The organism is Cylindrospermopsis sp. CR12 (assembly GCF_001432185.1).
Lineage (GTDB): Bacteria > Cyanobacteriota > Cyanobacteriia > Cyanobacteriales > Nostocaceae > Raphidiopsis > Raphidiopsis raciborskii.
The window spans coordinates 1-48,269 of sequence record NZ_LMVE01000134.1 but is presented as its reverse complement, the minus strand read 5'-3'; the positions used below and the strand labels follow the sequence as shown (position 1 = coordinate 48,269).

Below are 48,269 nucleotides of genomic sequence, written 5' to 3'. Positions count from 1 at the left end.
AATTTTGCATAACTACTTAAAACTGCTTTGGGTAATAATTTTTCTTTAAACCAAATAATTTTGGCAGGAACATTATCCAAATTCACCCCAGATTTTTCCAGGTTCAACTTTTCAGAAATTGCCAGAATGAGGTTGTGACAATTTGCTCTTTTCACCTGGGCAAATTTCTTTTTTAAATATTCTGGTCGCCAATAACCAACAATTTCTAACAAAAAACTCCTTCCATCTGGATGCACAAGACGAAAGTCTGGTATGATTACACTTCCAGGGATGGGAATTAAATCTACTTCTGTTTCTAAAAACCAACCACTTTTCATCGCATCCCATTTATCAGCGAAGGACTGGTCTAACATACTGTCGTATGGTTTACCTTGGGGATAATGAGAGATTAGACCACATTCAGAATTTAGGGTAAATCTACTGGTTTTCCATTCCTGTGTATATAGGTCTTTTATTTGCAAGGTGGTTGATAAACTCCATTTAGTTACATGGAGCAAAGCTGGAATCATTTTAGCAATGGATAATCCGTATCGCGTACTGGAGGTAAATAAACTTGTTGGACCATCAATGGTGATAGTAAAACCATGGTTCGCATTACCCTCAATATAGGCCATTAACTGAAATAATTTTAGATATCGAAATAATAATTTATATTCTCTTGGTACATTACGGTGAGCATTTAAGATTAATTGGGTAGCTTTATAAAAAATACCTTGCACCTGGGATAAGTTATAACGGTGTAATAGGTCTTCTGGTTTAGGAGCATCAAATGCGGTGAGGATTCTATTTTCCAAGAGATCAGCATAAAGACCTTCAGCAATCTGAATTGGTAAAATTTCCCTTTCCAGTTCTTGACTAAGTTTGGCAGCAATTTGGCTAAAAATTATCTGGGTGTTTTGAGGACTAGCAACTGATTGAGCTGCTAGGGTGAATACCCTTTCCCTTAACATTTGTGGTTCTAGGGGACTGATAATTTCAAAAGTGCAAAAACTACTTTTGAGGATGTAACCTAAACCGCGTTTCATTCTATAGTCTGTGGTTTCACCCTCAAAATCTATAAGTTGTCTTTCCAAATATCCTTGGGTTTTTCCTAGAGTATCTTGAAAAAAGTTAATTAAATCATTTGCTAGGGCTAAATGTTTATCATCCAGTTTCAGTCTCTTGGGAATAATTTCTTCCCCGGTTTGACGATAAATTAGTAGTTCAGTCGGTAACATCTTTTTGATGCTTTGATTTCGTTAATTTCTTGATCAAGTAGTTAATTTCTACCGGTTGGGCAACTTTTAATTCCGGTTCTTGATTATCTCCATACACAATACTTAATTCACCTTTTTTGCTTTTTTCCTCTGGTTTATTTCCAGAGGGTGTTTCCATCCCTCTTAATCCCTTTCTTCTGATTGATGTTCCTTCTTCACTCGTATCTTCTGCTATGACTTCATATAAAATTGCCCGTTTATTTTCTTGATTTCCTTTCCTTAAAATTCTTCCTAACCTCTGAGTATATTCCCTGATAGAACCAGTACCAGAAAGAATAATAGCTACCGCAGCAGCGGGAACATCTACCCCCTCGTTTAAAACATGGGAAGCTACCAAGGTATTATATATCCCTTGCTTGAATTTGGTGAGGATTTCGTGTCTTTCCTTAACTGGGGTTTGATGGGTAATTGCAGGAATTAACAACTCCCGAGAAATACGATAAACCGTGGCGTTATCAGCTGTAAAAATCAACACCATTTCTGGATAGTGATCAGCCAGTAGGTCAGCTAAAACTCTCATTTTCCCATCTGTTCCCAAAGCAATCTCTTTTGCTTGTCGATGCGCTAACATAGCTCTACGTCCATCCTGCGATCGCCCACTGACCTGAACAAAAGTTTGCCATCCTTGTAAACTACCTAAAGAAATTCGGGAATGCTTTAAAAAGTCATTGCGAGTTTGAATTAACCGATTATATTTTTCCCGTTCCGTTGGTGAAAGTTTAACTTTAATTTGGATGATTTCATGATCTGCTAGTACCTTACCCGCTAACTCTTCCACATACTGACGGTAAACCTCTTTTCCAATCAAAATCTCCAAATCCACATGTTTACCATCTGTACGCTCCGGTGTCGCAGAAAGTCCTAATCTATAGGGAGCGATCGCATATTCAGCAATTACCCGATTAAAATCAGTAGGTAGATGATGACACTCATCAAAAATAATTAAACCATATTTATCACCGAGACTTTCAGCGTAAATAGCTGCACTATCATAGGTAGCGACTAAAATTGCCGTTTTATCTCGTGAACCTCCCCCCAGCAAACCTAACTCCCCATCAGGGAAGGCTGCTTTTAAATGTGCATACCACTGATGCATCAGATCCAGGGTAGGAACAATAATGAGGGTACTGCGTGGAGTTGCTTCCATAGCCATTTGGGCCAGGTAGGTTTTCCCAGCTGCTGTTGGTAGCACCACCACACCCTGTCTACCAGCCAATTTCCAAGCCACCAGGGCCTCAGTTTGATGGGGGTAGGGAGTCATCTGCACGCTGGGAAGCAATTCTAAGGGATAAAACTTTTTAGCCTCATCTATAAAATCAGTATCATCAGCTTCTAGAGTTTCCACTAAACAGCGGTATTTAATAGCTGGGATGCGGAACTTTTCGATTCTGTCATCCCAGGTGGCAAAGTATATCCAGGACTTACTACGGGGAGGAGGGTGTAAAATCAATGTACCCCGGTCAAATGTTAAAATGGGAGTTGGACCCATCTCAATAGTTCTCCCGTTTAACTGACTGAGGTTGGAAAAACACCAACGGGACAAGACACATTAGTACCACCTAAACCGCAATAACCACCGGGATTTTTGGCCAAATACTGTTGATGATAATCTTCAGCATAATAGAACTCGGGTGCATCCAAAATCTCTGTGGTGATTTTGCCATATCCTGCATTTGTCAAAGCCTGTTGGTAAGCATTCATAGATGATTCTGCCAACTCTCTTTGTTCTAGGGAATATGAATAAATTCCAGAGCGGTATTGAGTACCCACATCATTACCTTGACGCATTCCTTGGGTGGGGTTATGACTTTCCCAAAAGACCTTTAATAATTGGGAATAGGTAATTATCTTTGGGTTGAAGACCACAAGTACCACCTCGTTGTGACCAGTCATTCCCGTGCACACCTCCCTATAGGTAGGGTTAGGGGTATAGCCAGCAGCATACCCTACAGCAGTGCTATAGACTCCCTGTTGTTGCCAAAATTTACGTTCAGCACCCCAAAAACAACCCAGGCCAAACATGGCAGTTTCCATTTCTGGAGGAAAGGGAGGTTGTAAGGGGTTATTATTGACGTAATGGGTTGCAGGTACGGGCATTTTTTGTTGGCGACCTGGCAAAGCTTGCTCAGGTGTTGGCATTGCTACTTTTTTATTAAATCCAAATAGTCCCATTGTTTGACTGTCTTTTTTTTAGATCTTTATTTACCATATTATATATTATAATTAAGGACTTGCTAAAATCATTTACTCAAAGGCTATAAATTAAAGGTAATAGAGGTCCGAGTTGCTCCTGTCCATTAACTGCTAGATCGCTGTGACATAGGTAAATTTTTTCTGAAACTCTTCCTAGTAAATCCACAATGATTCTCTCTAGTCTTTGGGTTTCAGCTGTGTCTTCATCTGCTGCTGTCCATGATTTTCCTCTTCTATCTTGTAAAAATATATGGGATCCGAATAAACTGGCTGCACCACCTTTAGACCATAGTGGTGAACCTATATCCATCCAAAAGTGCCATTTGTGATATCTATAACTGGCGCGATATTGAAATACTGTGGCTAGGGTAATGGCTTTTTTGCTTTGTCCTAGGGTGCGCACCGGATAGGGATTAGCTGTAATTGTCCCCTGACGCAATAGGCTAATGAATTCATTGATGCTGTTGGTTAGTCTCTTTTGGTCGTGGGGGGGATATTCAGTTTGCCTGACTCTTTGTTCTATTTCCCAGTAGTGTTGGGCAGTTTCTAATAGTTCTCTGAGTTCTGATAGGATGCCAAATGAGGGAGTTTGGTTTTTAAAAATGAATTTCTCCATGGCTGCATATAACAGAAAAACCGGTGTGCTGGATTGGGTTTGTTGATTTTGCTGCTGCTCTATCCATGTTAATATCTCTCTATAAGCTGTGCTGGCTACATAGCCAATTCTATCCCAACGATCAAAGACTCTAATATCCAATAGGCGTGGGTTCTCTAGATCGGGAACAAAACAATTATCCACTATTATTCCCGCACGCACTGGATCAATCCGATTCTTTTGTTCTTGATTCTCTCCGTCTTCTTCTATTCTATGTTTATCACTATAATTTCTACTCAGCACTACTAACATTTCCCCTACTTGGTCTCTATTTACCAATCTCCCTAGTCCTGGATAAACTAAAGTTAGTAATGTTAATAATCCTCTAACATTAGCGGAACTAATTAATGGTCTCTGTTCATTTAGGGAATCTACTTCGATATGGTGTTTGGTAAGAATTTCTATGATCTGATAACGGGCGATCGCATCTAATCCAGGTGCGATAATCGCCACCTCTTCTGGTTGGATGTTACCTGCTGTAATTTCTCTAATTATTAGCTGGGTTGTTTGTTGTAAAAGTTCTGCACGAGAAATTGTTTGAATACTCTCTACTGTCTTAGGCAATGTGAATATTATCATCTCTTCTCTGACTAGTTTAATCATTGGTTGAGCTAGTTCAGTGACTAAATTTTCTTCTCCATCACAGACTAAATTTTCTACTTGACAACGGCTTTCTAGTCTTTTTAAAAATTCTGGGTCAGCTCCCAGACCCAATCTGACACACCCATAGGGGTTATAGCCAAAAGCTCCCACTGCTCCTTCGTCTAACAAAAACTCCAATAGGTAATAATATATGGCTGGATAATTGTCCACATCATCAGCTATGACTAGTTGATAACGCTTTTTTAAATGTTCTTGATACTGAATATTTTTAAATAAATACTTGTAATAAAGTTCTGTAATTAAACCATAAGTTAACAATCCTCTTTGTAAACACCACTGACGCCAACCTACTAACAAAGATGTTAAAAGTTCCGCCTCTAAATCTAAAGTGTGAATGTCTTTTTCTAAACCTTGGTAAAAAATCTCTCCAATATCCTCACCAGCAATACCAGCATAGGTCCCCAATTGCCATAAATCTAATATCCGTCTCACTAAACGATATTGACTGGTTCCCCCATTCGTTAGGGCGTTCAATTCCGACTTCCACAGCTTTGTAGCTAGTTCCTGCTCTGTCTCTGGACGTAATATTAAGGGAAATTGAGCTTTGATTTCTAGCATCTCTACTATTAAGGGCCAAAATAACATCACTTCATCTTGTATAAATCCCGATGTGGTTTTTGTTTCTAGTATATATTTGCTTTTGTTCAAGGTAGCAATTTTATTACTTAAATATACGCGACCATCATGATTAGATGTTAAAACTAAAACTCGAGGTTCTCTCCATAAAGGATTTAGAGTTTGAATTCTGTTTTCGCACTGGTTGGAATTTGAATTTTTCGTATAAAATGTCCATATCTCTGGTTTGCTTTCCACCCAATCAGCAAAATACCGAGCTAAACGAGTAGTTTTACCACTACGACTTGCACCCACAACCCAGATAGAATCAAAAACCACTAACTTACTCCTAATCACTCCCTTTCCCCCGGTTTCTTAAATCTCATCAGTCACCAATGAATGATTCTGTGTTTGGTCGAAAAATATACTTGTCTTTACTTTCTACTTACCGCTGGTACTTACTAACACCAGAGCGTGCTTTAGAGGAAGCATATAAATCAGCATTAAAAATTCAGGATATTGAACGTCAACATTTTAATGGTAATAAAATTTCCAGAAATGCTGACCTTTATAGCAGTAGTGTAATGGACTACTTTCAGTCTGATTTAAACAAACTATTGAAAAATGTGCGAATGCGCTTAACGGAGTTTAAAGCCAGTCGGTGGTTTTCCAATGAAAGTAAACAAGCAGCAGCGGACAAAGCGGGTATAGAATATTCTAGTCTCACCATAGTTTTACAAAAACTGGATTTTATAGATCAGGTGGTTAACAAGTACAAAAGTGAGCAATTAGACAATTCTGTGATGAGTTTTGTTAACGAATCTTCTGATAAAGTAGGAGGTAAAGGTCCTAATCAAGAAGAAATAGTAGGTTCCAGTAAGAACCATGGGGAGAAACCAAAAAGAAAAGCAGACTCCACGAGTATTTTACCACGATCTATTTTCACCACCATTAGTCGTCTGCAAACAGAATTAGATCCCAATGCGGAAGTGGAAGTGGTGCGGAGCTTTCGTCAAACTCAGAAAATGACAATTATCTCCATCAGATTTATCTTACTATTAATTATCATACCTTTACTGACACATCAAATATCTAAAGTATTAGTCGTAGGTCCCATAGTTGATAGTTTAAGACACGAAGAATCACAACAGATTTTCATTAACGAAGAAATGGAAGAGGAAGCATTAACAGAATTAGAAAAGTTTGCAGAAAGGATTAAATTTGAAAGCATGATTACTAATACACCACCTTTATCATCAACGGTATTAGAAGCTAAGATGTCCGAAAAAGCTCAGGAAATAGCCAGAGAATTTCGCCAATCTGGGTCAAATGCGATTAAGAATGTATTTTGTGATATTCTATCAGTTTTTGCGTTTATCTGTTTGCTACTGACTAGTAAATCTTCTATTTTAGTTCTAAAAGACTTTTTTGATTATGTAGTGTATGGATTAAGTGACAGTGCCAAAGCATTTATCATTATATTATTTACTGATATATTTGTCGGTTTCCACTCCCCCCATGGGTGGGAGGTGATTTTGGAAGGATTATCACATCATTGGGGTTTACCCGCAAACCGTGATTTTATTTTTCTATTTATTGCCACATTTCCAGTAATTTTAGATACAATATTCAAATATTGGATTTTCCGTTATTTGAACCGCATTTCTCCGTCTGCTGTTGCGACTTACCACAATATGAACGAGTAAGTTGATTATTTCTTGATTATTTTTTGTTTCCATCCCTAGACCTAACCAAATCATGAGAAAAATATTTCAAACAACCGTCAGTTTACCATTCTTTTTAACGATATTTTTTTTAGAAATTCCGTCAACTAAAAATATCGATACCAATCAATATAAAGTTCCTGCTGGTTGTGAAGTCAGTAAGTGGGATTTACCCCGAGATGTCAAGGCTGAAAATAGCAGCAAGCTACCAACACTCGTAAAAAGATTTGCCATTGGTTGTTGTGAAAATGATCCCTCTTGTTTGGATGAAAGAATCTTTGGTGGTACGGGGGAAGAAGTAGCTGATAGAGAACAGCTTTTAAAAGCTACAGATGAAAGCTTAAAATTTTTAAAAACCCGTCGAGCAGCGATCGCCTATCAAAAACATAAGAACCCAGGGATTACCAGATACAGAGTCTATCATAGCTTAAAAAGATTTAGGGAATTATTATTATCCACCAATTCTGCTCAGGAATTACACCAAGCCATTGCCAAAGAGTTCATTTACTATCAATCAACTGGTAGAGATAATCAGGGAACAGTTTTGTTCACTGCTTATTATGAACCATTATATGTAGCGAGTCGCAAACCCACACCAGAATTTAAATATCCCGTTTATAGATTGCCACCTGATTTAGCATCATGGTCTAAACCTCACCCCACCAGACTAGAATTAGAAGGTGCAGATGGGTTACAAGCTTCCCAGGGCAAATTAAAGGGATTAGAATTATTTTGGTTAAGAGATAGATTTGAACCTTATATTATTCAAATTCAAGGTTCTGCTCGGTTAAAATTAACAGATGGCACAGAAACAAGTATAGGTTACGCAGGGAACACAGCCCATAATTATAAAAGCCTAGGTCGTACATTAATAGAAGCAGGAAAGCTACCCGAAAAGGGTGTAACCATGCCGAAAATTTTTGAGTATTTTCACAAATATCCACAAGATTTAAACATTTACCTCCCCAAAAATAATAGCTTTGTTTTCTTTAAAGAAACACACGGGGAACCTGCTTATGGTTATGTGGGTGTACCTTTAACTCCAGAACGTTCTATAGCTACGGATAAATCCTTAATGCCTCCGGGTGCTTTAGCATTAATTCGTGCGCCTTTTCCCTTTGTAGAAAATGGCAAGTTGGAAAATCGCATTGTTAGTCGGTTTGTTTTAGACCAAGATACAGGTGGTGCGATTAAGGGACCAGGTAGGGTAGATTACTATTTGGGCACTGGTGATGTTGCGGGAAGTCGTGCGGGTGTGACAGTAAGTGATGGGCAGTTATTTTATCCCTTGCTGAAATCTCTACCACCGGTAAAACCCTAACTACTGCATTAACATTAGTCTGTGAGGGTCTAAATATATATACCAAGGGAAATCTTGGTCTTTTATTGTCACCCATTTTTCTTTATAAACTTCCGCTTGTAGGTGATAGTCATGGATATTTTTTCCTGGTGAATATAACTTTAAAAATAAAGTTACCCGGTGGGGGGTTTCACTACTTCTCACCAACCAACAGGGGAAGATATTTTTTTTGGAGAGATCTTTTCCTAGAAGATTGTTTTTAAAAACTATTTGATGGGCCCGAATGCCAACATGAGATGGAACATCAGATAGTTGATTGGCACGAAACTCCTCAACTTCCAAAACACAACCCCAATCTACTGCTTCCACAGTTTGAGAACTGGTGATAATAGCACGAGAGAAATTTTTACAACCGGTAATTTTAGCAACATTAATAGTTGTTGGGTGTTGAAAAATCTCAGATTTAGACCCATATTGTGCTATTTTGCCTCCTTCCAAGACTAATAAATTAGGACAAATCCGATAAGCTTCTTCCATATTGTGGGTGACAAATAAAGTCACACCAGCATAATCAGCTAAAGTCTCTGTCATTTGTTGCTCTAAATGACTGCGTAAATAGGTATCAAGAGCGGAAAATGGCTCATCTAACAGTAGTGCTTCTGGACGACTGGCCAAAGCTCTAGCTAGAGCTACCCTTTGTTGTTGTCCTCCAGAAAGTTGGTGGGGATAGCGATTACCTAAACTCCGTAACTGCATATCCCCTAATTGTTTTTCTACCTGTAATTTAACCTGATGGGAGGATAATCCTGTAGGTAAACCAAAAGCGATATTTTGAGCCACATTCAAATGGGGAAACAGGGCATAATTCTGAAATAAAAACCCAATTTTTCGGTCACGACTAGGAAGATTAATACCTTGCTCTGAATCAAATAAAACTCTACCATTAAGGATAATTTTTCCCTGAGAGGGTGTTTCAATTCCTGCTAGACAACGCAAAATCATACTTTTCCCTGCACCAGAACCACCTAATAAACCTAAAGGTTGATTATGGGTGGCAAAATTCACCCGTAAATGAAAAGTGGGCAATTTTTTCTCAATATCTATCAATAATTGGGCAACACTCAAATTATGAACTGGATCAAAAGAAGTATTTTGTAATCCCCATAATTGTGAAGATTCTGAAACTTCCGCATCTTTAAATTTTTGAAAACCCTGGTCGAGAAAATTCTCACCACTAACCTGGGAAGTAATCTGAGAATTGACAAAATGTTTCGTTTCTTGCCAAAAATTAGTCAGCATTATCCCTGACAAAGAGATTGACAAAATAAATACAGCCCAAAACCAAGCTTCTTGTGTATCTCCAGCTTCCACAGCAAAATAGATTGCCATTGGTATATTCTGGGTTTGTCCAGGAATATTACCAGCTATCATTAAAGTAGCACCAAATTCCCCCAAAGCACGAGCAAAAGCTAATGTTGCACCGGCCAAAATTCCAGGAAAAGCCAAAGGTAAACTAACTCGCCAAAATATCTTCCACTCCCCAGCACCTAGGGTTCTTGCTACTCGCAATAAATTAGCATCAATTTGATTAAAAGCACCTAAAGCAGTTCTATACATTAAGGGGAAGGAAACCACTGTTGCAGCTATAGCAGCACCATACCAGGTAAAAACAACTGTGATGTTAAAAGACTGTAGTAGTCTACCACCAAAACCATGTTTACCAAAAAATAGTAACAACAAAAAACCCACAACTGTGGGTGGTAGAATTAGGGGAGAAATCAATATTCCCTCAATCAGAGATTTTCCCTTACCCTGATATCCTAACATCCAGTAAGCAGCAGCAATACCTAAAAAAAAGGTAATGAGGGTTGCTAAACCGGAGGTTCTTAGAGATATCCAAAGGGGTGATAAGTCCTGTGGCATAATTTTAACTTGTATTAATTCCCACAATGGCTACCAAAATTACTCAAAATAGCACCATGAGGAAATGCTAAGCATATTTTTAATATACTCCCCATGGTAAAGATGTGGCTATTTTTAGTATGGTTAAATTATTTCTGTATACTTGACTCCACTAAATCACGACTAAACTCCTCTGCTCTAGCACTGGGAACCAAGGTCCAACCCGCTTTCAATAGTTTCTGATAGGTTGCCCACCCCTTAGACCCACCAGGTATGGGATAATCAGGAACAGAAAATTGCGGAAAAGCTGTATAAGGTCGCCATGGTTGACCTGCAGCAATTTGCAGGTGTAAGATTTTCTCCCCATCACCGCTAAATTTAGATAACCAACACATTTGTCGAATCATCGCCAACTCCTTGGAATATTATACACAGTCGTGTGAGGGCAAAAATATAGATTTCAAGGAAAATTGTGGAAAAACATCAGCTCCTATTTAAAATTTGACCTAAAATTTGGGGTTTTCTAAGATGTCTCGCCTTTTGTTGAAGTTACCGACAGAGCTACAAACTGGAGTTAATTTGTAGGTGTCATGACCTGTCTTTCGTAGCCAACCTTACCTGATGGTAGGTAACTCTTTTTTATAGCAGAGTCATGCACGCTCACCCCACCTACCCAGATTGTTAATATCTGGGTAGGTTTGGGTAGATATTAATGAGCGGTACTAACAGGAGAGTTTTCAAAAGTTGCTGTCAAAATGCTTTCTCTCGGTACTAAGTTTTTTTCATGTTAACCACGGTTTTTTTCAGTGGATGTAACAATGACTACGATTTCACCCAAATTTGGTAAAAAAGGCAAAAAAAGCCCATTTGTTCCCAAGTTTTACTCATTGATGGTAATCATAGATGATAACTATTGGACTCAATTTTGGGATTGTGGTAGATTGTCAAGGTCATTTAATTTACTCTATAATATGCAACCTAACTTCCGAAAGAATTTACATACCAATATTTCTGTCACCGCAGCTGCGATCGCATTGTTGATTGCTAGTCCAGTTGCAAACTCAAATATTGCTAATGCCCAAACTAATACAACTAATACCCGCCCAGCTCCATCTGTGGAGAAACCAAGAGTAATTAATATATCTATTACTGAGGCACAGGTATTAGCTGCTCAAAAGGCTTGGGGAGATGCATTAGTTAGTATCAGCACTACCTATGAACAAAAGGGAATAGCTGCTGCTAGGGAATTAGCAGGAAAAATTATTGACCAAGCTTATGGCTATCAGTTTGGAGCAGTATTGTTTAAACCAACTTTAGCAAAACCACCACAAACATACCGCACCACACGCCAAGGTGCTCTTGCTTACTTTGTTGGTGGTGATCCTGCATTCCCCTCCGATAGTGGTTTTGCTCTCAAAGGGTGGCGTAAAGTAGAAATCCGTAATGCTGGAATTTTCATTAATGGTGACACGGCCATGAGTCTAGCAACTGTGGTGTTGACTGACAAGTCTGGTAAGGTTACAAGCGTGGATAAAACTTGGGGTTTCATAAAAGATAGTAGCGGTAAGTTACGTATTATATTGCATCACTCATCCTTACCTTACGGAGGTTAAGAAGTGAAAAGATGGGAAGATTGCAACTAGTCTTGTTGAAAAGCCAACAACTGCTGTTGATTAATTCTTCCTGCTTCATGTAAAGTATTAACAATTTCGGAAATAGTTAATACTGAATGACCACAATAACCGTTTTCTTTTAGTTTGTCTTTCACTCCCTTTTCGTGGTCAATGAAAACTACAATATCATTGACCCTTAATCCCACAGATTTAATTTTTTCAGCTCCTTCCATTACACTTTTACCACTAATAAGAATATCATCAACCACTGCGATGGTTTCTCCGGGAAGAAAATTTCCTTCAATCGCTTTGCGTGTACCATGTGCTTTCACCTCCTTGCGGGGAAAAATCATGGGATAACCTAATCTTAATGACAACCCGGTTGCAGTAGGTAGAGAACCATAGGGAATACCAGCTAATCGGTCAAAAGTCAAACCAGCTAGTATTTTCTCATAAGCACCAATCACCTGACTAAATACCTGGGGATTGGAAATAATTTTCCGCAAGTCAATATAATAGGGAAATATGGCTCCCGATGCTTGAATAAACTCCCCAAACATAATACAACCAATGTCAAAAAGTTGTAGAATTAAGTCCTGATGGGGGTGTTTATCCTTTATATTGACATCGGGAAACCACACATCACAACTAGAAGTAGAATTAATTAAATCGCTTCTAATTTGGTTCAATTCCGTCCTTAGAGAGCGAATTTCCTGGGATAGGTTAGTGCTGCTTAACATATCTTGAGGAACCGGAATTAACAATCCATCACCATGATTGTCTAAACCCGCTGCCAAAATTGGTTGAATACTATTCTCTTGTGACCAAATACTTCGTACCATGATTATTCTTTCTGGTGCGACAGCGCGAATAGATTTTAAAATTTCGGGATTGGTTGTTCCTACTTCCAAACATAACTGTTCAGGAGTTCCCCAAGTTTTGGACTCTTCGACTACTTGCAAATAAAAGGGAGAAGTAGTAGGGTATTGTTGTAAAATAGCTGCACTAGGATTAGAAGTACAGCATAAAATAAAGACAGCTTTATCGGGATATACTAAAAATGGTGCAATATGGTCTTGTCCAGCATAAGGATTTAATGTTACCGCGTCAACTTCCCAATCTACAAATATGGAATGGGCAAACATGCTGGTAGTATTGAGATCGCCATGTTTAGCATCTAAAATAATGGGAACTTCCCCGGGAATAGATGCCATTATTTTGATTAACAGTTCTATACCTCTGACTCCTAGAGCTTGATAAAAGCCCAGGGTAGGTTTGTAAGCACAAACAAAATCTGCAGTTTCCGCAATCACAAATTGTAACCAGTTCTCTAAACTGACGAGCAAATCAGAGCCTTGATAACGCTCTGGAATCATTTCTGGGTTAGGGTCAAGTCCTACAAAAAACAGACTCTGTTTGTCAGTAATATTTTGGTTTAATTTATCTAAAAAAATCATTTTTCACCCACCATTGTATTTTATTTGAACTGTTCTTACTTACAATCCTGCAAACCACTCATAACCTTGGTCTTCCCAATAACCTTTAAAATTTGTTAGTTTAGAAGTTAAGGTCACTCTTGTTACCCATTTACTTTGTTTATAACCCAATTTAATTGGTGTAGCTAATCGCAAGGGCGCGCCATTTTCTCTGGGTAATTTCTCGCCATTTTTTTCGTAGGCCAATAGGGTTTGTGGATGGGTGACAGAAGGTAAATCCCAACTTTCATAATAACCATCCGCTGATTCAAAATAGACGTACTTGGCACTTGCGTGAGGTTGAGCTAAAGCAATTAAATCACCCAGACGAACTCCTCCCCATTGTACAATGGCCGCCCATCCCTCTACACAAACATGACGAATAATCATGGATGTGTAAGGTAAACTTTGAATTTCCCTCATATTCAGGTTTAGGGGATGATTAACTTGACCGTCAATAATCAGACGATATTTTTCTAGGTCAATAATCGGTGTACCCCGAAAGCTGTTAATGATTAGGGATTTTGGTTCAATTTGATTGGAGCTAAATTCCGGTACTGGTTTTTGTGGTTGAAATATTAACTGCTCAAATTTTTGATTCCATGGTTCTGATATTTTGCCCACTAAGTCTTCTAATGCTGGTGTACCACAACCAGTTAGGAAAAAACCCATACCTGAAATTCCCCATGTTTTTAAAAACTGACGGCGAGATACTTCCGGATTGATGACCTTAATTAGCTCTCTTTCTATTTCCTGTTGATTATGGTTCATGATTATGGTTCAATGATTTTCAATTAATTAAAAATACCAGTCTACCAAAACATGGATTCAATTAATTTATCTCCTCCTGCTCTTTTACCTAGTTGCCAATGAATGACTACAAATATAATTATCAACGGTACGGAAGCAAAATGCACAATTCTTAATCCTTGCCAGTTGCCAAATATATCCACTAGCCATGGAAATTGGGCTGGTTTATACATCCCCATACCCGTGCATATTGCTAACAAAAGAATGGGGATAATAGCTGTGTAAACAATCCGATGCCAGCTATAGGTAAGACGTTTAATATTGTCGGTTTTCTGCAAGGCTTTAATGTCATTATTCCCCACAAATCTGTGTTGCCAACGTCTGGTCAATAAAATGTACATTCCATAGCTAAAAAGATTCACTGAAAATAGCCACATAGCTGCAAAATGCCAGTGTCTACCCCCTGCTAACCAAGCTCCTAAGGTAAAAATAGGGGGAATGTGTAATCCTCCACGACCACCAAAAACCGGATTGGCATTGTAAATTTGTAGTCCACTAGTAATCATCAGAAAAAGACTGACTATATTCAAACTGTGAAATATTTTGACCGCAAGATCTTGCTTGGGCAATTTCTGAGTTTTTCTGGTGGAGTTCCTATCTATATCCATATTCAAATTTTACTGCCTCATGTTTATATTAGTCATCTGTTAATTTAAATGCAGCGGTTAAAGCTAAAGCTAGGGCATCTGCTGCATCATCAGGTTGAGGAATTTCTTCTAAATCTAACTCCCGCATCACAGCCTCTTGTACTTCTATCTTTTCAGCTTTGCCATAACTGGTTAAAGCCTGTTTAATTTGGGGAGGGGCAAACTCCAAATAGGGAAGTCCCCGTTGTCCCAAAACCAACATGATCACACCTCTTGCTTGTGCTACTAAAATTGTGTTGGCCATTCGGTAAAAAAACAACCTTTCAATAGCAACTACATCTGGTTGTAGTTGGTCTAGGAGGGTGTGTAAATCATCAAATAAGGTACATAGTCGTTGGGTGATTTCCATATCAGAGGGGGTGCGAATCACACCGAAATCAACCATTTTTATGGTGGTATCCGACAATTTGGCTGACCTTTGCTCCAGGGAAATCGCACCAAACCCGACTATTGCTAATCCTGGATCTAATCCTAAAATTTGCCGTGTCATAAATAATAATTCCGGTTTCTGGATAGAAATTTGGTTGACCCAGGACTTGGTTGGGAGTTTCCGGTTAGCAATGGCCAAATCGTGAAGGATTAAACACCAGATAGTATATAATTTTAAACACTTCCTGTACCATACTCCATTTTTAGGTATGTCCATCGGTTTTCTGAAACAGGCTATTAATGCTATACACAACCAACCATATAGCAGCACTACCCATCGGGTCAACCAATGGTTTAAATGGTTATCTCCTGGAATATCGGTTAAACGGTGGTTTATGGTCACTGTCAGCGGTGTCCTCCTAGCCATTTTAGGTTTGGCCATTTGGATGAAGCTAACCCCCATCTTTTGGATCTTAGAGTTACTCAAGGGTTTATTGGCCCTTTTAACAGACATTTTACCCCATTATGTGAGTGGACCCTTAGTTTTGTTATTGGGTGGACTCCTAGTGCTGTGGGGACAATCTCGCACGGTGGGTTCTATTACTCAAGTTTTAAGACCACAGGGATCCCAAGAGGAACTCATAGATGTCATTTTAGCACATCATCGTTTGTATCGAGGTCCAAAAATTGTGGTTGTTGGTGGTGGTACTGGACTTTCTACCCTACTAAGGGGACTAAAAACCTATAGCGCCAATATTACTGCGATTGTCACTGTTGCTGATGATGGTGGATCTTCCGGTAGGTTACGTCAGGAATTCGGTGTTTTACCACCCGGTGATATTCGCAATTGTTTAGCTGCTCTTGCAGATGAGGAAAAGTTATTAACTGAATTATTTCAATATCGTTTTCGAGCTGGTGATGGACTAACAGGACACAGCTTTGGTAATTTGTTCTTAACTGCTATGAGTGACATCACCGGCGATTTAGAACGAGCAGTGGCAGCTAGCTCTAAAGTATTGGCGGTTAGAGGACAGGTTCTACCTGCTACCTTGAGTGATGTTCGCCTTTGGGCGGAAATGGCTGATGGTCGTCGTATAGAAGGGGAATCTAGTATTCCTAAGGCTGGAGGTAAAATTGTCAAGATTGGCTGTATTCCCGCTAATCCTCCTGCCATACCCGCAGCTATTAAGGCTATTCGCAATGCTGATTATATTATTATTGGACCTGGTAGTTTATATACCAGCCTCATCCCTAACTTGCTAGTACCTGAAATCACTCAGGCGATCGCATCTGCTAATGTACCTCGCATTTATATCTGTAATATTATGACCCAACCAGGAGAAACGGAAGGCTACAGTGTATCTGAACACATTCGGGCTATTGACCATGCTTGTGGCGATCGCAAACTTTTCGATGCTGTCCTGGTACATAGAAGAAGTCCCTCGGCTCAAGCTTTAATCCGCTATGCTCAGCAAAATTCCCACCCGGTATTTCTGGACACGGAAGCTATTTCCCAACTAGGAAGACGCATTGTCCCTGCTAATATACTATATGAGGACGAAACGGGTTTTGTTCGTCATGACCCCCAAAAACTGGCTAGGGTTCTATTAAAATGGTATGGTGCTGCGAGTAAAAAATAGGATCCACAAATTATTCTTATGACTAGAATCTACCTGCAAGATGCAAAAGCTACACGGGAATTTGGCATTAATTTGGCAAAAACCCTGAAGCCAGGTACGGTAATTTTATTACAGGGCGATTTAGGTGCAGGTAAAACTACTCTGGTGCAAGCTATAGGGGAAGGTTTAGGTATCAGTGACCCAATTGTCAGTCCTACCTTTACCCTAATTAATGAATACACTGATGGCATTCTACCTCTTTATCACCTGGATTTGTATCGCTTAGAACCTCAGGACGTAGCCAATCTCTATTTAGAAAACTACTGGGAAGGAATAGACACTACCCCGGGAATTGTGGCTATTGAATGGCCTGAACGCATGCCATACCTACCTCATAGCTATTTAAAGCTGATTCTGACTTATGAAAAAGATAACTCCCGTTATGTAGAAATTATTAGCTCTGACTAGCTTGACAAGTGAGCTAGAGCAAAACGCTTAATTCCAGCTAGGTCAGTATGAATAGAAATATGGGAATAATTGCCATTATTTATCAGCATTTCTCTAACTGCTTCGTCTTGTCCAGCCATCATTTCGATTAACCATACACCGCCCGGGAGCAAATAGTGGGGAGAAACTTCTACTAGATAACGAATTGCTTCCAAACCATCCACACCTCCATCTAAAGCTAAATGGGGTTCGTGCTTGACTACTTCCGGTTCTAGGGTTCCTATCATATCACTAGGAATATAAGGTGGATTGGACACCATACCACTAATTTTACCCTGGAGGTGATTTAGAGGTTCCCACCAGCACCCCTGGTGGAATTCCACCCGCTGTGTAAAACCCAAATTCCTTGCATTTGTCCTAGCAACTGCCAAAGCCTGTTCGCTTATGTCTGTAGCATAAATCTTAGCATTTGTCAATACCTCTGCCAAACCCAGGGCGATCGCTCCACTACCAGTACCTAAATCCACCCAGATTCCAGATTGCAGGTCTTGGTTAGCAGCTTCCATCACCAAGTCAATGAGTATCTCCGTTTCTGGTCTAGGGATTAAAACTGCGTCGGACACAGCAAGGGTAAATTTTCGCCAAGGGGTTCTACCTGCAAGATACTGAATTGGCACTCTTTGTTGTAACCGCTTTTGCCACAGACTATCTAATTCAGCTAGGGATAGCACCATGGTCATTTCCTGGTAGTGTTTAAAAGATTCCAACCGCAGTGTTAACTTATCTAATCCTGCTATCTCTTGTAATAGCCAATCCACCTCTCGTGGAGAAACCCCCTTACCTAAAGCAGTGGTTATAGCGGAATTTCGCCATTTCCATAGTTCAATTCCACTAGTTAGTTGATTAATCATGAGCGTGGTTTTGGGGGTATGGTTTTTGGCTGGGCGCTATTGGAACGCAGATTATTAAGGTGTTGTCTGGATTCGGGAGATGGAATCAAAACCAGCTGTTTTAACCAATCATCGTTCTTTTGAGTCAAGGTATTAATTAATCCGTCCACACCTACAACTTGAATATAAGCCTGGGGGAACTTTCCCTTCACCTTAGTCAGTAAATTTTGGGCATCTTGCTTGCTAAAAAACAAAGGAATTATGGTTTGAGGTTTTCCCCCACCTACTTGAATAGTAATGTGACTTTTATCCTTCCCAGATATGACCATAAAAATCGGCACACTTTTTAACTGCTCTACCCGTTGACCACTAGCTTTCATTAGCTGTGCTGCTCCCGTCATTTCTTGGGAGACCGGGTTAAAAGAAAACAAAAGCTGATTGGGTTGATTTTGTTGTTGTTGCTGTTTTTGATATATAAGTCCCAAAGGTACGGTAGTAACCTGCAACGTTTTGAGCATTTCCTGGGTTTTTGGGTTCTTGTCTTTCCCTAGGATTTGCCTAAACTTTTGCACAAAGTTTAAAGCTTCTTGACGGCTCATGTATACATCCGTCATTGCTCTCTCCTGTTTTCTATCTGGGGAAGATATCATGCGACTTAAAGGTGTACCCTGATCATTAGTTATCAAGTACACCGGAACTGCATCTAATTTACCCTTAATTTCTTGTGGTGGTAAGGCAAATACGGTGCCACTATGGCTTAAACTAAGCCCTAAAGTACTTGCGATCAAACTCAAGTTAATACCCGGACCAACTAATGACCTGATAAATGATTTCATAACTAATTTTGTCTAATTGCGCTTTATTACCAAAAACGGGTGGAGGAAAATCCTCACACCCCTTGACATTAATTTCCTGACATTAGTTTCATAGTCAAGATATTTATATCAAGTTACGCCAAAAACAATGACTAAGCCCAAAACAGCTCCAAATACAATCAGAGCATAAAACTGAGCGCGACCATTTTCTAGGTACTTGAGACCTTCACCACTGACTAGGGTGAAAAACCCAGTTAAATTAACTGCACCATCCACAACTCGAAAATCAACTTCCATAACTTGTCGAGCTACACGACGCAAACCAAGAACAAACACCCGATGATAGATATCGTCAAAATACCATTTATTCAACGACAACTCATACAGAGACTGGAACTTAGCAGCGATCGCACTGGGGTCAATTTTCCTAGCCCAATACATAAGAATTGCCAAAGTAATGCCCACCACGGAAATGGCCACAGAACTACCCGCCATGAGATAAAATTCATGGGGGTCAAATTTTGCCGCTTTTTCCATTACTTCTGTTAGAGTTTCGGTTGGGGAAAAAATAAACTGCTCAAAATAGTTAGCATAGGGAGTTCCCACCAGTCCAATCAAAATAGAAGGAATAGCCAATACTAGCAAGGGTAGAGTCATCGTCCAAGGAGACTCATGGGGTGAGTGTCCATGACTTTCCAACTCGCCTTTTTTCATTGCTCCTGGTCCAAAATTAGGTTGTAATTCCCCGCCTAACTTAGAAGTAGCTTGTTTGAGCATGGTTTTGATTGTTTGGTCATTACCCCGGAATTGACCCTCAAATGTTGAGAAATACATTCTAAACATGTAAAAGGCGGTGATTCCAGCAGTTACCCAACCAATCAACCATAGTAGAGGATTTGCAGCAAAAGCTGCGCCCAATATTTCATCTTTAGACCAGAACCCAGCAAAGGGTGGAATCCCAGCAATTGCCAAACAACCTATTAAAAAGGTAATCCCCGTAGCTGGCATATATTTCCTTAATCCACCCATTAAGCGCATGTCCTGAGCTAAAACTGGGTCGTGACCCACCACTCCTTCCATACCATGAATCACTGACCCAGAACCCAAAAACAGCATTGCTTTAAAATAAGCATGGGTCATTAAGTGAAATAAACCCGCACTGTAAGCACCCACTCCCATAGCCATCACCATATAACCCAATTGAGAAATGGTGGAGTAGGCCAGTCCCTTTTTAATGTCATTTTGGGTAATGGCAATAGTCGCTCCCAAAAATGCTGTAAATGCTCCTGTAAAGGCAATCACATTCATAGCAGCTGGAACGTGTTCAAACACCGGATACATTCGCGCAATTAAAAATACACCCGCTGCTACCATTGTAGCTGCATGGATAAGCGCGGAAATCGGTGTGGGACCTTCCATAGCATCTGGGAGCCACACATGCAGGGGAAATTGGGCTGATTTAGCTACTGGACCGAGGAACACCAAAATGGCAAGCAGAATCGCCAATGCATTGCTAATAGTACCCGATTCTACCAATTCTCCTAGGCGATCGCCCATGATGGTAAAATCAAAGCTACCTGTGGCCCAAAACAGTCCTAGAATCCCCAGCAACAACCCAAAGTCGCCTACTCGGTTAGTTACAAATGCCTTTTGACAGGCTTCTGCTGCTGGTTTGCGGTCATACCAAAAACCCACCAGTAGGTAGGAACACATCCCTACCAATTCCCAAAAGATGTAAACTTGTACCAAATTAGGACTCAGTACCAACCCTAACATTGAAGAGCCGAATAAACTGAGATAAGCATAAAACCGCACATAACCCGGGTCATGGGACATATAGCCATCTGTGTAAATCATCACTAAGAAAGCTACCGTGGTCACCACTACTAACATCATAGCTGTCAGGTGGTCAATAGTATAGCCCATACTTAGGTGAAAGTTACCTGCTGATGCCCATTCCAGAGTAGTTGTGTAGGGAGCATGACCTTGGTATTGACTCCATAATAGGGACATGGAGAGACCCATGGCAATTCCCATTAGGGAGACAATCAGAACAGCATTTAGCTGTCGCAGGCGATTTGTTGTTTGATTTAACGAGATTAGTCCTAGACCTACCAGCACTGCTCCTAAGAGGGGTAAAACTGGAATTATCCAGGCATACTGATAGATTACTTCCATCACTCACGCCTCAAAATTTTGACCATTTGAGGACAATAATGCCACAACTTTCCCGTTGATGACTGTGCATTAGGAAATGAGAGCAAATCAAAATTTTGTTTTTTTCACCTCTCCTATATCCAGGATGCAACAATTGGGCGGGAATTGCCTCCCTCATATTCTAACGCGTCTGAACTTGGGAAAGAATTGCCAGGTCACTTCCGTTAATAGGACTTTCTTATGTTCAAGATACTTTATATGGGTACGCCTATTTTTTTGTCTATTTCCCCTTTTCTCTTCCCCACTCCCCTGTTACTAATATATCTGTATTTTATTTCTCCCAGTGCTTGACGTAAATCATCCCGACTGCGAAAACCCTCTAAACGTTCCCGGACAATTCCCTTTTCTATTAGTAGTAGGGTTGGTAGGGATTTCAGCCTATAGGTCGTAGACAACTTAAAATTTTGGTCGGCGTTAACCCCCACCAGTTTCACACCTACCCCGCATTCAGCTTGAAACTGTAGTAACAATGGGTGGATAAGACGACACAATCCACACCAGGGGGCCTCAAAATTAACTAACACAGGTACTGAGGATTCTAAAACTTCTTCAGTAAATGTTCGATCACTAACCGATAACACCATGATGCCTCTTGATTTATAGGGTTTTTTATCACCAGCAACTATCACCGACAGGTCTAAGAAAGTCAGATTTTTATGTGAAACAAGATATCTATCGGCTAGTCACCATGCATTAACTATGTTTTGGGTTTGCTTCATTGATAATCCAGGTAATAATTAGTATGACACAATTTGGGGATCATTAACCACTTTTAAGAAAGGCGGATAATTTAACCAATAGTCCAGCCAACTTAGTGAAATTAAAATCTTATGGCAACAGTAGGGATCGCTGCTAACTACCATAATACCATATTGCTGGCCAGGATTAACAAAGGATGAGACCACCAAAATAAACCTACAAAAATGGCCACTCCCAAGTAAGCAGGACGAATAAATTCCTGCCACTTTAGCGATTGTCGACCATCCAAAATTGCTTGAAAGGGAATAACAGAAGTGCGCTGTTTGACCAGTTCAAAAGCTTCACCATATCTTTGACTCAACCGGTGATCTCCATGCCAAACTCCAAATAAATGGTGTAAAATTAAACCCAGTGATGTCACCAAGGTGAAGCTGGTGCCAATCCAAAGGGTGTGAGCAATACACCAGATCACTTGTCCTACCATTTGTGGGTGGCGAGTAATCCGAATAATACCTGTTTCATAAAGGTGAACTTGAGGCTTTTGAATGGCAGCAATTTCTAGTAAATTGAAGGTAGCAGGATATAAAAATAAAAAGGAAATCGCTGATAATACCCAAACGGTTAACTTTACTCCCCCCATATCTTGTAATTGCCATAGTTGCCAACCATCATAACGATGATTAAAAAAGTAGCTAATTAAAACCGCTGCTAGGGGTAAGCTAACAAGTGCAAATGCGATTCGATACAATCTAGGTCCAACCTGTTTTTCTGCCCAGGGACGCAAAGCAGCACCCCCACTGTGGGCGATCGCAAAAATCAACTGTAAACCCAACATGATAAAATGACTGGTGGTCAACCAAGAATTGGAGATCATAAAGTACAACTCGAATCCAACATTTACAATACCTCAGTGTAGCTAAGTGCAGGTAACAAATATAGAGTTAAAAATAGCTAACCGCTAAATGATATAACAGTCGTATAACAACTACCCGCGCCAATTAATTTTGCCAGATGCTCTTTCCCTAGTTTATAGGTTAAGCCTTATGTCTGACCTTCCTTTTACTTTAGACCAGTTACGCATTCTCAAAGCCATTGCCCAAGAAGGGAGCTTTAAACGTGCTGCTGAGAGTCTTTATGTCTCTCAACCAGCTGTTAGCCTGCAAGTACAAAACCTGGAACGTCAGTTGGATGTTCCCCTATTTGACCGGGGTGGGAGACGGGCCCAACTGACTGAAGCTGGACATCTCCTCCTTAACTATGGTGAAAAAATCTTGGGTTTATGCCAAGAAACTTGCCGTGCAATTGAGGATTTACAAAACCTTCAAGGTGGTACCCTGATTGTGGGTGCTTCTCAAACTACGGGAACATACTTGCTACCACGTATGATTGGTATGTTTCGTCAAAAATACCCCGATGTGGCGGTACAACTTCATGTTCACTCAACCCGTCGTACAGCATGGAGCGTGGCTAATGGACAGGTTGATTTGGCAATTATTGGTGGTGAAATACCCACGGAACTGGCAGAATATTTGGAGGTTCTTCCATACGCTGAAGATGAGTTAGCTCTGATATTACCCACCTTCCACCCTTTTACAAAACTCCATACCATTCAAAAGGAAGACCTATATAAACTACAGTTTATTGCCCTCGATTCCCAATCTACTATCCGTAAAGTTATTGACCATGTGCTAATACGTTGTGGTCTTGATACTAGAAGATTTAAATTTGAAATGGAGCTAAATTCCATTGAAGCTATTAAAAATGCTGTTCAATCCGGTTTGGGCGCTGCTTTTGTTTCTACTTCAGCTATTGTTAAGGAGTTACAAATGGGCATGCTCCATCGCTCAACCATTGAGGGTGTAATTGTTAAACGCACACTGTGGTTGATTTTTAACCCCAATCGCTATCGTTCTAAGGCTGCAGAAGCTTTCAGTGAAGAAATTCTTCCTCGCTTTGCTAATCCTGGATGGAATGCAAGTGCCTTAAAAACCTCACCACCTACTACCAATCTGTTAGATATAGACACAGATAATGACAGTTTATTTGCATAAGATTCGGAATAATTCACATTAACTTACATCCTGGGCTGCTTAATTACTTTTATGGAAAACTGGCAATTTCTAATCCAGAAACAGGGCGATCGCCATTGGCAAAGTCTCGACTCCTCCCGTTTGGAAATTTCGCTGGGTAGATATAGGGTCTTGGCTCGTTCTCATCTTGTTAATCAGCAGGTGGAGGTACTAATAACTCATTCTCTTCCCTGGGCAGATCAATCTAAAAAGCTGATTGTTCAGGGCACTCGTCGATCTAATCAGGATGGTTTGATCGCAGTTTTACCTTTTACCGATCTCCAGGAGGGAATTTGGGAATTACAATGCTGGGGAAGGGTAGGGGAGGATGAATCTTGGCAATACAGTCTGGTACTGGGGGTTTCTTCCCCTGATGAAGATGGGTTAACGGAAAATAACAATCAGATTCATGCTGAAACTGAGTATAGTGAATATGGATCTGACGATGCTAGTGGTGATCCTATTTTATCCACTATGGAGGATTTTATTAATCAACCAGCTAGTCCTGTGTTCTCTGGAGGAAAAACTGCAGAAGAAATTTTCCAAAGAGTCATAGATTTCACCAGTCCCCAATCCCAGGGTGAATATTTATCCGGGACATCTGTTCCTCAGTCCCCATCTCCACCTCTGGAACTGTTTTTGGAACAGAATACCTACATCGTCAATTGGGGTAAGCCGTTTAGTATTAACGGTTATGGAATTTTATCAAGCAGCAAACAACTCACATCTCCCTCATTATCTTCCGTCAAAATATATCAGGTCCATCTGTCTGTTCAGGTGCGATCTCCTGGTGAATCCAAAATTCTCCTTGATTTCCCACAGCACCTCTCTACGGAAGAACTATTACCTTTTGCTTTTAGTCATAACCTTACTATTCCCCATGACTGCATATCACAATTACTTTTAGCTACCATAAATCTGTATGGAAGTTTTACTCCCCATGATCAGGTTATCCTACTGGCCAGCCATCCCTTTACCATCACAGCTGAATTTGATCAGTTACTACCTCTAATCTCACAAACCTCTCTGGTACTTTCTACTTCACCGGGTCATTATACTGGGATTTTATCCCCTCCTTCATCTTCTCCATCACATCTAGGGTTAGAACTGTTTAATCTGGTCAAAAAACCCGAATTAGCCCATTTTCACGTTTTGGAACCAGCTCCTCACCAACCACTCCCTCCCAAAATTCAACCAGTATCTAAAGAGAGTAGGTTATCACTGGTACCGGTGGAAATAGACCAGGAACTTTATCCGGTAGATATGGAGTTAGGACCAACCCTGGAAGTATCAAAACAGAAGATTTTCCAACCAGAGCAGTTAAATGTTGAAACTTCACTTTTAAAGAATACTGTCAATTTACCGGGTGATGAAATAGTTATTGATGATGTAAGTATTGATATAATTACTAATCCGGAAGAACAGGGGCAGTATGATAGTGCTAATCAATCCCTGGAGTTGGAAAAACAACCATGGAACGATGTAAAAACTGGACAAGAGATGCTAGATTCAGTAAGTCTACCTACCCCCGGACTGTTTTTACCCAGTGGTGAGTTACTAGCTGGATCTTTGATCAAGATTCGTTTAGAAGTTGATAAGATGTATCCAAACTTAACCATCAAACTATGGTTAGAAGACTGCCAAAACCGGGAGTTGTTAGATGGTCCCCATGTACTGACAGATTTCCAACCCCATTCCCTGGGAAAGTGGCAAACAATTACCCAGTTGGTTGTACCCCTGGGTTGTACCCAAATTCTCCTGGGGGCGATCGCTGTGGAGTCTGACAGTCAAAGGGAAAGTCATAAGGTCACAGCTATCAGGAACATAATGGTAAATCCACAAGCTCCCGTTCCCATATCAAATCACGATCTTTGTTAAAAATCTTGACCATTTGTCAAAAGGGTGAAAATTGTGCAGTAAACTCCTAAGATGACCTCGATTTTCAAGGATCCTTACTATGTCAGGTTCATTATTTCCCTCTATTTTGGCTTATTCTTCATTTTTGCCTTCGATTTTCGTTCCTTTAACTGGTTTAGTTTTACCAGCAGTTGCCTTCGCTTCTTTGTTTTTATATATTGAAAGCGAAGATATTGGCTAGTTGAGGCTCCTACCGACCGAAAAGTCGGTGGGTGTGCTTTAACGGAGAGGGGGAGATTCGAACTCCCGGAGGTTTTAGCCTCATCCGATTTCAAGTCGGACGCAATCGACCACTCTGCCACCTCTCCAGATTATTAAGATACAACACAAGACATTATAACCAATAATTTAATTTTTGGCAATGGTTGGTTTAACTTTTGATTCCCGTAGATCCAATCCCCTGGATCAATTGCTTTTGTCCCACAAAGAATAATACTAATACTGGAACAGTAGCAATGGTAACTGCTGCCATCATTAATGGCCAGTTATTTGTAAACTGCTCTTGAAATCCTGCTAAAGCTAGTTGTACCGTCATTAATTCTGGTCTGGTAGTAAACATTAAAGGTTTAAACAAATCGTTCCACTCACCAATAAAAGTAAATAAAAATAAAGTTACCAAAGCCGGACGGGATAAAGGTAGAAGGATATACCAGAGGATTTGTAAGGGATTAGCTCCATCTAAAATAGCAGCTTCCTCTAATTCAAAGGGAATAGTGGCAAAATATTGGCGTAAAAGAAAAATCCCAAAACCATTGGCGGCGGTGGGTAAAATCATTGCCCAGTAAGTGTTAATCATATTTCCCCACTTCAATAGGAGGAAAATAGGAATAACCAGGAGCTGAAAAGGAATAACCAAAGTTGCTAGAATTAGAAGCAAGATGGCCTGTTTACCTCGAAATTGTAACCGAGATAGGGCGTAACCAGCTAAAGCAGAGGTAATAATCTGAAAAGCTGTAACTGCGATCGCCACTAGGGTAGAATTAGCAAAAGCCAGTAGAAACCGACCTCTTTCCCAGGACTCCAGATAATTGGCCCAAGTCCAACTTTTCCCTGTCAACCCCAGACTTTCACCCGCTGAAGAAAAAGAGGTGAGAAAAACAACGATCAAAGGTAGTAAAATGATAAGTGATCCAAGCAATAAGAGGAAAAAACTCCAAAAATGTTTGACCTTACCATTCCAGATCAGATGCAACAACATTGTTTATGACTCCATTTATGACTCAAAAATCATTGGTTTTTCCTAGTCTTACCATAGAAGTAAGGGTGGGGGCACAGAGTTGTTTCTATCCTTAAAATTTCAGTCTCAATATATATAGAGTGATGGAGTAAACATATCATGCAACAGCTAGTTGAACAAATTGAAAAAACTGATTTTCAGAGCGCGAAATATAAAGACGCTTATAGCCGAATTAATGCCATAGTAATTGAGGGTGAGCAAGAAGCACACGAAAACTACCTCACCCTAGGCGAACTACTGCCACCAAATAAAGAGGAGCTGATCAAGTTATCTAAGATGGAAAGTAGACACAAAAAGGGTTTTGAGTCCTGCGGGCGAAATCTATCTGTTAACCCGGATATGGAATTTGCCCGTCAGTTTTTCTCCCCCCTACATAATAACTTTCAAATCGCGGCTCAACAACCTAAACCTAAAGTTGTCACCTGTCTACTGATCCAATCCCTAATTATTGAATGCTTTGCGATCGCTGCCTATAATATATATATTCCGGTAGCAGATCCATTTGCACGTAAAATTACTGAGGGAGTAGTGAAAGAAGAATACACCCATCTTAATTTTGGTGAAGTTTGGCTAAAAGAAAAGTTTGAAGCATCAAAAGAGGAGCTAGAGGTAGCGAACCGTGAAAATCTGCCTATAGTATGGCAAATGCTCAATCAAGTGGCTGAGGATGCCAAAGTATTGGGGATGGAGAAAGATGCTCTAGTGGAGGACTTTATGATTCAATACGGAGAAGCATTAAGTAATATTGGGTTTACCACCCGTGATATTATGCGTCTTTCGGCTTATGGACTGGCAACCATATAGCCACGTCAAATCCTCGGTTGTAAAACCGGGGGTTCAAATAATTAAGAGTAAGGTGTTACTATAGAAAAATTGGTTCTGATTTCTAGCTTTTAACTGCACAATCTTATATCACTAATGTTTGGTCTAATTGGACATCTGACAAGTTTAGAACACGCCCAGTCCGTGGCTCAGGATTTGGGATACCCGGAATATGCCGATCAAGGGCTGGATTTCTGGTGTAGCGCCCCTCCACAAATTGTGGACAGTATCACAGTGACCAGCGTCACGGGTCAAAAAATCGAAGGAAAATATGTGGAATCCTGCTTTTTACCAGAAATGCTAGCAAATAGACGTATTAAAGCAGCAACCCGAAAAATATTAAATGCTATGGCTCATGCTCAAAAGCATAATATTAACATTACAGCTTTAGGCGGATTTTCTTCTATAATTTTTGAGAATTTTAATTTAGAACAGTTTAAACAAGTTCGTAACCTGACATTAGAGTTTGAAAGGTTTACGACGGGTAATACCCACACAGCTTACATTATTTGCCAACAGGTAGAGGTGGCAGCTAAACAGCTAGGTATAGAATTGAGCAAGGCAACTGTAGCAGTGTGTGGAGCAACGGGTGATATTGGGAGTGCAGTTACGCGCTGGTTAGATAAAAAAACGGATGTGCAAGAACTGTTGTTGATCGCCCGCAACCAGGAACGTTTGGAGAAACTACAAGCGGAACTGGGACGAGGGAAAATCATGGATCTACAACAAGCTCTACCTCAAGCGGATATCGTGGTTTGGGTAGCAAGTATGCCCAAGGGGGTGGAAATTGACCCAAAAGTTCTCAAACAACCATGCTTACTAATTGACGGAGGTTACCCGAAAAATCTGGGGACAAAAATTCAACATCCAGGGGTACATGTGTTAAACGGAGGAATTGTGGAACACTCTTTGGATATTGAGTGGAAGATTATGAAAATAGTCAATATGGATGTCCCTTCACGTCAGTTGTTTGCCTGTTTTGCTGAATCAATGTTATTGGAATTTGAGAAGTTATACACTAACTTTTCCTGGGGAAGGAATCAGATTACAGTAGACAAAATGGAGCATATGGGTCAACTATCCCTCAAGCACGGTTTTAGACCATTGTTAGTTTAGTAATGATGGAAAATACCCGATAATCAATAACTGATAACCGATAACTGACAGACCATGGCAAACACTGAACGCAAACCCCTACTGTTGGATTTTGAAAAGCCTTTGGCAGAACTAGCCAAACGGATTGACCAAATTCGCGAATTGGCAGATGAAAATGGTGTGGACGTATCCGGGCAAATCCGCCAACTGGAAACTAGGGCAATGCAACTGCGAGAAGAAATATTTAGCAGTTTAACACCCGCTCAAAAACTTCAGGTGGCTCGACACCCCCGAAGACCAAGCACCCTGGACTATATCCAGTCTATCAGTGATGAGTGGATGGAATTACACGGCGATCGCTGTGGAGGAGACGATCCAGCTTTAGTAGGTGGTGTGGCGCGTTTAGACGGACAGCCAGTAGTGATGTTAGGTCATCAAAAAGGTAGGGATACTAAGGATAACGTGGCCCGTAACTTTGGTATGGCAGCTCCAGGAGGATATCGCAAGGCCCTACGACTCATGGAACATGCCAATAAGTTTTCTATGCCTATTATCACTTTCATTGACACTCCCGGTGCTTGGGCAGGTATAGAAGCAGAACACCAAGGACAAGGAGAGGCGATCGCCTATAATTTGAGGCAAATGTTCTGTTTTGATGTACCAATTATTTGTACAGTAATTGGTGAAGGTGGGTCCGGTGGTGCTTTGGGTATTGGAGTGGGAGACAGACTGTTAATGTTTGAACATTCAGTGTACACCGTTGCTACTCCAGAAGCATGTGCAGCAATTTTGTGGAAAGATGCCAGCAAAGCTCCACAAGCTGCGGTAGCACTGAAAATCATTTCTCAAGATCTGAAAAATTTAGGTATTATCGATCAGATTTTGCCAGAACCTCTAGGTGGAGCTCATGCAGACCCCCTAATGGCGGCGAATAATCTTAAACAAGCCCTGTTAAATAGCCTAGACGAGTTAAACAGACTAACACCATCGGAACGTCGTCAGCTCCGTTATGACAAGTTTAGAAAAATAGGTGTGTTTCATGAGGTGGGTCACTAGTAACCCATGCAATAAATTTTCTCCCAAAAATAACAACCAACTATATCTAACACTATGGTAACATAAAAGAAAGTATGGACAATATTTGGAGTTGATCCAGATGGAGTTTGACTGCGTCAATTAGAGTACGCGAACAAAAACGGTTCTAATGAATCCCCGTCTCTTTAGAGACAGGGAGAAGTCAATTTTCCAAATGCTAACCCATCTCTGACAAAGCGCGCAAAGAGTAACCCTGTGTTGACCCTGTCCAACAGTGATTGACACACACAATCTTGTACGGAACTAATTAGGGGTAGGGGGTAGCCCCTAGCACCGGCAAAAATTGGAGATAGAATGAGTTTTGAGAAGAAAAAACGGGCTTTGATTACTGGTGCAAGTGCTGGAATTGGCAAAGAAACAGCTATAGCCTTTGCTAAAGAGGGGATAGATGTTGCATTAGTGAGTCGTTCCCAAGAAAAATTACAGGGGGTAGTAGCAGCAGCAAAAGCAGCAGGAGTGGAAGCAAAAGCTTTCGCGGTTGATTTAAGTTGTGTTTCCCAGGTAAAAGCCAAAATTCAGGCGATCGCTGATGAATTTGGAGACATAGATATTTTGGTCAACAATGCTGGTATGGGATACACTGGCAATTTAAGTGACACTTCCCTAGAAGATTGGAGGAGAGTAATAGACTTAAATCTCACCAGTGTATTTCAGTGTACGATGGGAATTTTGCCCAGAATGAGACAAAGAGGAAAAGGGACAATTATTAACATAGCCTCTATAGCAGCTAAACAGGCCTTTGCTGGATGGGGGGTTTACTGTGTGAGCAAAGCTGGTTTACTGGCCCTATCTCAGACTTTAGCCCAGGAGGAGAGAGTTCACGGTATTCGAGTGAGCGCAATTTGTCCTGGGGCGGTCAACACCGAAATTTGGGATACAGAAACAGTAAATGCCAACTTTGACCGAAGTAAGATGTTAACTGCACAGACAGTAGCACAGACAATTCTACATAGTGCTTTATTACCCCAGGAAGCAGTAATTGAAGAATTAACTCTGATGTCTAACGCCGGCGTGCTTTGACTCGACAATAAACAATGACCAATTATCAAGACTAATACCATGACGATTGCTAGTTCTAACGGTTCCAGTCGCTTACAATCTCCGCTGATTCCTGATTTATCACAAGCTATCAGTACTAGACCTGACCGGAACACTCATAATGGTAAGCAGCCAGATCTGCACGAACCTTCGGAAGAAAGCATAGAGCAGATGAAAGCAGCTGTGCGAACCATGCTCATAGGTGTAGGAGAAGATCCGGAGCGAGAAGGACTTCTAAAAACACCCAAGCGTGTAGCAGAGGCGATGAAATTTCTCACCAGTGGTTATAATCAGTCCTTAGAGGAACTGGTCAATGGTGCGATTTTTAACGAGGGACACGAAGAGATGGTGTTAGTGCGAGATATCAACTTCTTCAGTCTTTGTGAACATCACATGCTACCATTTATGGGTAGGGCACACGTTGCTTACATTCCCAATCAAAAAGTAGTTGGGTTAAGTAAACTAGCTAGGATTGTAGAGATGTATGCTCGTCGTTTACAAGTGCAAGAAAGATTAACCCGACAAATTGCAGAAGCGGTTCAAACTATTCTTGAACCCAAGGGTGTGGCCGTGGTGATGGAAGCCACCCACATGTGTATGGTAATGCGCGGGGTGCAAAAACCCGGTTCCTGGACCGTTACCAGCTCTATGATTGGAGTATTCCAAGAAGAGCAAAAAACCCGGGAAGAATTTTTGAACTTGATTCGTCACCAAGCAGCATTCTTTTAGGTTGAGGGGAAATGGGGAATTTGGGGGAATATAAGGTAAACGGGACTGGTGCGACTTGAACGCACGACCTGTCGCTTAGGAGGCGACCGCTCTATCCAACTGAGCTACAACCCCAAAGAAGTAAAAAATTACTCCCCAATAAACTCCCCACAAATTATAACCTAGTTTTATTGAAATTGCCAACTATTTTCCCAACTATCACCGCCCACTTCCAAACCACAAACATCACTACTGGCTTTGACAATAACTGTGGAGTGGTTTTGATGTAAACGACGCAATTCCAGACTCACTTTTCCTTGCATGGTATCCCGACAACAGATAGCTAAGCCTTGATTAGTAGGAGCCCGCAGCAATGTACCCGGTAGGTCAGTTGTTCCGGTCACTGTCACTTCATACTTATAGTTTCTAGCTTGCATTTGCCAACTACCCCAAGGTTCAATTTGCCACGTGACCTGGGAATTCCAGGGGACAAACTCATAAAAATGTCCTTGATAATGAATGCCAATCATTCCTACCGATTCCATCCAGCATAATACACCACGCTTTCCCCCACCAGCAGTCAAAGCTAAATCCGTTTCGTAGTCAAAACAGTTACAATTGATCCAAAACCATTTCTGAGGGAAAGCTCCCCCCCAGTTTTTCTCTCCATAAGCTGGTGCATTTGTGAATTGGTATATCTTACCATTCCAGTCTATATAACCACTAGCCAAACCATGAGCCATTAAGATCTGCCACCCTGGTTCAAAGATTTGTAAAAAAGATAACCATCCCGCTGTAGACTGTTGGGGGTAATTAGGCTGACCCCAACCATAAATAGGTTTGATTTCATACTGCCAGCGACAGTAATTACCGGTTCCAGGATCGGTGATTATGCCTTGATTGAGAGTAGCTGTAGCTTGATAACCCTGTTGAATATGGGTTGTAAATTTATGGGGGGTAAGATATTGGGGTGTAATCTGTAGGTCAGTTTTTCCCCAATGTCCTAAAGCTAAAACATCTCGACTAGCCCAAAACGCTTTTATATCGGGAAACGTGCGCAATAAATAGCTATCATCTGGACCCAGAACTTGAGCAGCTCCCCCACTATGAGGTTGATTGGATATTGGGTCTTCAATGGAATACATGAAAGCAAATGTTTGACCAATTTCTGGGAGTGTCACACGATTATACCACCCTTCAAAAAATCTTCTACTTGTACCATCCCAGTGGTAACCGCTGTGGGGTGTTTGGGTTTTGAATAACAATAGGTTGCTTATATTGAGCATGATCTTCGATAAAATTGGCGCTAAAATTGCTCTATAATTCACACAGTAGGAGGATAAAAAACTAGGATTCGGAATTTTCTAGGGATAACCAACAACAATGACACAAATACAACCATCTATTGCCGAATACTACCACGAACAGACAAAATATGATCCGGAGAGCTTACGACAAAAAAGCCAATATTTAGATTGGAATAAACAACCAGTCCCCTTCAAAGAGTACAAAATAGGATCCGACTTTGAATTAAAGTACTATCTGAACAAGAAACTGGAGGATTTTAGCAACAATTCTTCACAGCAATGGTGGTGGAGACTGTCAGAATTGTTATTTTGTAGTTATGGGCTAACAGCAAAAATCCCTTCTATGGGTAGTACAGTATACCTACGTTCCGCACCAAGTGCGGGAGGATTGTATCCTGCAGAATTATATGTCGTTTCTCGTGGGTTACCCTTACTACCTGCAGGACTTTATAACTATCAATGTCGGACACATTCCCTAAAACAATTTTGGGACAGCGATGTTTGGGAGAATTTGCAAGCTGCTTGTTTTTGCCATTCTGGTTTAGAAAATAGCCAACTAGCAATAATCACAACAGCTGTTTTTTATCGTTCCGCATGGCGTTACCAAGATAGGGCTTATCGGCGTATTTTTTTGGATACAGGACATCTTTTAGGTAACATTGAATTGGCTGCGGCAATGACGAACTATAGACCCTATTTAATAGGGGGTTTTATGGATGAAGCAGTTAACAATCTATTATATGTTGATTCTCGTCAAGAAGCAGCAACAGTAGTTATAGGACTATTAGATTTATTAAAGGAGCCAAAAAAATTTCCTTCGCAAAAAATCGCTCTTCCATCTTTGACTACCAGGGATTATCCTCCCATTCCCGACGGAGAAATATTAAATTATTTGCATTTACATACTCAAATTAAGTCAGATTTACAAACTGAGAACCCAGAAGGTAAAACTACCATCAGCGATTATCAAAATAATGATAACTATTTAGATGACAAATATAATTTTTCCTTTTGTGATAAATTTTCCACGCACAGTCTACCAATTAATTGGGGTAAAAATTTGGGATATCTAGCTGAAACCATGTATAAAAGACGTTCTACCCGATCTTATAGTGGCGAAAAGCTAAAATTCGATGAACTGAAACTTCTCCTAGATTTTACCTATCAACCACAAAATTATCTTGACCAAAATTTGGATAGTCATCCAGATTATTTCGATTTAAATTTAATTGAAACATTTATCGCTGTTTCTGGAGTCGACGGATTAGAACCTGGTTGCTATTATTATGCACCAAAGGCTCAAGAATTAAGGCAAATTCGCTTCAAAAACTTTCGTAGTGAGCTACACTTTCTCTGTTTAGGACAGGAATTGGGTAGAGATGCAGCAGCTGTCATATTTCATACTGCTGATTTAAAAAAGGCAGTGGATAAGTATGGAGACCGGGTTTACCGTTATTTACATCTTGATGCAGGCCACCTAGGACAAAGACTAAATTTGGCAGCAATTCGTCTTAATTTAGGTGTTAGTGGTATTGGTGGTTTTTTTGATGATCAGGTTAATGATATTTTAGGTATTCCTATTGATGAAGCAGTTGTCTATATTACTACATTAGGAAGACCAAGATGATTTAATCTGTACGCATCAGACTGTTTTTGCATCATGGCTAATTCTTCAGGAGGAATTCGATCTAACTGGGATAGGATTAAATTTAATCGCCCTTGGGACTGGAGTTTTTGTCGGTGACGGGCTAAAAAATCCCAATAAAGGAAGTTAAAGGGACATGCACCCTCACCGGTTCTAGCTTTGGGATTGTAGACACACCCACCACAATAATTGCTCATTTTATTAATGTAGTTCGCTGAAGCAGCATAAGGTTTGGAAGCTAATAATCCCCCATCAGCAAATAAACCCATACCTATGACGTTGGTTTGCATAACCCAATCATAGGCATCAATAAAAACAGCATAAAACCAGTTCACTACGGACTGAGGTGAAGTTCCTAGGATTAGATTAAAATTGCTTAATAGCATCAATCTTTGGATGTGATGGGCATAGCCAGTATGGTATATTTGCGCCAGGGTTTGATGTAGGCAGTTTAAATCTGTTATTCCTGTCCAAAACCAATGAGGTAGAGGTTGATTGTGGTTAAACCAGTTACTCTGAGTATAGTTAGGGTCTCTTTTAGTTTCATACATATATAATCCGCGCATGTACTCACGCCAGCCCAAAATTTGCCGGATGAACCCCTCCACGCTATTGAGATTTAGCTGGCGTTTGTTGTATTCTTCTTGGACAGCTTGAATTACATCCATGGGGTGAAGTAAACCCAGGTTCAGATAGGGGGATAGGAGGGAGTGCCATAGGGTATCTTCTCCCGTTACCATGGCATCTTGGTAAGGCCCAAAGTCCGGTAGATGGGTTTCCAGAAAGTGGGATAAAACCTTGCGGGCCTGGGATCGGGTCACTGCCCATCTAAAAGTGTCCACCTCTCCATAACCATGGGGAAAGTGGTTCCGCACATGGGTAATTACTCCTTGTGTGGTAGGATCAGGAGGGAACCAAAGAACAGGGGGAGATATGAGGCCCTTCTTAGGTGGTTTGCGATTCTGTTTATCTAAGTTCCATTGCCCACCAATAGGTTTTCCCTCTTTCATTAGCACATTAAACCGCTTGCGCCCTTCCCGGTAAAAGTCTTCCAAAAGTAATCGCTTGCGTCCCTGGGCCCACTGGGTAAATTCTGACTCTTTCCATAAGAATAGGTTATTGGGTAACCAGTGGATAGAACAGGTTAGGTTGAGCTGATTGATAAATTGGATGAAGGGGCGATCGCTTGGTTCCATGATCCATAGTTCAGTAATACTATGGGTTTGTTGCCAGTTAGTCAGGGCACTGGAGAACTCAGGAGCTATCTCATAGGTAACTTGCCATCCCTGCTGGCCCAGTTCCCGGGCAAAATGGCGCATTGCTGACCATACCAACACCAGTTTTTGACGGTGGTAGGGACGTTTCTGGGCATAGGCCATGGATTCGATGAGAATAATCGAGATCTGGTGACGTTGTATGGTCAACTCTTGTAAACCTGGGTGGTGAAAACTGAGTTGATCTCCTAAAATCCAAATTCCAATGGTCATTTTTCAACCTGCTTTCATAAATTTGTCCATTATTAAGAATTTATCTCCCCGCAGAATTGCTGAACAACTTTTTCTAATCCAACGGAATGAGCAGCTTTAAATAATAAGCGATCGCCTGGTTGTACATAGGTTTTTAATAGGGAAACCAAATCACTATGGTTATGACAACGTTCGCAGGGTATCCCCTGAGCACTAGTGACAATTGTTTCTGCATCTGGACCATCGACTAAAACTAATAAACCATCCAGGTTCAATTTTTTTACTGTTTCCCCCACTTGTTGATGCAGTTTAGTGGATCTTTCTCCCAATTCTTTCATAGCACCCAAAACAGCAATTTTTCTCGTTCCAGGAGTCTGTGCTAATAGCTCTAAAGCTGCTAACATTGCTTCTGGCGCAGCATTATAGGTTTCATCTAAAATCATAATGTCCCTGGGCAACTTCCAACTTTGCGATCGCCCTTGTGGCATAGTCACGTTTATTCCAGCTTCTAACAGTTTCCAATCCACATCTAATACTTTAGCCACTGCTAGTGCTGCTAAAAAATTACTCCCATTATGAACTCCAGGTAGGGGTAAGGGTAAAGTCATTCCCCCTACTTCTATCTTTTGATAATCCACTAACTTCCCTTGAATATCTCCTCCAGAAAATCCATAAGTAATTACTTCACCCGACCACACCTGCTTAGCAGTAGCCATTAATAGGGGATTATCATAGTTAAGAACCGCCACACTATCATTAGACATTTCCTCCAATAGCTCACATTTAGCTTCAGCGATCGCCTGTTCCGAACCTAGTAATTCAATATGTGCTGTTCCCACATTAGTAATTACACCTATATTCGGTTTAGCGATATGGGTTAGTTCTGCAATTTGCCCTCTCCCTCGCATAGCCATTTCTATCACAGCAAAATCATCCCCCTGAGATAATTCCAACAAGGTTTTAGGAACACCAATTTCATTATTGAAATTTCCATGGGTTTTGTGAACTTTTCCTCTTGTCCCCAATACCGCTGCAATTAACTCCTTGGTTGTGGTTTTACCCACTGACCCAGTCACTCCAATTACCGGAATCCCAAACTGACCTCTCCACCATTTAGCCAGTTCCTGGTATGCATTTAGAGTATTTGATACTTTTATTACAGGTAAATCAGGATAATTGTAAGTATAATCTACAATAGCGGCAACAGCACCTCGGGCGATCGCCATTTCGACAAACTGATGCCCATCAAATTTTTCACCTCCTAGGGCTAGAAAAATTTCACCAGGTTGCAACACCCTGGTATCTGTTTGAATACCCACAATAACCTGAGAAAGGCTGGATGAAGGTATATTGACGAGAGAAGCTGAGAGAGCAGCAGCTAATTGGGACAAAGTGGCCGTAACAGTCATAGGGACTAGGAGTATAACCAGCAGTTAATTGCGTTGATCATACAATATCATGTATCCACTTTCCCAATATATCTAGCTGGGATTTAGTATTGAGCTAAATTTAATGTTCTGCTGTTTTCTCAATGGTTTCAATCAGTGCCAAACCTATACTAGAAAGCAGAATTAAAGCAATTACCGAAAGTAAATAGGCATTAGTTAACATATATAGGGCCCTATCGAAGAAAATATAGGTGGTCATGGGTTAACCTTCAGAAACATTATGGGATTACTTTTGCCATGTAGTGCTATTTACGGATTCACACTCTGGTAGCCAGATTTTGCTAATTAAGTTTCCCAGTAATCATATCTTAACAAAACTTTAGCTAATTACCTCTTTTGTGAAGAAATTTATCTTTTTTGCCAAAAGTTCCCCATTTTTGAAGTCATGGCCTACATTTATATCCATCTATTAGAATTACAATCGATATAGTAAATCATAGACAAGCAGCAATGGTAGCATTAACTGATTTAGACAAGGATTCCAAATCATAACCACCTTCTAAACCAAAGAGAATTTTTCGGGTAACGCTTAGGCAATACTGAGTAAATAAGCCAAAATCTTCCGGTTGCAACCGGATACTGGCCAGGGGATCATTTTCTACTGCGTCATAACCAGCACTAATAATTAATATATCGGGGTTAAAACTTTTTAAAAACGGTAGGATTTGAGATTTCCATAGGGGTTGATAATCATTAATATCACTACCGGGTGCCAAGGGTAAATTTAAAACATTTTGATGGAAGCCAGTTTCCGTAGCTTTCCCTGTTCCTGGATAAGCAGGATACTGATGTAGGGAACAATAGGCAATTTCCCTATAGCCCTCCACTATGGATTGGGTACCATTGCCATGATGTACATCCCAGTCTAAAATGGCAACTCGATTAATTCCTGGTTGTTTTAAAGCATATAAGGCAGAAATAGCAGCATTAGAAAATAAACAGAATCCCATACCCATACTACTTTCGGCGTGGTGTCCTGGTGGACGTGCCAACACAAAAGCGGGATTTTTCTCAATCAATACCTGATTTATCCCATCTAACCAGGCACTGACGGCTAATAAAGCTATATCATAACTACGGGGAGAGATGGGAGTATCTCCATCCAAATAGCCTCCTTGACCAGCTATCTGTGCCAGTTTATGAATATAATTCGGACTATGGGCCATTTCTATCCAAGACATTAACTGGGGATTAACCGGTGTGGGAGATAACCACTGGATTTTCTGGGCAAATTCTGCCGTTTTCAAAGACTGGACAATTGCTGTTAACCTTTCTGGTCTTTCTGGGTGATAGCTCCCAGTTTGATGGTCTAAAAATTCTGGAGAATAGATGACTGGTAACATGGATGGGGAAAGAAAAATACTCAGGTTCTATCATTTAAGATTAACTTACATAGCATGTTTTTTGGTGAAATGTAGTGTATTCACCCTCCCAACTCTATACTAGCCAGGAAAACTGTTTGTTTAACTGGGACTTTTCCTGGCATTAAAACTCAATTTCCTATAGAACAACATTCTAATTATAAACTCTTAATAAACTCTACATTCCGAAATTGTACGGTTAAAATTAACGAAAAGTAAATATAGGGTTTTTCCGACCCATGGGCTACACCTATTCTTATGCCATGTTCGCTCTTAACTATTCCCTATCGTTTATTATTACCCTTTGATGATGTTTAGTGATATAATATCTGGGTTGAGCCATTTTGACCACAAGTTTTAGCAACAATGTGTTAGAATTATAGCTGAAACATGACAACTTTTCAAAATTAGTTGGAAGTAATTTTGCATTTTGTCAACTAACCAGGTTAAAATCTAGGATTTTTGGAGTTTTAAAGTCTATGACAACCTCACAGGAGAGGATTATCCCGACCGATTTACGACAAGAGATGTCACAATCTTACCTAGAATACGCTATGAGCGTCATTGTCGGTCGGGCGCTACCAGATGCTAGGGATGGTCTTAAACCTGTACACCGCCGCATCCTCTATGCTATGCACGAACTAGGTTTATTACATGATCGCCCCTTCAGAAAATGCGCTCGTGTGGTGGGGGAAGTACTGGGTAAATATCACCCCCATGGTGACACCGCTGTATATGATGCTCTGGTGCGAATGGCACAAGATTTTTCCATGCGATCGCCTCTGATTAATGGTCATGGGAACTTTGGATCGATTGACAATGATCCACCAGCAGCGATGCGATATACGGAATGTCGTCTTCAAGCTTTAACCAGTTCCTCTCTGTTACAAGATATTGAGTCGGAAACTGTTGATTTTATTGATAACTTCGATGGTTCCCAACAAGAACCAACGGTTTTACCTTCCCGAATTCCCCAGTTACTACTCAATGGTTCCTCGGGAATTGCTGTGGGAATGGCGACTAATATTCCTCCCCATAATTTGGGAGAACTGATAGATGGATTGGTAGCACTGATTCATAATCCGGAAATAACAGATACTCAGTTAATGCAGTATGTTCACGGTCCCGATTTTCCCACAGGGGCGCAAATTCTAGGAACATCAGCCATTAAGGAGGCTTACACCACCGGTAGAGGATCAATTACCATGCGGGGTGTGGCTACAATTGAAACCATTCAGCAACGTAACCGACCGGAAAGAGAAGCAATCATTATTACTGAATTACCGTACCAAACTAATAAAGCAGCATTAATTGAAAAAATCGCTGAGTTGGTTAATGATAAGAAAATTGACGGAATTGCGGACATTCGAGATGAGAGCGATCGCGATGGTATGCGCATTGTTATTGAACTAAAACGCGATTCCTATCCTCGTGTAGTATTAAATAACCTTTATAAACAAACTCCGTTACAAACCAATTTTGGTGCCAATATGTTGGCTTTGGTAAATGGAGAACCTCAAATACTAACTCTCAAGAATTTTCTCACGGTCTTTCTGGATTTTCGCATAGAAACAATTAATAGACGTACTCGTTACCAACTCAGAAAGGCTGAGGAAAGAGACCATTTATTACAGGGTTTATTAATTGCGCTTGCTCATTTAGATTCAATTATTAATCTAATTAGAAGTGCTCCAGATGCCCCCACTGCCAAAGGAGAATTAATTAATAGCTATGGTCTATCAGAGGTTCAAGCAGATGCGATACTACAGATGCAGTTACGAAGATTAACAGCTTTAGAAGCAGATAAAATTCGCTTGGAACACGAAGAATTGCAGTTACAAATTACTGACCTACGGGATATTTTAGACAGACGAGAAAGAGTACTAGAAATTATCGAGACTGAAGCTGGGCAAATTAAGACCCAGTTTGCCACACCCAGACGCACAACTATTACCCATGCAGAAGGGGAAATAGATGATATTGATCTAATTGCCAATGAAAAGGTTCTAATTCTGCTGACGCAGCAAGGCTACATCAAGCGGATGCCAGTTAGTACCTTTGAAGCGCAAAATCGAGCTACCAGAGGTAAAGCGGGAGCTAAAGTTAAGGATGATGATACTATTGAGCATTTCCTAACTTGCTGTGATCATGACAGTGTTTTATTTTTTAGTGATAGGGGTGTGGTGTATAGTCTCAAAGCCTATCAAATACCAGAGGGTTCACGCACTAGCAGGGGTACACCCATTGTTCAGATGTTACCTATACCCAAGGAAGAGAAAATTACTTCGATTGTATCCGTAAGCGAATTTAGCAGTGAAGAATATTTAGTTATGTTGACTAAGGGGGGTAACATCAAAAAAACCGCCTTGGAAGCATTCAGCCATATTCGCGCTAATGGATTAATAGCTATATCCCTAGAAGAGGGAGATCAACTACGATGGGTAAGACGAGCTAAACCGGAAGATAGTGTCATGATTGGTTCAAGACAGGGAATGGCGATTCACTTCCGCTGTGATAATGATCAAATGCGTCCCCTAGGTAGGGCTACCCGTGGAGTTAAGTCCATGAAACTGAAAACGGGAGATGAATTGATTGGTATGGACATATTGCCTGCTGCAATTCTTAACACCTTGAATACAGATACGGAAATGGAAGAAGAACCCACGGAAGTTGAGGAACTCAGCGACAATATTGAAGAAACCTCTAATATTGAGATAGCTACTGGTGAACCAGCTAATATCTTAGGTCCATGGGTACTAATTATTACCATAGGAGGTTATGGTAAGCGAGTGCCAGTGGGACAATTTAGACTTCAAAACCGAGCAGGTCAGGGACTTACAGCGACGAAATTCAAAAACCGCAAAACCAAAGACCAACTAGCAACTTTGCGTATAGTTAACCCTGATGAAGAAATCATGATGGCTACTAATCGTGGTATAATCATCCGTCAGTCAATCAATGCCATTTCCATCCAGTCCCGCACAGCTACGGGTGTGAGAGTGCAAAAACTAGATGAAGATGACGCAATTACTGGAGTAGCAGTGGTTCCCCCCGATGCTGGAGATGGTGAAGAGTCCGAGTAAACAAATACAAGAAAAGTTAAAACCTATACTTTTCTATATAGTACCTTTAAGTAGTGGCATTTTGATGGGAGTCACTGTTGCTCCTATCAATGCTTGGTTTTTAGCCTGGATCGCCCTGGCTCCATTATGGGTAATCGTGGTAAAATATACTCGAAAATCCCTCCCCTCAGCTTCCTGGTGGGCGATCGCCTATCATCAGTGAAGTAGTTCAGCAAGAAAGAATATTATTGACATGATGAACATTGAACGTTACGAGCATGGTGGTCACATTTTATTTCATGGTGATGCTTTAAGCACGTTGTCGAATCAGGTTGCTTCTCAGTCTGTGGACCTTATTTTTGTTGATCCCCCCTATAATATAGGAAAGCGTTTTTCAAATTTTTATGACAAGTGGGAATCTGAAGATAAATATGCAACATGGGTGTACAATGTACTTGAAGAGTGTACACGTGTATTAAAACCTAATGGAAGTATGTATGTTATGGCAAGCACTCAGGCCATGCCATACTTTGATCTTTACCTGAGAAAAACTATGACCATTCTCAGTAGGATAGTATGGCATTACGACAGTTCCGGAGTTCAAGCAACAAAATACTTTGGCTCAATGTATGAGCCAATCCTTTATTGTGTTAAGGATAAAGGTAATTATATTTTCAATTCAGATGATATTAAGATAGAGGCGAAAACTGGTGCAAAACGAAAATTAATTGACTATAGAAAAACCGTTCCTAGACAATATAATAGTGAGAAAGTGCCAGGCAATGTATGGTATTTTCCCCGAGTGAGATATCGGATGGAAGAATACGAAAATCATCCCTCACAAAAACCTGAGTCTTTGTTAGAAAGGATTATTCTTGCTAGTAGTGATCCGTCCAATATTGTTCTTGACCCATTTGCGGGAACTTTCACTTCTGCTTGTGTAGCCAAAAGGTTAGGAAGAAATTCCATTAGTATAGAATTTCAGGAAGAATATCTTAGGATTGGGTTAAGGAGAATTCTTGGATGGAAAGAATATAAGGGAGAAAAACTATTACCCCCATCGAAGAATTATGTTAGTAAGAAGACACAAAACAAATGTTATCCAGAGAGGTCTCTTTGATGCTGACACGACAGCATGAATTCACCGAAAAAATTGTTGAAATTCTGAACTACCACTTTGCAGATCAGGGGATTATAGTTTTGAGTTCTAGTGAGTTATTACAATATCTAAACATTAAAACACAAGCTGCTAATCGAGGTTCAAAATCGCGAGCAGGATTGGCAAATCATTATGCAGTTTGTGTTTTAGTCGAAGACTATCTCAATCATAAATTTCATATTAATGGGGGGTATGAAGATTATCAAGGTGCTCGGTTTGTGAACCTTTTTCGCAGACAAAGAGAACTACCATTTGGTAATAAACTTCAAAATCACGCTTTAAATCATCGCCTGAATCAAGAATTCAAGAAATACTTTCCGACAATACCCTATGTGCCTATAATAAGGGATACTAAAACCAGCAGATATTGGATTAACGAAAATCTTATTAAAATTTTAGTTAATGGGAATCAGATAAATATTGCTCAGTCCGTAAAAGATATAATTGATGCTTATGTACATGCACGGGTAAATTCATTTACTGACTTCATTATGTATTGTAAACGAATGATCAATATGCAACTTCAAACCCAACCTGAATATTTGGAATTCATCCAAAGCTTATTGAAGCCAAATATCGATGCAAGAATTTTTGAAATTGTCAGTTATGCGATTTTAAAGCAATACTATGGTGATCAAAAAATTTACTGGGGATGGTCATATGATAATATAAATGCTGAATACCTAATTTTGTATAAAACAGGTCGCACAAATGCAAATGATGGAGGTATAGATTTTGTAATGAAACCTCTTGGAAGATTTTTTCAAATAACAGAAACTGTTGATGTTGGAAAGTACTTTTTAGACATTGATAAAGTACAAAGATACCCCATAACATTTGTTGTTAAAACTGAACAAACACCAAAGGAAATCTTATATAAGATTCAGCAGCAAGCTGTCGCAAAATATAGTGTTAAAGCTATTGTCAAGAGATATATGGAATCCATAGAAGAAGTTATAAATATTCCGGAACTAATACGTCGATTTAATTTGATCTTGCAACAAGACAAAGGAAATTTAGTGATTGAGGAAATAGTTTTACAAAGTCACATTGAGTTCAATATGGAGACTGAGGATGTCCTAAAATAACTTGTAGGTCAATCAATGCGTTTCCATCCAGTCCCGCACAGCTACGGGTGTGAGAGTGCAAAAACTAGATGAAGATGACGCAATTACTGGAGTAGCAGTGGTTCCCCCCGATGCTGGAGATGGTAAAGAGTCCGAGTAAACAAATACAAGAAAAGTTAAAACCTATACTTTTCTATATAGTACCTTTAAGTAGTGGCATTTTGATGGGAGTCACCGTTGCTCCTGTAAATGCTTGGTTTCTAGCCTGGATCGCCCTGGCTCCATTATGGGTAATCGTGGTAAAATATACTCGAAAATCCCTCCTTTCAGCTTGCTGGTGGGCGATCGCCTATCATGGAATAGCTTTATCATGGATTACAGGTATTCACCCCATGAATTGGTTAAATGTTCCCTGGTGGCCAAGTTTATTAATTACCATCTTTTGTTGGTCATTTATTACCTTGTGGGGAGCATTATTAGTCGGACTATGGGCATTTTTGATGGTTAGGTTAAATCGCCAAAAACCCTGGTTACGAGTTTTAATCGGTACAGCTTTGTGGTGCGGATTAGAAAGTTGGTGGAGTACAGGTTCCCTATGGTGGAGTTCTTTATCTTACACACAGTCCCCGTACAATCTAGCACTTTTGCATTTGGGGCAACTTTCCGGTCCTAATACCATTACAGCAGTAATTGTAGCTGTTAATGGACTAATAGGTGAGGCATGGATATGGCAAAATCAGAAAAAAAGAGAATTAATCAGTACAGGCAAACAATGGAATGGAGTCACTAGGTTTAATAAAGTAGTGATAGGGTTGATTAATAGATATTCTATTTTAGCAGTTATTTTATTAATTGTCTCCCATATTTTAGGATCAATCCTATATTTCCAGCCATATTCTCAACCATCGGATAATCGTCAAAATTCGGGTTTAAAAATAGGGATTATTCAAGGTAACATTCCTAATGAAATCAAATTGCTTCCCCAAGGATTTACCAGAGCAATTACAGGTTATACTAATGGTTATATCAACCTAGCAAATCAAGGAGTAGATGGAGTATTAACCCCTGAAGGTGCTTTGCCATTATACGATAAGAATTTGGGTAATACACCTCTGTTGGATGCAGTTAAACAAAAAGGAGTGGTGGTGTGGATAGGGGGTTTTGGGAGAACTGGAACGAGCTACACCAATAGTTTATTTAATATCAATAGTCAGGGAAAAATTACCAGCAGATATGATAAATCTAAACTAGTTCCCCTGGGTGAATTTGTGCCTTTTGCCGAGATTTTTGGCAATTTAGTTAAAAGACTATCACCTCTGGATGAACACCAAATACATGGTACCAAACAACAAGTTTTTGATACTCCATTAGGTAGAGCAATTGTTGGTATTTGTTATGAATCTGCTTTTACAGAAATATTTAGATACCAAGCTAAGAATGGGGGAGAATTTATTTTAAGTTCATCCAATGATGCTCATTACACAGCAGCAATGGCGGATCAACACCATGCCCAGGATGTAATGAGAGCAATTGAAACAGATAGGTGGGCAGTTAGGTCTACCAACACAGGTTACTCAGCTTTTGTGGATCCCCATGGTAAAACCTTATGGAAGTCGGGATATAATGTTTATGAAACTCATGCAGAAACTATTTATCCACTTCAAACCCAAACCTTGTATGTGCGATTTGGTGACTGGATTATGCCGTTACTGCTAGTGTTAGCATTGCTGGGACTGGTATATAATTCGTTAGTCCGAATGTTATAATTAAGCTTTGCGTACTAACTACTTAAAGCCTTAATAAATCTTTGTAAGCTTTTAAACACAGTAGGCTTTTTGCTTGCTGTGATCCCGGTTTCTGGTTGTCCCTTGATTAAAATTGAGTCTATCTCATCTCCAGAAGGTTTTTGAGGTAGTTCAGCAATTTTCTGGTACTCACCATCGGTTTCCAACCATATTTCCCAGTTTCCAGGATAGGAACGCATGAGGGCGCTTTGTTCATCAATAGGACGTAGATAATAGCAAGATTCAATGGTACTAATAAAACGCCTGCGGGTTTCCCGTGCAGCATAACCAATACCCACCACACTAGAGTCTTCCAACCGGGGATTTAACATCACAAAAGGACGTTCACCAATGATTTGACAGAGTTTTTCCAATTGAGCTACTTCTACCGGTGTGGGAGCTATGAACAAGAAAATCTCATCCTCCGGTTGAATTTTTGATTCCGAAGAAGCAGCTCTTCCCGTACCGATATCCGTAATTTTAAAGGGTATATCACCCCAATCTCGACGAGCTAAAGCAGCAGCACCCGCATCAGCAAAAAAGACCTTGAGACGAGATTCATATTGGGTAAACAGGGGGAGAAATTGTTCAGCGACTGGCATAAATTGCAGTTCTGGGAAAAGCAACTCTACCTGTATTCGCGTTTTACCATCAGACAAAGCCGATCTTACCGCTGCACGGGATTGGGCAATTGCTTCTTCTAGGGTTTTGGGTAGTTCAGTCAAGGTAGCCATGATCTTCTAGTATAACTCCAGGATGAAGATCCAGAAACATTTATTGTGCTGGTTGATTATATAGATTATATACTAGTCTAGCAGGAATACTATTGCCAATTTTGCCAAATATGTCTGAAACCCTATTGATATCCTTAGGATTTTATTGGGTTGAAAGCGGTTTCAGGACTTTGTAAGGTATTGAGAAACAAATTAATCTTTTAAGCAGCAATTATGACCAGTCTTTTCGATTCCCTCACCCTGGGTGAACTAAATATCCCTAATCGGATAATTATGGCTCCGCTAACCAGGATGCGCAGTCACCAACCAGGTAACATCCCCACTGCACTAAATGCAACCTACTATCAACAACGAGCTAGTGCAGGTCTGATAATCAGCGAAGCAACTCAGATCATCCCCGAAGGTCAAGGATACCCTGCTACTCCTGGAATCCACAGTCCTGAACAGATTAATGGCTGGTCGCTGGTAACACAAGCTGTTCATGAAAGGGGGGGAAGAATCTTCCTCCAATTATGGCATGTGGGCAGAATTTCCCACTCTTCTTTCCAACCCGATGGTCAAGCTCCCTGGGCACCTTCCTCTATTACTCCCCAAGGTAATACTTTAACTAGTAGTGGTAAGCAAGTTCCTTTTGAAACACCTCGCTCTCTCAGTGCCACTCAAATTGCCCATCTTTTGAATCAATATGAGCTTGCTGCTCAGCACGCTCAACAAGCAGGTTTTGATGGTGTGGAAATTCATGGTGCTAATGGTTACTTACTTGATCAGTTCCTCCAAGATGGCAGTAATCAACGCGTGGATATCTATGGTGGGTCGGTGGAAAATAGAGGTAGATTACTTTTTCAGGTGATTGAAAGATGTGTCAAAATCTGGGGTAAGGGTAGGGTGGGGGTCCGTCTATCTCCCTATGGCACTTTCAACGATATGAAGGACAGCGATCCTGTAAATCTTTTCCGCTATGTTGTTGAAGGGATTTGCAATGTGGGTCTTGCTTATATTCATTTGATTGAACCACGTTCTACCAGTGCTGGTGGTAGTGATAAAACCGATGAAAGTGCGCCCAGCACCGCTGTTCTATTTGGTCCAATTATCCAAGCTGGTTCCCTAGGTACAAAGCTAATATCGGCGGGCGGGTATAATCGTGCAGAAGCTCTATTGGCAATTGCGGAGCATAAAACTGATGCAGTAGCTTTTGGCAGGTTCTATATTTCTAATCCTGATTTAGTTGAACGTTTGAGAGAAAACCACCCCCTAACTCCCTACGAACGAGCAACTTTTTATGGAGGTAGAGAAAAAGGTTATACTGATTACCCAGTATTTTCATCGGGGAAAGATAGGTAAATTTTAAAAAAATAAAGACACCATTGGTGTCAGTCTCAAGGTTAAATAGAGCTGTTGGGAAATAA

The 48,269-nt window shown here is 40.4% G+C and carries 42 protein-coding genes, 2 tRNA genes and 1 pseudogene; 21 read left to right on the top strand and 24 right to left on the bottom strand.

Translation table 11 applies throughout. The annotated features are described in order from the left end of the window. From ASL19_RS16050 to ASL19_RS16035, 4 genes are all read right to left on the bottom strand, one after another. On the bottom strand, positions 1-1,217 hold a 1,217-nt coding region (locus ASL19_RS16050; protein ID WP_057179102.1), incomplete at its 3' end, for a DUF790 family protein. Next, the gene (locus tag ASL19_RS16045; protein WP_057179101.1) at positions 1,204-2,745 is read right to left on the bottom strand and encodes a DEAD/DEAH box helicase family protein; all 1,542 of its coding nucleotides are present in this window, start codon (positions 2,743-2,745) and stop codon (positions 1,204-1,206) included. The genes ASL19_RS16050 and ASL19_RS16045, both read right to left, overlap by 14 nt. Before the next feature lie 17 nt (positions 2,746-2,762). Further along, on the bottom strand, positions 2,763-3,428 hold the full coding sequence (gene msrA / locus ASL19_RS16040; protein ID WP_057179100.1) for a peptide-methionine (S)-S-oxide reductase MsrA: 666 nt from the start codon (positions 3,426-3,428) through the stop codon (positions 2,763-2,765). A 76-nt stretch (positions 3,429-3,504) separates the two neighbouring features. Continuing rightward, entirely contained in the window at positions 3,505-5,679 is a 2,175-nt protein-coding gene (locus ASL19_RS16035; RefSeq protein WP_082604716.1) for a hypothetical protein, read from the bottom strand. Positions 5,680-5,717: 38 nt separating this feature from the next. Here ASL19_RS16035 and ASL19_RS16030 point away from each other — a divergent pair, with 38 nt between their 5' ends. Both ASL19_RS16030 and ASL19_RS16025 read left to right on the top strand, forming a co-directional pair. Continuing rightward, entirely contained in the window at positions 5,718-7,028 is a 1,311-nt protein-coding gene (locus tag ASL19_RS16030) for a proton extrusion protein PcxA (protein ID WP_057179098.1), read from the top strand. A 52-nt stretch (positions 7,029-7,080) separates the two neighbouring features. Continuing rightward, positions 7,081-8,367 carry a murein transglycosylase A gene (locus tag ASL19_RS16025; protein WP_057179097.1) on the top strand — a complete coding sequence of 429 codons (1,287 nt, stop codon included), beginning with the start codon at positions 7,081-7,083 and terminating at the stop codon, positions 8,365-8,367. On the opposite strand, the gene modB is transcribed toward ASL19_RS16025, so the two are convergent. After that, the gene (gene modB / locus ASL19_RS16020) at positions 8,368-10,269 is read right to left on the bottom strand and encodes a molybdate ABC transporter permease subunit (protein ID WP_057179096.1); all 1,902 of its coding nucleotides are present in this window, start codon (positions 10,267-10,269) and stop codon (positions 8,368-8,370) included. A 128-nt stretch (positions 10,270-10,397) separates the two neighbouring features. After that, positions 10,398-10,655, bottom strand: coding sequence for a hypothetical protein (locus ASL19_RS16015; RefSeq protein WP_057179095.1), 258 nt, complete (start codon positions 10,653-10,655; stop codon positions 10,398-10,400). A gap of 411 nt (positions 10,656-11,066) precedes the next feature. Here ASL19_RS16015 and ASL19_RS16010 point away from each other — a divergent pair, with 411 nt between their 5' ends. Then, a complete protein-coding gene (locus ASL19_RS16010) occupies positions 11,067-11,861 on the top strand; it encodes a hypothetical protein (protein WP_235529023.1) in 795 nt (264 codons plus the stop codon). A gap of 26 nt (positions 11,862-11,887) precedes the next feature. Here ASL19_RS16010 and ASL19_RS16005 read toward each other — a convergent pair whose 3' ends face one another. The 4 genes from ASL19_RS16005 to ruvC are packed head-to-tail and all read right to left on the bottom strand — an operon-like array spanning position 11,888 to position 15,283. Next, positions 11,888-13,318, bottom strand: a complete 1,431-nt coding sequence (locus tag ASL19_RS16005; RefSeq protein ID WP_057179094.1) for a bifunctional orotidine-5'-phosphate decarboxylase/orotate phosphoribosyltransferase — start codon at positions 13,316-13,318, stop codon at positions 11,888-11,890. Between the two features lie 39 nt (positions 13,319-13,357). After that, positions 13,358-14,107, bottom strand: coding sequence for a molybdopterin-dependent oxidoreductase (locus tag ASL19_RS16000; RefSeq protein WP_057179093.1), 750 nt, complete (start codon positions 14,105-14,107; stop codon positions 13,358-13,360). Between the two features lie 41 nt (positions 14,108-14,148). Then, positions 14,149-14,754 carry a cytochrome b/b6 domain-containing protein gene (locus ASL19_RS15995; protein ID WP_057179092.1) on the bottom strand — a complete coding sequence of 202 codons (606 nt, stop codon included), beginning with the start codon at positions 14,752-14,754 and terminating at the stop codon, positions 14,149-14,151. A gap of 28 nt (positions 14,755-14,782) precedes the next feature. Next, positions 14,783-15,283, bottom strand: coding sequence for a crossover junction endodeoxyribonuclease RuvC (gene ruvC / locus ASL19_RS15990; RefSeq protein WP_057179106.1), 501 nt, complete (start codon positions 15,281-15,283; stop codon positions 14,783-14,785). 148 nt (positions 15,284-15,431) lie between these two features. On the opposite strand from ruvC, the gene yvcK reads away from it, so the two are divergent. Together yvcK and tsaE are read left to right on the top strand one after the other, a co-directional pair. Further along, a complete protein-coding gene (gene yvcK, locus ASL19_RS15985; RefSeq protein WP_006277855.1) occupies positions 15,432-16,802 on the top strand; it encodes a gluconeogenesis factor YvcK family protein in 1,371 nt (456 codons plus the stop codon). An 18-nt stretch (positions 16,803-16,820) separates the two neighbouring features. After that, positions 16,821-17,249: a tRNA (adenosine(37)-N6)-threonylcarbamoyltransferase complex ATPase subunit type 1 TsaE gene (tsaE, locus tag ASL19_RS15980; RefSeq protein ID WP_057179091.1), complete on the top strand. Its 429-nt coding sequence runs from the start codon at positions 16,821-16,823 to the stop codon at positions 17,247-17,249. Here tsaE and prmC read toward each other — a convergent pair. From prmC to ASL19_RS15955, 5 genes are all read right to left on the bottom strand, one after another. Then, positions 17,246-18,139, bottom strand: coding sequence for a peptide chain release factor N(5)-glutamine methyltransferase (gene prmC / locus ASL19_RS15975; RefSeq protein ID WP_057179090.1), 894 nt, complete (start codon positions 18,137-18,139; stop codon positions 17,246-17,248). The two genes, tsaE and prmC, sit on opposite strands and share 4 nt — an antisense overlap. Then, on the bottom strand, positions 18,136-18,954 hold the full coding sequence (locus ASL19_RS15970) for a Tic22 family protein (RefSeq protein WP_082604714.1): 819 nt from the start codon (positions 18,952-18,954) through the stop codon (positions 18,136-18,138). The genes prmC and ASL19_RS15970 overlap by 4 nt, the downstream gene beginning before the upstream one ends. Positions 18,955-19,062: 108 nt before the next feature. Further along, on the bottom strand, positions 19,063-21,111 hold the full coding sequence (locus ASL19_RS15965) for an NAD(P)H-quinone oxidoreductase subunit 5 (RefSeq protein WP_057179089.1): 2,049 nt from the start codon (positions 21,109-21,111) through the stop codon (positions 19,063-19,065). Between the two features lie 233 nt (positions 21,112-21,344). Then, positions 21,345-21,734, bottom strand: coding sequence for a co-chaperone YbbN (locus ASL19_RS15960; protein ID WP_057179088.1), 390 nt, complete (start codon positions 21,732-21,734; stop codon positions 21,345-21,347). 272 nt (positions 21,735-22,006) lie between these two features. Then, positions 22,007-22,723, bottom strand: coding sequence for an NnrU family protein (locus ASL19_RS15955; RefSeq protein WP_057179087.1), 717 nt, complete (start codon positions 22,721-22,723; stop codon positions 22,007-22,009). A gap of 169 nt (positions 22,724-22,892) precedes the next feature. Here ASL19_RS15955 and ASL19_RS15950 point away from each other — a divergent pair, with 169 nt between their 5' ends. From ASL19_RS15950 to psaI, 3 genes are all read left to right on the top strand, one after another. Further along, positions 22,893-23,900 (top strand): LysR family transcriptional regulator, encoded by a 1,008-nt coding sequence (locus tag ASL19_RS15950; protein WP_057179086.1) that lies wholly within the window; start codon positions 22,893-22,895, stop codon positions 23,898-23,900. A gap of 51 nt (positions 23,901-23,951) precedes the next feature. After that, positions 23,952-25,796 (top strand): hypothetical protein, encoded by a 1,845-nt coding sequence (locus tag ASL19_RS15945; RefSeq protein ID WP_057179085.1) that lies wholly within the window; start codon positions 23,952-23,954, stop codon positions 25,794-25,796. Between the two features lie 79 nt (positions 25,797-25,875). Next, positions 25,876-26,016 (top strand): photosystem I reaction center subunit VIII, encoded by a 141-nt coding sequence (gene psaI, locus ASL19_RS17025; RefSeq protein WP_071985341.1) that lies wholly within the window; start codon positions 25,876-25,878, stop codon positions 26,014-26,016. Positions 26,017-26,058: 42 nt separating this feature from the next. Here the strand turns inward: psaI and ASL19_RS15940 are convergent. Together ASL19_RS15940 and ASL19_RS15935 are read right to left on the bottom strand one after the other, a co-directional pair. After that, positions 26,059-26,143, bottom strand: a tRNA-Ser gene (locus ASL19_RS15940). Positions 26,144-26,205: 62 nt separating this feature from the next. After that, entirely contained in the window at positions 26,206-27,033 is an 828-nt protein-coding gene (locus ASL19_RS15935; protein WP_057179084.1) for a carbohydrate ABC transporter permease, read from the bottom strand. Between the two features lie 138 nt (positions 27,034-27,171). Between ASL19_RS15935 and ASL19_RS15930 the strand changes: the two genes are divergently transcribed. The 5 genes from ASL19_RS15930 to folE all read left to right on the top strand — a co-directional run bounded on the left by ASL19_RS15930 (position 27,172) and on the right by folE (position 31,851). Beyond that, positions 27,172-27,876 (top strand): aldehyde oxygenase (deformylating), encoded by a 705-nt coding sequence (locus tag ASL19_RS15930; protein ID WP_057179083.1) that lies wholly within the window; start codon positions 27,172-27,174, stop codon positions 27,874-27,876. A 114-nt stretch (positions 27,877-27,990) separates the two neighbouring features. Beyond that, positions 27,991-29,010, top strand: a complete 1,020-nt coding sequence (locus tag ASL19_RS15925; RefSeq protein WP_006276489.1) for a long-chain acyl-[acyl-carrier-protein] reductase — start codon at positions 27,991-27,993, stop codon at positions 29,008-29,010. 54 nt (positions 29,011-29,064) lie between these two features. Further along, the gene (locus ASL19_RS15920; RefSeq protein ID WP_057179082.1) at positions 29,065-30,045 is read left to right on the top strand and encodes an acetyl-CoA carboxylase carboxyltransferase subunit alpha; all 981 of its coding nucleotides are present in this window, start codon (positions 29,065-29,067) and stop codon (positions 30,043-30,045) included. Between the two features lie 333 nt (positions 30,046-30,378). Continuing rightward, positions 30,379-31,104, top strand: coding sequence for an SDR family oxidoreductase (locus ASL19_RS15915; RefSeq protein WP_057179081.1), 726 nt, complete (start codon positions 30,379-30,381; stop codon positions 31,102-31,104). A gap of 39 nt (positions 31,105-31,143) precedes the next feature. Then, positions 31,144-31,851 carry a GTP cyclohydrolase I FolE gene (folE, locus tag ASL19_RS15910; protein ID WP_057179080.1) on the top strand — a complete coding sequence of 236 codons (708 nt, stop codon included), beginning with the start codon at positions 31,144-31,146 and terminating at the stop codon, positions 31,849-31,851. A 40-nt stretch (positions 31,852-31,891) separates the two neighbouring features. Here the strand turns inward: folE and ASL19_RS15905 are convergent. Further along, positions 31,892-31,965: transfer RNA gene (locus tag ASL19_RS15905), tRNA-Arg, on the bottom strand. 53 nt (positions 31,966-32,018) lie between these two features. Continuing rightward, the gene (locus ASL19_RS15900) at positions 32,019-33,116 is read right to left on the bottom strand and encodes a tocopherol cyclase family protein (protein ID WP_057179079.1); all 1,098 of its coding nucleotides are present in this window, start codon (positions 33,114-33,116) and stop codon (positions 32,019-32,021) included. Between the two features lie 97 nt (positions 33,117-33,213). On the opposite strand from ASL19_RS15900, the gene ASL19_RS15895 reads away from it, so the two are divergent. Next, positions 33,214-34,764, top strand: coding sequence for a SagB/ThcOx family dehydrogenase (locus ASL19_RS15895; RefSeq protein ID WP_057179078.1), 1,551 nt, complete (start codon positions 33,214-33,216; stop codon positions 34,762-34,764). Here ASL19_RS15895 and ASL19_RS15890 read toward each other — a convergent pair. The 4 genes from ASL19_RS15890 to ASL19_RS15875 form a co-directional block, all read right to left on the bottom strand. Then, entirely contained in the window at positions 34,734-36,269 is a 1,536-nt protein-coding gene (locus ASL19_RS15890; protein WP_057179077.1) for a cryptochrome/photolyase family protein, read from the bottom strand. The two genes, ASL19_RS15895 and ASL19_RS15890, sit on opposite strands and share 31 nt — an antisense overlap. A 32-nt stretch (positions 36,270-36,301) precedes the next feature. Further along, on the bottom strand, positions 36,302-37,657 hold the full coding sequence (gene murF, locus ASL19_RS15885) for a UDP-N-acetylmuramoyl-tripeptide--D-alanyl-D-alanine ligase (protein ID WP_057179076.1): 1,356 nt from the start codon (positions 37,655-37,657) through the stop codon (positions 36,302-36,304). 100 nt (positions 37,658-37,757) lie between these two features. After that, positions 37,758-37,895, bottom strand: coding sequence for a hypothetical protein (locus ASL19_RS18340; protein ID WP_057179075.1), 138 nt, complete (start codon positions 37,893-37,895; stop codon positions 37,758-37,760). A 235-nt stretch (positions 37,896-38,130) separates the two neighbouring features. Next, a complete protein-coding gene (locus ASL19_RS15875) occupies positions 38,131-39,039 on the bottom strand; it encodes a histone deacetylase (RefSeq protein ID WP_006276481.1) in 909 nt (302 codons plus the stop codon). A gap of 497 nt (positions 39,040-39,536) precedes the next feature. Here ASL19_RS15875 and gyrA point away from each other — a divergent pair, with 497 nt between their 5' ends. From gyrA to lnt, 6 genes and pseudogenes are all read left to right on the top strand, one after another. Further along, positions 39,537-42,140 carry a DNA gyrase subunit A gene (gene gyrA, locus ASL19_RS15870; RefSeq protein WP_057179074.1) on the top strand — a complete coding sequence of 868 codons (2,604 nt, stop codon included), beginning with the start codon at positions 39,537-39,539 and terminating at the stop codon, positions 42,138-42,140. Next, complete coding sequence (locus ASL19_RS15865) at positions 42,121-42,342, top strand: hypothetical protein (protein ID WP_057179073.1); 222 nt, start codon at positions 42,121-42,123, stop codon at positions 42,340-42,342. Before gyrA ends, ASL19_RS15865 begins: the two co-directional genes overlap by 20 nt. 30 nt (positions 42,343-42,372) lie before the next feature. Further along, positions 42,373-43,239 carry an adenine-specific DNA-methyltransferase gene (yhdJ, locus tag ASL19_RS15860; protein ID WP_057179072.1) on the top strand — a complete coding sequence of 289 codons (867 nt, stop codon included), beginning with the start codon at positions 42,373-42,375 and terminating at the stop codon, positions 43,237-43,239. Next, positions 43,239-44,366 (top strand): hypothetical protein, encoded by a 1,128-nt coding sequence (locus ASL19_RS15855; protein WP_057179071.1) that lies wholly within the window; start codon positions 43,239-43,241, stop codon positions 44,364-44,366. The genes yhdJ and ASL19_RS15855 overlap by 1 nt, the downstream gene beginning before the upstream one ends. Positions 44,367-44,385: 19 nt before the next feature. Next, a pseudogene (locus ASL19_RS18855) lies at positions 44,386-44,505 on the top strand (DNA gyrase C-terminal beta-propeller domain-containing protein); the annotation flags it as partial. Between the two features lie 64 nt (positions 44,506-44,569). Then, positions 44,570-46,111: an apolipoprotein N-acyltransferase gene (gene lnt / locus ASL19_RS15850; RefSeq protein ID WP_057179104.1), complete on the top strand. Its 1,542-nt coding sequence runs from the start codon at positions 44,570-44,572 to the stop codon at positions 46,109-46,111. Between the two features lie 14 nt (positions 46,112-46,125). Here lnt and ASL19_RS15845 read toward each other — a convergent pair whose 3' ends face one another. Continuing rightward, the gene (locus tag ASL19_RS15845; RefSeq protein ID WP_057179103.1) at positions 46,126-46,854 is read right to left on the bottom strand and encodes a DUF1995 family protein; all 729 of its coding nucleotides are present in this window, start codon (positions 46,852-46,854) and stop codon (positions 46,126-46,128) included. 222 nt (positions 46,855-47,076) lie between these two features. Here ASL19_RS15845 and ASL19_RS15840 point away from each other — a divergent pair, with 222 nt between their 5' ends. Then, positions 47,077-48,204 carry an alkene reductase gene (locus tag ASL19_RS15840; protein WP_057179070.1) on the top strand — a complete coding sequence of 376 codons (1,128 nt, stop codon included), beginning with the start codon at positions 47,077-47,079 and terminating at the stop codon, positions 48,202-48,204. The last annotated feature ends 65 nt before the right edge of the window (positions 48,205-48,269 follow it).

Bases quoted from the DNA above. Each gene is read 5' to 3' on its own strand.
- ASL19_RS15925 (WP_006276489.1), top strand. From the start codon at position 27,991: ATGTTTGGTCTAATTGGACATCTGACAAGTTTAGAACACGCCCAGTCC.
- ASL19_RS15930 (WP_057179083.1), top strand. From the start codon at position 27,172: ATGCAACAGCTAGTTGAACAAATTGAAAAAACTGATTTTCAGAGCGCG.
- ASL19_RS16025 (WP_057179097.1), top strand. From the start codon at position 7,081: ATGAGAAAAATATTTCAAACAACCGTCAGTTTACCATTCTTTTTAACG.
- prmC (WP_057179090.1), bottom strand. From the start codon at position 18,139: ATGATTAATCAACTAACTAGTGGAATTGAACTATGGAAATGGCGAAAT.
- ASL19_RS15895 (WP_057179078.1), top strand. From the start codon at position 33,214: ATGACACAAATACAACCATCTATTGCCGAATACTACCACGAACAGACA.
- ASL19_RS15945 (WP_057179085.1), top strand. From the start codon at position 23,952: ATGGAAAACTGGCAATTTCTAATCCAGAAACAGGGCGATCGCCATTGG.
- ASL19_RS15935 (WP_057179084.1), bottom strand. From the start codon at position 27,033: ATGTTGTTGCATCTGATCTGGAATGGTAAGGTCAAACATTTTTGGAGT.
- ASL19_RS15920 (WP_057179082.1), top strand. From the start codon at position 29,065: ATGGCAAACACTGAACGCAAACCCCTACTGTTGGATTTTGAAAAGCCT.
- ASL19_RS15875 (WP_006276481.1), bottom strand. From the start codon at position 39,039: ATGTTACCAGTCATCTATTCTCCAGAATTTTTAGACCATCAAACTGGG.
- msrA (WP_057179100.1), bottom strand. From the start codon at position 3,428: ATGGGACTATTTGGATTTAATAAAAAAGTAGCAATGCCAACACCTGAG.
- ASL19_RS15890 (WP_057179077.1), bottom strand. From the start codon at position 36,269: ATGACCATTGGAATTTGGATTTTAGGAGATCAACTCAGTTTTCACCAC.
- folE (WP_057179080.1), top strand. From the start codon at position 31,144: ATGACGATTGCTAGTTCTAACGGTTCCAGTCGCTTACAATCTCCGCTG.
- ASL19_RS16005 (WP_057179094.1), bottom strand. From the start codon at position 13,318: ATGATTTTTTTAGATAAATTAAACCAAAATATTACTGACAAACAGAGT.
- ASL19_RS15900 (WP_057179079.1), bottom strand. From the start codon at position 33,116: ATGCTCAATATAAGCAACCTATTGTTATTCAAAACCCAAACACCCCAC.
- yvcK (WP_006277855.1), top strand. From the start codon at position 15,432: ATGTCCATCGGTTTTCTGAAACAGGCTATTAATGCTATACACAACCAA.
- ASL19_RS15995 (WP_057179092.1), bottom strand. From the start codon at position 14,754: ATGGATATAGATAGGAACTCCACCAGAAAAACTCAGAAATTGCCCAAG.
- ASL19_RS15865 (WP_057179073.1), top strand. From the start codon at position 42,121: ATGGTGAAGAGTCCGAGTAAACAAATACAAGAAAAGTTAAAACCTATA.
- ASL19_RS15950 (WP_057179086.1), top strand. From the start codon at position 22,893: ATGTCTGACCTTCCTTTTACTTTAGACCAGTTACGCATTCTCAAAGCC.
- ASL19_RS16015 (WP_057179095.1), bottom strand. From the start codon at position 10,655: ATGATTCGACAAATGTGTTGGTTATCTAAATTTAGCGGTGATGGGGAG.
- ASL19_RS15915 (WP_057179081.1), top strand. From the start codon at position 30,379: ATGAGTTTTGAGAAGAAAAAACGGGCTTTGATTACTGGTGCAAGTGCT.
- ASL19_RS16000 (WP_057179093.1), bottom strand. From the start codon at position 14,107: ATGAACCATAATCAACAGGAAATAGAAAGAGAGCTAATTAAGGTCATC.
- ASL19_RS15955 (WP_057179087.1), bottom strand. From the start codon at position 22,723: ATGATCTCCAATTCTTGGTTGACCACCAGTCATTTTATCATGTTGGGT.
- ASL19_RS16010 (WP_235529023.1), top strand. From the start codon at position 11,067: ATGACTACGATTTCACCCAAATTTGGTAAAAAAGGCAAAAAAAGCCCA.
- lnt (WP_057179104.1), top strand. From the start codon at position 44,570: ATGGGAGTCACCGTTGCTCCTGTAAATGCTTGGTTTCTAGCCTGGATC.
- ASL19_RS15965 (WP_057179089.1), bottom strand. From the start codon at position 21,111: ATGGAAGTAATCTATCAGTATGCCTGGATAATTCCAGTTTTACCCCTC.
- ASL19_RS16045 (WP_057179101.1), bottom strand. From the start codon at position 2,745: ATGGGTCCAACTCCCATTTTAACATTTGACCGGGGTACATTGATTTTA.
- ASL19_RS16030 (WP_057179098.1), top strand. From the start codon at position 5,718: ATGAATGATTCTGTGTTTGGTCGAAAAATATACTTGTCTTTACTTTCT.
- yhdJ (WP_057179072.1), top strand. From the start codon at position 42,373: ATGATGAACATTGAACGTTACGAGCATGGTGGTCACATTTTATTTCAT.
- tsaE (WP_057179091.1), top strand. From the start codon at position 16,821: ATGACTAGAATCTACCTGCAAGATGCAAAAGCTACACGGGAATTTGGC.
- ASL19_RS18340 (WP_057179075.1), bottom strand. From the start codon at position 37,895: ATGACCACCTATATTTTCTTCGATAGGGCCCTATATATGTTAACTAAT.
- ASL19_RS15960 (WP_057179088.1), bottom strand. From the start codon at position 21,734: ATGGTGTTATCGGTTAGTGATCGAACATTTACTGAAGAAGTTTTAGAA.
- psaI (WP_071985341.1), top strand. From the start codon at position 25,876: ATGTCAGGTTCATTATTTCCCTCTATTTTGGCTTATTCTTCATTTTTG.
- ruvC (WP_057179106.1), bottom strand. From the start codon at position 15,283: ATGACACGGCAAATTTTAGGATTAGATCCAGGATTAGCAATAGTCGGG.
- murF (WP_057179076.1), bottom strand. From the start codon at position 37,657: ATGACTGTTACGGCCACTTTGTCCCAATTAGCTGCTGCTCTCTCAGCT.
- gyrA (WP_057179074.1), top strand. From the start codon at position 39,537: ATGACAACCTCACAGGAGAGGATTATCCCGACCGATTTACGACAAGAG.
- modB (WP_057179096.1), bottom strand. From the start codon at position 10,269: ATGCCACAGGACTTATCACCCCTTTGGATATCTCTAAGAACCTCCGGT.
- ASL19_RS15840 (WP_057179070.1), top strand. From the start codon at position 47,077: ATGACCAGTCTTTTCGATTCCCTCACCCTGGGTGAACTAAATATCCCT.
- ASL19_RS15855 (WP_057179071.1), top strand. From the start codon at position 43,239: ATGCTGACACGACAGCATGAATTCACCGAAAAAATTGTTGAAATTCTG.
- ASL19_RS15970 (WP_082604714.1), bottom strand. From the start codon at position 18,954: ATGAAATCATTTATCAGGTCATTAGTTGGTCCGGGTATTAACTTGAGT.